The 45,311-nt window shown below is 59.3% G+C and carries 30 protein-coding genes and 1 pseudogene; 20 read left to right on the forward strand and 11 right to left on the reverse strand.

The features are described 5' to 3' along the window. Window positions 1-117 (forward strand): annotated as a pseudogene (purU, locus tag ACIQJ2_RS34630) (formyltetrahydrofolate deformylase); the annotation flags it as partial. 5 nt (window positions 118-122) lie between these two features. On the opposite strand, the gene ACIQJ2_RS34635 reads toward purU, so the two are convergent. The 3 genes from ACIQJ2_RS34635 to ACIQJ2_RS34645 form a co-directional block, all read right to left on the reverse strand. Beyond that, window positions 123-1,631, reverse strand: a complete 1,509-nt coding sequence (locus ACIQJ2_RS34635; protein WP_400675980.1) for an oligosaccharide flippase family protein — start codon at window positions 1,629-1,631, stop codon at window positions 123-125. Window positions 1,632-1,711: 80 nt separating this feature from the next. Further along, the gene (locus tag ACIQJ2_RS34640) at window positions 1,712-2,626 is read right to left on the reverse strand and encodes a CheR family methyltransferase (RefSeq protein ID WP_400675978.1); all 915 of its coding nucleotides are present in this window, start codon (window positions 2,624-2,626) and stop codon (window positions 1,712-1,714) included. 264 nt (window positions 2,627-2,890) lie between these two features. Next, window positions 2,891-3,223 (reverse strand): hypothetical protein, encoded by a 333-nt coding sequence (locus tag ACIQJ2_RS34645; protein ID WP_400675977.1) that lies wholly within the window; start codon window positions 3,221-3,223, stop codon window positions 2,891-2,893. Window positions 3,224-3,858: 635 nt separating this feature from the next. On the opposite strand from ACIQJ2_RS34645, the gene rnk reads away from it, so the two are divergent. Continuing rightward, a complete protein-coding gene (rnk, locus tag ACIQJ2_RS34650) occupies window positions 3,859-4,257 on the forward strand; it encodes a nucleoside diphosphate kinase regulator (RefSeq protein WP_400675976.1) in 399 nt (132 codons plus the stop codon). A 147-nt stretch (window positions 4,258-4,404) separates the two neighbouring features. Here the strand turns inward: rnk and ACIQJ2_RS34655 are convergent, their stop codons facing one another. Further along, window positions 4,405-5,829 (reverse strand): diguanylate cyclase domain-containing protein, encoded by a 1,425-nt coding sequence (locus ACIQJ2_RS34655; protein WP_400675974.1) that lies wholly within the window; start codon window positions 5,827-5,829, stop codon window positions 4,405-4,407. A gap of 58 nt (window positions 5,830-5,887) precedes the next feature. On the opposite strand from ACIQJ2_RS34655, the gene ACIQJ2_RS34660 reads away from it, so the two are divergent. Beyond that, window positions 5,888-6,355: a hypothetical protein gene (locus ACIQJ2_RS34660; RefSeq protein WP_400675972.1), complete on the forward strand. Its 468-nt coding sequence runs from the start codon at window positions 5,888-5,890 to the stop codon at window positions 6,353-6,355. 283 nt (window positions 6,356-6,638) lie between these two features. Here the strand turns inward: ACIQJ2_RS34660 and ACIQJ2_RS34665 are convergent, their stop codons facing one another. Next, window positions 6,639-9,236 carry an autotransporter outer membrane beta-barrel domain-containing protein gene (locus ACIQJ2_RS34665; RefSeq protein WP_400675970.1) on the reverse strand — a complete coding sequence of 866 codons (2,598 nt, stop codon included), beginning with the start codon at window positions 9,234-9,236 and terminating at the stop codon, window positions 6,639-6,641. Window positions 9,237-9,993: 757 nt separating this feature from the next. Between ACIQJ2_RS34665 and ACIQJ2_RS34670 the strand changes: the two genes are divergently transcribed. Together ACIQJ2_RS34670 and ACIQJ2_RS34675 are read left to right on the forward strand one after the other, a co-directional pair. Beyond that, complete coding sequence (locus ACIQJ2_RS34670; protein ID WP_400675968.1) at window positions 9,994-11,154, forward strand: efflux RND transporter periplasmic adaptor subunit; 1,161 nt, start codon at window positions 9,994-9,996, stop codon at window positions 11,152-11,154. Beyond that, window positions 11,151-14,297: an efflux RND transporter permease subunit gene (locus tag ACIQJ2_RS34675; RefSeq protein WP_400675966.1), complete on the forward strand. Its 3,147-nt coding sequence runs from the start codon at window positions 11,151-11,153 to the stop codon at window positions 14,295-14,297. The genes ACIQJ2_RS34670 and ACIQJ2_RS34675 overlap by 4 nt, the downstream gene beginning before the upstream one ends. A 205-nt stretch (window positions 14,298-14,502) precedes the next feature. Here ACIQJ2_RS34675 and ACIQJ2_RS34680 read toward each other — a convergent pair whose 3' ends face one another. From ACIQJ2_RS34680 to ACIQJ2_RS34690, 3 genes are all read right to left on the reverse strand, one after another. After that, complete coding sequence (locus tag ACIQJ2_RS34680; RefSeq protein WP_400675964.1) at window positions 14,503-15,843, reverse strand: c-type cytochrome; 1,341 nt, start codon at window positions 15,841-15,843, stop codon at window positions 14,503-14,505. A 125-nt stretch (window positions 15,844-15,968) separates the two neighbouring features. Continuing rightward, window positions 15,969-18,236 (reverse strand): molybdopterin cofactor-binding domain-containing protein, encoded by a 2,268-nt coding sequence (locus ACIQJ2_RS34685; RefSeq protein WP_400675962.1) that lies wholly within the window; start codon window positions 18,234-18,236, stop codon window positions 15,969-15,971. Beyond that, a complete protein-coding gene (locus ACIQJ2_RS34690) occupies window positions 18,233-18,694 on the reverse strand; it encodes a (2Fe-2S)-binding protein (RefSeq protein WP_400675961.1) in 462 nt (153 codons plus the stop codon). The genes ACIQJ2_RS34685 and ACIQJ2_RS34690 overlap by 4 nt, the downstream gene beginning before the upstream one ends. Window positions 18,695-19,420: 726 nt before the next feature. Between ACIQJ2_RS34690 and ACIQJ2_RS34695 the strand changes: the two genes are divergently transcribed. From ACIQJ2_RS34695 to ACIQJ2_RS34740, 10 genes are all read left to right on the forward strand, one after another. Beyond that, window positions 19,421-20,308: an amino acid ABC transporter permease gene (locus tag ACIQJ2_RS34695; RefSeq protein WP_246762466.1), complete on the forward strand. Its 888-nt coding sequence runs from the start codon at window positions 19,421-19,423 to the stop codon at window positions 20,306-20,308. Continuing rightward, window positions 20,308-21,069: an amino acid ABC transporter ATP-binding protein gene (locus ACIQJ2_RS34700; RefSeq protein WP_199151230.1), complete on the forward strand. Its 762-nt coding sequence runs from the start codon at window positions 20,308-20,310 to the stop codon at window positions 21,067-21,069. The genes ACIQJ2_RS34695 and ACIQJ2_RS34700 overlap by 1 nt, the downstream gene beginning before the upstream one ends. A 37-nt stretch (window positions 21,070-21,106) precedes the next feature. Beyond that, window positions 21,107-21,937, forward strand: coding sequence for an ABC transporter substrate-binding protein (locus ACIQJ2_RS34705; protein ID WP_400675960.1), 831 nt, complete (start codon window positions 21,107-21,109; stop codon window positions 21,935-21,937). 130 nt (window positions 21,938-22,067) lie between these two features. After that, a complete protein-coding gene (locus tag ACIQJ2_RS34710; protein WP_246762467.1) occupies window positions 22,068-22,940 on the forward strand; it encodes a polysaccharide deacetylase in 873 nt (290 codons plus the stop codon). After that, a complete protein-coding gene (locus tag ACIQJ2_RS34715; RefSeq protein WP_400675959.1) occupies window positions 22,937-23,836 on the forward strand; it encodes a polysaccharide deacetylase family protein in 900 nt (299 codons plus the stop codon). Before ACIQJ2_RS34710 ends, ACIQJ2_RS34715 begins: the two co-directional genes overlap by 4 nt. Continuing rightward, window positions 23,826-25,187 carry an MmgE/PrpD family protein gene (locus ACIQJ2_RS34720; protein ID WP_400675957.1) on the forward strand — a complete coding sequence of 454 codons (1,362 nt, stop codon included), beginning with the start codon at window positions 23,826-23,828 and terminating at the stop codon, window positions 25,185-25,187. Before ACIQJ2_RS34715 ends, ACIQJ2_RS34720 begins: the two co-directional genes overlap by 11 nt. A gap of 48 nt (window positions 25,188-25,235) precedes the next feature. Next, a complete protein-coding gene (argH, locus tag ACIQJ2_RS34725; RefSeq protein ID WP_400675955.1) occupies window positions 25,236-26,624 on the forward strand; it encodes an argininosuccinate lyase in 1,389 nt (462 codons plus the stop codon). Between the two features lie 74 nt (window positions 26,625-26,698). Beyond that, window positions 26,699-27,640 (forward strand): LysR substrate-binding domain-containing protein, encoded by a 942-nt coding sequence (locus tag ACIQJ2_RS34730; RefSeq protein ID WP_400675953.1) that lies wholly within the window; start codon window positions 26,699-26,701, stop codon window positions 27,638-27,640. 215 nt (window positions 27,641-27,855) lie between these two features. Beyond that, complete coding sequence (locus ACIQJ2_RS34735) at window positions 27,856-29,061, forward strand: diguanylate cyclase (protein WP_400675951.1); 1,206 nt, start codon at window positions 27,856-27,858, stop codon at window positions 29,059-29,061. Between the two features lie 246 nt (window positions 29,062-29,307). Then, on the forward strand, window positions 29,308-29,733 hold the full coding sequence (locus ACIQJ2_RS34740) for a hypothetical protein (protein ID WP_400675949.1): 426 nt from the start codon (window positions 29,308-29,310) through the stop codon (window positions 29,731-29,733). A 195-nt stretch (window positions 29,734-29,928) separates the two neighbouring features. Here the strand turns inward: ACIQJ2_RS34740 and ACIQJ2_RS34745 are convergent, their stop codons facing one another. After that, window positions 29,929-30,846, reverse strand: coding sequence for a LysR family transcriptional regulator (locus tag ACIQJ2_RS34745; RefSeq protein WP_400675947.1), 918 nt, complete (start codon window positions 30,844-30,846; stop codon window positions 29,929-29,931). A 116-nt stretch (window positions 30,847-30,962) separates the two neighbouring features. Between ACIQJ2_RS34745 and ACIQJ2_RS34750 the strand changes: the two genes are divergently transcribed. Both ACIQJ2_RS34750 and ACIQJ2_RS34755 read left to right on the forward strand, forming a co-directional pair. Beyond that, window positions 30,963-31,574, forward strand: a complete 612-nt coding sequence (locus ACIQJ2_RS34750; RefSeq protein WP_400675945.1) for a glutathione S-transferase family protein — start codon at window positions 30,963-30,965, stop codon at window positions 31,572-31,574. Continuing rightward, on the forward strand, window positions 31,571-32,554 hold the full coding sequence (locus ACIQJ2_RS34755) for a pyridoxamine 5'-phosphate oxidase family protein (RefSeq protein WP_400675943.1): 984 nt from the start codon (window positions 31,571-31,573) through the stop codon (window positions 32,552-32,554). Before ACIQJ2_RS34750 ends, ACIQJ2_RS34755 begins: the two co-directional genes overlap by 4 nt. A 335-nt stretch (window positions 32,555-32,889) precedes the next feature. Here ACIQJ2_RS34755 and ACIQJ2_RS34760 read toward each other — a convergent pair whose 3' ends face one another. Next, complete coding sequence (locus ACIQJ2_RS34760) at window positions 32,890-33,585, reverse strand: helix-turn-helix domain-containing protein (RefSeq protein WP_400675941.1); 696 nt, start codon at window positions 33,583-33,585, stop codon at window positions 32,890-32,892. Between the two features lie 99 nt (window positions 33,586-33,684). Continuing rightward, window positions 33,685-35,082 (reverse strand): MFS transporter, encoded by a 1,398-nt coding sequence (locus tag ACIQJ2_RS34765; RefSeq protein ID WP_400675939.1) that lies wholly within the window; start codon window positions 35,080-35,082, stop codon window positions 33,685-33,687. 220 nt (window positions 35,083-35,302) lie between these two features. Here ACIQJ2_RS34765 and ACIQJ2_RS34770 point away from each other — a divergent pair, with 220 nt between their 5' ends. From ACIQJ2_RS34770 to ACIQJ2_RS34780, 3 genes are all read left to right on the forward strand, one after another. Further along, complete coding sequence (locus ACIQJ2_RS34770) at window positions 35,303-36,262, forward strand: hypothetical protein (RefSeq protein ID WP_199151136.1); 960 nt, start codon at window positions 35,303-35,305, stop codon at window positions 36,260-36,262. Window positions 36,263-36,579: 317 nt separating this feature from the next. Next, window positions 36,580-38,334 carry a ShlB/FhaC/HecB family hemolysin secretion/activation protein gene (locus ACIQJ2_RS34775; protein ID WP_400675937.1) on the forward strand — a complete coding sequence of 585 codons (1,755 nt, stop codon included), beginning with the start codon at window positions 36,580-36,582 and terminating at the stop codon, window positions 38,332-38,334. Between the two features lie 10 nt (window positions 38,335-38,344). Then, window positions 38,345-45,311 (forward strand): MBG domain-containing protein (locus tag ACIQJ2_RS34780; RefSeq protein ID WP_400675935.1); only part of this gene is annotated, 6,967 nt, incomplete at its 3' end.

Genomic DNA, 45,311 nt, shown 5'->3' on the forward strand with positions numbered 1-45,311 from the left:
CAGGTGCTGGCGCGCGCCATTCATGCGCATATCCATTTCCGCACCTTCCTCAACGGCAACCGCACCGTCGTCTTCCCGGCAAGCCCAGGCTCATACGCATCCGAGCGGATGGGTTAATTCCATTAGAAATTTAGCCAATGCAAGCGTCTGCTTAGCCCTAACAATGCCGTTAACACTAAAACGTAGGTTAGAGCGCCGGTGGCGATCTGGAGGAAGAGCACCACACGCCAGGACATATCGCTGGACATGCCTGGAACCGCCATGACAGTTACGATCATCAATAGGCTAGCAGGCAGGATCAGCAATATAATTCCTCTTGAGATCTGTGCCCAATCCACCATCGCAACCTTGGACTGAAGGCCGATACAGCTCGCCAGCGCAAATGCGGCTGTGAAGCATTGAACGATCGCCAATTCCCTTAACCCATATCGAGCAAATACAATGACAGCTGCAAGGGATACGACGACGTTCAACAGCGTGATGGGAAGCCGATAGCGGATCTGTTCAATCACGGATAGCGACGCCTCGTTGATATAGCCCGGCGAAAGCAGCAATTGCCGCAGGCAAAGGAAAGGGATGATGGTCGCTGCGGGCATCCAGTCGCCGCCAAGCAGAAGACGTACGACAGGCTCGGATATCTGCGCCAGGCCGAGGTACATGGGGGCTGCAATGGCAAGCAGAACGAGAACGAATCTGACGCCGGCTTGGCCGATTGAACGCGTCGATGCGCCGGGCTGCCCGTGTGCGCGCCGGAACACCACCCAGCTCAATGACCGCGCCGGCTCGCCCATTAGTTCCGAGAGCACTGAGACGACGCGCTCGGCCGCCCGGTAGAATCCCGCATCCGCTACCCCGAGAAAACTCCCCACTACCAGCGTGCCCGAATATGTACCCAGAAAGACGACCAGACGATTTCCGACGATCTGGCGCGAGAATGCTATGATTTCGACAAACATGGATGCGGTAAGGCGCAGACGCGGCAGCCGCATCGTGGCAGCCGCGGACCCGATCAGCAGAACAAGCTGGCAAGCTATTTTCGCCGCAGCCAGCGCTGAAGCACGCGCACCAAGGGAGAGCAATGCCACTGCGGTGAGCAGGCCTATAAGCTCTCCAGCGACCCTGACGAGTGCACGTTGATGCAGGCGCCCCGAAACGATCAACATTCCGTCGAAGGTGGCAGTCAGTGCCGCGGGCAACATCCAGCAGCTTAGAAGGGCAAGGAGCCAACTTTGCTCCACGCTGACTGTAAGGGCGCAGAAGAGGCCTGTGCCGATGAGGCCGACGATCGCAAGGATCCCCCCGCTGCACAGAGAGATTGTAGCGACCTGATCGAAGCAATCTGCGCCGTCTCGCGATTTCATCAGGAATTCCGCCCAGCCGCCTTCCGCCACCACGACCAGCAGCATCGCAATGGCCGAAACGAACGCGAAAAGCCCGAAATCGGCGGGGCTCAGCATGCGTGCAGCCAGGAGGAACATCGCGATCTGCGAGAGCTGTGAAACGATCTTCGCGATCACGATCCAAGCGCCACCGGACACGATCGCCCGTGTAAACTGGCGCCTTGCCGCTCCGTCCCAATGCCTTAGGTCTTGGTCTTCTTGGCGTTCGGCATCCTTGATTGATAAAACCATTGTGAGTGTTCCGGGTTGACGGTTAACCGGCCGCCACGGCGCGATCGAAGATATGCCGGCGGCCGGTGCATAGTCACGAATTAGCGGTGGTCACGATGGAAAATGACCGAATACCGCAACGCCCAATCGCCTGCGCTGCGATCGATGGGTTCCCGAGCCCAGCGAAGCCAGGGCCAACCGGTTTTCAGGCCCTCGGCTTCCCATATCTCGCGCTGATTGGTCAGAACGGGACGGAACCCGAATTCCGTCAAAATCCTCGTTTTAACGTCGAGGTCGATCCCATCCACCACCAGATAGCCATCGCGGGCAACCAGCCTCACCATGTTTCGGAGGCATCGCTCGGCCAGCTGATCATCCATCGGCCCCATGAAGTTATTCGCCAGGAGGAAATCCTGTGGCTCGAACAACTCGGGGAGTCTGTCGTCAGTCGCATCAGCGGTCCGCCAGGTCACGCCTTCGCGCAGCCAATCCCTCACCCGCAGAGAGCCATCGGGGAGAGGTTCCAGGAGTTCGACAAGCGAAGGTACATCGACGCTTGCAACTTCCGCCCGGCCTGCGGCGTAGAGGCCTCCCTCGGCTGCCGGAACATCGGGAATATAGACACCGCGCCTTGCTGCCTCTGCAACCGCATTCGATATGTCTGCGCCCTGTGCGGTGACCTGCAAGTCACCTCGAAGATTTTTGATTGCGTAGAGAACAGAATAGAGCTCGGCTCCCGTGCTGCACCCGATCGACGCAATCTTTATACCGGCGCCGCGGGGATATTTGGACGCGAGCGTTGCGATGGTCGCCAATAGCGGCGGGTTGCGCATGAATTGGGTGTAGTGCGACTGAAACTTCCCGGTGTGGCGGGTGTAGCGATGATAGATGTACCGTCCGGCACGGAACATGGCCGGCGTTCGACGGACCGAATTGGGTATTGTCTCCCATAGTGCCCGACAAAGGCGAAAGGGAGCCTGACGAAGGGAACTCAATCCCGTGATGGCGATCGACATGATTTACTCCTTCCAACGTGCTGCTGCCCCCAACAGAGATCGGGCATGCAACAAGGATCCAAACGGGTTTCACACAAAGCGCGAGCCAGGACGCTCCGGCGCGATCATCGACAGATGCGTGCTCGCAAATTGCCGAACGCATGCCGGGGGGCTCTCACGGCAAGCCGTGATCGTCCTTGTGGCGGATGGCCTCAAGCTTCGCGCATTGTGGAAACGACGATTATCTGCCGGGCGCTGAGCTGCGCGGCAGCGTTGAGACGGGGCCTATGAGGGACAGAGAAAATTCTGTTGTTCTTGCGGAAATAGGAGAGGCCGATCAGGCAGGAAATACGCCTGGACGATCCCGGGTACTGCAAAATCGAACGATGGGCAAATCACATCGAAGATGGAATAGGCAGCGCTATAGCGTTTGCAAACATGCATGGATCGCTGGGCCCGCTTGGCGCCATCGGCGTGGCCGGTCCATATGCAGTCATGCGCATCACGCGATGATGCGGCAGATAGCTCGATCCTGCCCGGTTCGCGCCGACCTTTTGCCGGGTGGACATGCGGGATGTACAGGACAAGCGAGAACGCCGCCAAAATGCCGACGATCACGAGAAGTCTCTGAGCGAAAGCGATGTGAAGATTCTGCATGAACGAGTTTTAGGCTGGTCCCTCGCTTGCCTCAATTCGACAAACGGGGTGGGTCATCGACCAAAGGTAGTAGCAGCTCAAACATCAATTCGAGTGTGGGGCGGTTTCAATGATCTCCTTGGCACGCTTCTCACCTCACGAGGGTGCCGCAAGCAACATAACATGCGGCCAACGATGACGATCAAGCTACGTTATCGGCACCAACTTCACTTGGAGCGAGCGTGCGTCAACGAAACTGAGGACGGCTCATCGCGAGTTATTGTTCAAATCCGATGATTGTGAGCGATTGCAGTCTCGCCTGCCTCGCCAACCTTGAGACAAGATTGACGTGGGTCCGCGCCGCGGTTCGACCCCGACATGACACAAAACAGCTAGCGCTTGACATGGATGCAGGCGAAAGCGATGTTGCCCGCATGAGCAAAAATGTACTCGACGTGCTGTATCGTATGTGTCCTCTGGCAGGACATTAGCCCGTTCCCGGTCGCCGTCGCGCCCCGGGAAGCGGGAGCGGCAGCTTTTTGTTCTTTTGCGCGACTCAACAACCCATAGATTTCATCCCGCCAAGAATTGAAACACTTGGCCACAGGAGAGTTCGCGTGAACGATACGACACATGCGGTTGGCAAACCGCCTATCATTGTGAGAAACACCGACTATGCAAGATTAATCGCTTTGGCGCAGGCTTCGATGGAGAGAGAGTCTGTCGTCGGAGATGAATTGATGGCTGAGTTGGAACGCGCTTCAGTCATAGGCGACGAGTCCGCAATGCGTCAAACCATTCAGATGGGGTCGACCGCAACTTATACGACTGAAAACGGCGAAGCCCGAACGGTCATCCTTGTCTATCCCGGCGAGGCGAACATAGAAGAAAACAGGGTCTCAATCCTCACCCCCATTGGGGTGGCATTGTTGGGCCTATCGAAGGGCCAGACGATCAACTGGGTCACGCGCGACGGCCATATCCGCGTCCTGTCGGTCACTGACGTTGCAGGCTGATTGCGCTCGATAGAATTGCGAACATTCAGCACAGCGTGAGGTGTCAACCCTTCGCGCTGTGCTTCGCCAAGCCACAGGGTGCTCCAGGACTTGCGGGTTGGTCTTTCGACTGCAGGGTGATCCTGCTGCACGCCTTGCCTGGCTGGACTACGCGATCATGGCACGGTCAGTCGGAAGGGTGTCCACAGCCGGCGTTCCCTTGATCGCGCTCCGGGTTCGATTGCGCCCGGCACTCTTGGCTTCGTATAGAAGCTTGTCGGCCCGATCATAAAGCGTGGCAAAAGCCTCATTGCCGAGAAGGTCCGTCACACCCATGCTGGCGGTCACGGGTCGTTCGAGACCCGATACCGTGCGAGCGACGATGGCGGGTATTGCCTGACGCCGTAGCTCAGCCTGAATATCGGCGTCGCTACCACGCAAGAGAAGCACGAATTCTTCACCGCCCAGACGGTACGCCCGAACGCTCGGACTTGCTTGGAGCGCATTGGCCACAGCCTTCAGCACTTCGTCTCCGACGGTATGCCCGTTAACATCATTGATCGACTTGAAATGATCGAGGTCGATGACAGCCAGCGCAGCGAAGCCTTCGGTTCGAAGCTCTTCGAACTGTCGCTCGATCGCCCTTCGGTTTAGCAGTCCTGTCAATGGATCTGTTTCGGACAGCCGTTCGAGCAGTTCGGCTTCATTGCGTGCGCGGTCTCGCTCGCGCTTCATGGTAACGAAGCGGTCTGCCACGCCAAGCGTCGTAAAGATGACTTCGCATACGCACCCGACATAGAACAGGAGCATAGCATCGGTGCTGTGCAATCCGGGAAATATACCGGTCACCAGCCGGAGCAATCCGACAATGACTATTGGCGTGTAACCTACTGCCTGGAATCTCGCGGCGCGGCTCCCGCGACGCAGTGCATCGACCATCGACAGCATGAAGACAGCAAGGATCGGCGCAAATGCCGCGGTGTATGCGCTCGACTGTATGGGCCGGGCAACAAAGGGGAACGCCGCATGAAATGTACTCAGGAGCACAGCCCATGCCGCGCAATAGGGTAGCAGGCGCCGCAAAAGCGGATGCATCAATCCGGGTTCGATGAAGCTGTAGGTGAACATCGCTCCCGACCCGACGGTCATCCCGAAAACGAGGGTCGTCATCCAGCTCAACGTCATCGCAGGAGCATCGAAAAGCACGACCGACAGGCCGGATGATACCAGAATAGTCGTCAGCAGTGAGAATGTGAGAGCTGAGTGCCAGAGAACGAAGGGTTCACGTAAGGCTCGGTAGAACGCTGCATTGAAGATCAGAGGCATGATGAGCATCCCTGCAAGTCCTGCCAAAATCAGCAGGAATCGCATATTGCCGATGCCGTCCACTTCGTCCGTCGCTGTAAGATAGGCTCTCTCCAGGGTCATCCGGTGGCTCGGCATGTCAATCGCGGCGACGACCTGCTGGTCCTCGCGGGTCACCTCAGGCAGAGAAACCCTGAAGTAACCGCCAGCCATTGAACTGGGCAAGGCGGCGGCAGGGATCGCGGTTTGCCGAACCGAACCGTTCCGATTGATCACAAGCAGGTGCACCGCCTCAAGTGCACTCCGCCTTGAAAGCAGATATCGGGGGAGGATATAGCCGGGGGCAATGTCGAAGCGAAGCAGTACCCGCTCTGCGTCGATGGAGAATTCCCGGTTGTCGCAAGACCACCGCTTTTCGTTTCGAATTATCCCGACCAGGTCTTCCGACCGACTGCCGGACGCCCTGCAGGAATTGCGGATATCAGAGGCGTCCGCCGCGTTAGCCAATGCGGCGGTGAATTGCACCAGCATCACCAGAAGCAGAAAAGCCGCTGGAAGTCCTTTTCGAAATCCACTCGAAGTCATTGCGCAACGTAATGTCAAAAAGCTTTTGATGTCGTTAATCACCGCACGACATGCGTGTACGACGGCCAAACCTTGCCGGCCCGACAAAGGCCGGATTGCCTGTTGGATTGGCTTGCTGCCGGCATCCGCGGCATATGGTGGAGACGGGCATCAGCTGGAAGCGGTTGTCAATCGTCAGCAGCCAGGCTCCGATGTGACCGGGCTTGGCATTTGCAAACCGGCCTCCTGACGAGACGGCAAGCCTGCACGACGACCTTCTAAAGAATGCGCGGCTCGCAACAATACTCGAGTGCTCGCGACGAAAAGAGCATCACAATCTGGATGAGGTATCAAGACGAGATCCGGCTATTCGATGACTGGCGACCGAGCCAGTCCTGCGGCACTGCGACCAGCCGCTCCACCCAACGCGGTCGCCCCGCCGGAGATGATGGCAATTTGATCCCTGAACCTATCCGTTACTCATTCCCCCGAGGGGACGCCAGATGGTTTCCAGCGGCTTTAAATTGGCGCTCCTACCACCTCAACCGCAGCCCGACATTGCCTTCGACGACGCGTTGATGCTCGCCGTCGACGGAGAATTTGTAGTCCGCCGTTGCAAACGCGCTCCACGACGTGTTGAAGGCATAGACCAGGCCGCCGCCAAGCTCGACCGCCGTGCCCTTTGTCGAGGTACTCATCGGGTCGGCACCAAAGCGTACCGTGTCGGTGGTGTCGAAATTGTGCCAGAGATTGGCCTTCAGATAGGGTTGAAGCAAACCGTTGGGGGTCTGGAAATTGCCTTGAAGGCGCGCACCGAGCCGGCCGATCCAGCTTTGATCCGAGCCGAATGAGACAGTTGAGTAGGCGTCACGCGTGTCGTCAAGAGAAATGTCCTGCCAGATCAGCTGTGCCTGTGGCTCGAGAGACCAGTTGTCGGCGACGGCGATCGGATACCCTCCCTCAAGCGAAGCGGTGAACCCGCTTCCTCCGATATCGATCCCTGTGCCGCCGATCGAGTTGGCGTCGCCGCCGAACCATGTGCCCATCAGCACGCCGTCGAGATACCAGCCGGAAGGGCCGATATGTGTCCAATAGGCGCCCAGGCTGTTTGCTTCAAGATTGAACTTGCCGGTCTTCACATTGTTCCAGCCAACCGCCTGGCCGGTGACATCGGCGCTGAGATTGGCATAGCCGTAGAACAAGCCGGCGATATCGCGATTACCATCGTCGCTCTCGTGGCTTAGTATATCCAAGCCTGTTTGCAGGCCCCAGAGCGATCCGTCGATCGATGGGGAGACGGAACCTGCCCAGCCCTGATCGACATGTTCGCCGAAAGCACGTCCCCAGGCTGCTGAAACGTTGTCGCCCGGCGTCAATACGCTTTGCTCACCGCGGCGCTCGTGAAATGTTCCCAATGTGGCAAGCGTTGCCACCTGCGCTGCTGGTGGAAGTGCCGTGTAGGTTGCCACTTCCGGACGCACGAACGGGACAACCGCAACCTCGATGCCGCCGATATTGACGATGATTGGGGAGATTGGCGTCGCGCCCGGGTTCGGTGGCTTTGGCGTTGGATTATCGGGCGTCACCAGCGGCGGCTCGATCACCGATGTCCCGCCTCCAGGGGGGAGGACTGGGGTAGGCGTCTCCGGATCCGGATCATCCGGTGTCGGGACCGGAGCGACATAGGCGGAGCGCAGATACCAGTTGTTGCTGGTGCCGGCGCTAATTCCGCCCTTGAAAAGGTAATATTCATAGGCGCCTGCGGCAGCCCGGCCGTTCAGGTAAAAGGCGTTACCGGTGGCTGTCGCGCCGTTTATAGCCTGGACGACATTGATCCCGTCAAGCATCGTGGCCGCGCCGCCGCCGCCGAAATTGTTGACTGTGATCGCCGTCGTGCCCGATGCCGCCCCACCATTGATCACCAGCTTGTCGGAAGCCGACGCATCGTCGCCCAGCACGGTATTCAGAAGCAGGTTGCCGCCTGAGCCGACATAGTTACCGACCACGGTGAGGCTATTCGTCGCCTGAGAGCTGCCATTGGTCAGATCGATAACGCCAGAATTGGTGAGCGTGACGGCAGGACCACCCGGATAGGGGATGATCGACGGATTGAAGCCGCCGCCGGCAAGCAGGCTGGCGCCTGGTGATACCGTCACATTTCCTGTCAGGTCACGCTGTAGCTGAAACCTGCCGTTCTGCATGAAGCTGTTACGGAAGTCGCCGGTTCCGGCCCAGGTCCAATCCGTGCCGGTCATGTAAAGTGTCTGGAAATTGGTGAATGCGTTGTCAATCACACCCTGTCCTTGAAGTGTGACCATGTTGCTGCCAGCACCGCCATTGGCGGTGCCAATCATCCTGGAGCCGGTTTGAAGGGTCAGGGCAATATTGCCGTTGCCGCCGCTGATGGCAAAGCCGTTGCCGCCGCTGAGCAGTCCCGCATTGGTAATGGCGGTTTGCCCGTTGAGCGTGCGAATGGCAGGTCCCTGGTCACTGATGATTTGACCGCCGGCAAGATTGATAATTGTTGCAGGGAACGTCGAGCCGACCGTGTTGGAGAAGACCCCATCCGACGGCGAACCGGTTGGCGTTGCGCCACCACTCGCATGGATCGTGCCGCTATTCACCAGGGTGCCGTTGGTGCCCTGAATATAGACTGCGGGTGCGCTGTTTCCGCTCGTGGTCACCGTACCGGTGTTGGTGACCATGCCGTTCGAGCCTAGAATCGACAGACCGCGTGCGCTCGCACCACTGGTGGCGACCGAGCCGTTGTTGATGATGGTGTTGTTCGGAGAGCCGCTGCCGACCTGGCCCCAACTGGCCGTCATGCCATAGGCATTCGGTCCTGTCGTCGTAATCGAGCCGTTGTTGGTGAGCGTGTTGCCGCTGCCGTCGGCAGCCATGCCGTCATTGTATTGGCCAGTGTTGCTGATCGAGCCATTGTTGGTGATGGAATTGTTGCTGCCGGTGCCGACCATTCCCGCACCACGATTGGTGCCGGTGCTGCCGGAACCGGTGAGGGAAATGCTGCCGTCATTGACAATGGTGCTGGAGTCGACGACGCGGGCGCCGGCATTGGCGGTGGGTGCGCGAACGACAGTCACAATCGCGCCGCCAAGAATGTCGATCGCCACGTTGGAGCTGCCAGTGGCTCCATAGACTCCCGTGGTCACCGGGTTGGGCGAGCTCGAGTCGCAGGTGGCTGTTTGGCCGTTCGTGGGGGTGAAGTTGTTGCATGCCGCCAGCGCGACGTCAGGGGAGACGATACTTGCCCCCAGCAATAGCGTGGCTTTAGGGCAAATATAGCGGAATCTCCGAATTGATTTCATCATGCGGCGCATCGCCCCCCGACTGCACTAGGCATTTCCAACCGATGTTTCAGTTTCTCCTTTTCAATCTAAGAGCATAGGCGAAGATTCGCTTCAACTAAAAAAGGAATAACTAATGATTGGATTCCCGTTTTCGATCGGTCCCAGCGGATGAGAAGCTCTTCAGATAAAGCGAGATGGCCGCCTGCAAAAGGGCTTTTGTAAAGTATGGGTTATGAGCCGAAGTCCATACATTTGCTCTCGGTTGAACGACTGTATCCGAGCCCCCCTCTGTCAGTTTTGGGACCAGAACTACGCGCAACCAATAGAGAATACGCATGATGGCCTGAGATCATTCGTGATGAAGGTTTGATCGCCCCGGATTATTGATGCATTTCACCAATCGCCGCCGCCCGACATAGCTGCTTATTGCAGCATTGTTCACCGTTTATATGTGAACGTTATGCGTGATTGACTGTACCTAATGTAATTCTGGGTTCAGCTTTACTGAAATATTTTGGCGAAAGCATTGAACTAACGTCACGCCAACGCGTTCCTGCGCCGCATCACTTGGAGTCATCTCATGACGTTCGGATCAACGCGGCGCCAATTTAAGCAACGGTTACCTGTTCTGGTGACATTCTCGGTCCTCTCGATTGTCGGGCATGGTGTTCCGGGCCATGCAGATGAGGAAACACCCGCCATACCCGTCACAGCGGTCATAGCAAAGAGCGCGACGATCCATCGGGTCATCAACGGAATTGGCACCGTGGCACCCCTGCAGTCGGTCACCGCCCGCCCGCGTATCGACGGTCAAGTCACCGAAATACCCTTCACCGAAGGCCAGATCGTCGAGAAAGGCAGTATCCTGTTGAGACTCGACGATCGCGAGCTCCTGTCAAATCTGGCGTCTGCCAGGGCGAAGAAGGCACAGGATGAAGCCCAATTGCAAAGCGCCAAGGCGGATGCCGAACGATACGCCACGCTTGCGGAGAAAGGTGTCGCGTCAACGTCGGTGCTGGAGCAGAAGAATGCGTCCAGCCAGCAATATGCTGCAGCCGTCCAGTATGACGAGGCGATGATCCAGAATGCGGAAACGCAACTGGGCTTTGCGACCGTTCTGGCCCCCTTCACCGGCCAGACCGGCTTCAAGCAAGTCGACGTCGGCAGCGTCGTCAGTGCGAACTCGACCAACGGTATTGTAACCATCACCCAGATGGACCCGATAGGTGTTTCCTTCGTCGCTCCGGGTGACAGGTTTGGCGAAATCCGCGACGCCTTACAAAGTGGGATCGCCACAGTGGAGCTATCGACGACCGACGGAACCCGCAATCTGACCGCAGGCAAGCTGACCATCATGGACAATGCCGTCGATGCCTCCAATGGCTCCATCCATCTGCGGGCGACCTTCGACAACAAGAACGGCATCCTCTGGCCTGGCCTGCCGGTCGCAACGCGGCTGACCGTTGAGATCCGCAAAGGTGTCGTGGTGCCGGACAAGGCGCTCGCCCGTGGGCGTGACGGTCTTTATGCCTATGTCGTCGGGACCGATGGGAAGGTGGTCAGGCGGAGTGTCAAAACAGCCTTCGTGACAGACGCGATGGCTCTGGTGAATGAGGGCATTAACGATGGCGATGAGGTCGTCATGGACGGACAATCGCGGATCGGCGACGGGATGAAAGTCTCGGTCACACCCTGGAGCGGTGCCCCGACAGGCGAGCTTTCCGGAGGGGTGTCGCAATGAAGTCCGCTCCCGAATATGATCGTGAGCACTCGGACAATTCGCGCTTCTTTGACTTTTTTATCGATCATCCTGTCGCAACAGGTCTGATCATGCTCGGCATCTTCCTCGTCGGTGCGATCTGCTATCCCTTCATGCCGGTATCGGCGCTGCCGCAAATCGACTTTCCGACAGTCCAAATTGCCGCGAGCTTGCCCGGCGCGTCCCCGGATACCATGGCATCAAGCGTCGCTCAGCCGATCGAGGAGGCCTTGTCACGGGTGAGCGGCATCACCGAGATGACCTCCACCAGCTCTTTGGGAACGGCATCAATAACAGTCCAGTTCGATTTGGGCGAGGATATCCAGACGGCGGCAAGCGATGTGCAAACCGCGATCAGCGAAGCATCCGGCCAGTTGCCGAAGGACATGCCGTCTTTGCCAACCGTGAGGAAAGTCAATCCGGCCGATACTCCCGTGATGCAGCTATCGGCCACCTCGGATAGCCTCACTCTGCCGCAGCTCGACGAATATATCGAGCGCAATGTGGCGACCAAGATCGGTCAGGTATCCGGCGTGGCCTACGTCAATATCGGTGGAAAGCAAAAGCCCGCAATCCGGGTCGCGGTCGATCCTGGGCGGTTGGCCCAGGCGGACGTCACGCTCGAAGACGTCCGGTCGGCAATCGGAAACCTCAGCTTGAGCGCGCCCAAAGGCAACATAGACGATCCGACGCGAACGTTTCCGATCTATACCAACGACCAGATCACAACCAGTGCCGAGTGGAACGACGCCGTCATCGCTTACCGCAACGGTGGGCCGGTTCGTATTCGCGACATCGGTCAAGCGGTCGACGGCGCGGAAGATGCGAAGATGGCGCACTGGACAAACGGAGAGCGTGGTATCGCGCTCGATGTCTTCCGTCAGCCCGGCGCCAATGTGATTGGGGTCGTCGATGCCGTCAAGTCCCAGTTGCCAGCATTGCAGGCATCCCTGCCAAGGTCGATCAAGCTCGATCTGGTAACGGATCGCACAACGACAATCAGAGCTTCGGTCGATGATGTGCAGTTTACCCTGGTGTTGACCATCGGCCTTGTGGTGCTGGTGATCTTCCTGTTCTTGCGCAGCGTTCGCGCGACCATCATCCCCGTGCTCACGCTGCCGATTGCCTTGGTCGGCTCACTCGCTCCCATGTGGGTACTCGGATTCAGCCTGGACAATCTGTCGCTCATGGCTCTTGTCGTGGCTGTCGGCTTCGTCGTCGACGATGCGATTGTCATGCTGGAAAACATCACTCGCCATATCGAAGAGGGAATGCAGCCCAAGGAGGCCGCGAGAAAAGGCGCCGGCGAGATCGGCTTTACCATCATCTCCATCAGCCTTTCCCTGATTGCCGTTCTCATCCCAATCCTCCTGATGGGCGGTATTGTCGGGCGGCTCTTTCGAGAGTTCGCCGTCACCTTGACGATCGCGATTGCGATCTCGGCGTTCGTGTCGCTGACGCTGACCCCGATGTTGGCCTCGCGGTTCATTCGCGCCATGCCGGCACAGAACCGCGGTCGCTTCTATCGAGCCGGAGAAGCGTTTTTCGACCGGCTTCTATCTCTCTATGCTCGCAGCCTTATCCCTGTCATTCGCCATCGCTATCTAACGCTTCTGGTTTTCCTGGGGACGGTCGGACTGACCGGTTATCTGTTTGCGATCACACCGAAAGGGTTCTTTCCGGAACAGGACACCGGCTTTATCGCGGGATTGTCCCAGGCGTCGCCGGATATCTCCTTCACCGAAATGGCAAAGCTGCAGGAGCGCGTCAGCGCCATCATTCTTCGAGATCCCGCGGTCTATAGCGTCTTCATGGATATTGGCGGCGGCAATGGTGGCAACGCCCTCAATCAGGGGCACGTCAATATCACGCTGAAGCCCCTCTCTCAGCGCAACGCCAGCGCTCAGCAGGTCATCCAACGGCTCGGCGAGGCCCTGAACAAACAACAGGGTATCAAGCTCTTCATGCAGTCGGCGCAGGATATCAACATCGGAGCCCGCCCGGCCAAGACGCAATATCAGTATACGCTCCAGGATGGTGATATCACCGAGCTTGCCAACTGGTCCTCGAAAATCACAAACCGGCTACAGGCTCTACCCGAACTGCGCGATGTCGGTAGCGATCAGCAAGCCGAGGCGCCCAGCCTCTCCATCCGCATCGACCGCGCCGCTGCCACCCTATACGGAGTCTTGCCGGCTGCGATCGATGAAACGCTCTATGACGCTTTCGGCCAGCGCCAGGTGGCTTCCTATTCCACGCAGGCCGATACGTTTCATGTTGTCCTGGAAGTGCTGCCAAACCTGCAGCGTGATATTGCGACCCTGGACCGCCTTTCAGTGAGGGCGAGCAATGGAACGCTGGTCCCGCTTTCCGTCGTCGCCAAATGGTCAACCAATAGCGTCTCGCCTGTTTCGATCTCGCATCAGGGTCAATCGCCGGCGGTTACCATCTCCTTCAACCTTGCGACGTCGGTTGCGCTTGGCCAGGCAACGAGCGCGATCGAGAATGCCGTGGCCGCCTTGCATCCTCCCGCGTCGCTCCAAACCAGCTTCTCGGGCAGCGCCAAGGCCTTCCAGGATTCGCTGGCGACGGTGCCGCTGTTGATCCTCGCATCGCTTGTCGTGGTCTATATTATCCTCGGCATCCTCTACGAAAGCCTCATTCACCCGTTAACGATCCTGTCAACACTACCGTCCGCAGCGCTTGGAGCACTTCTGGCGCTACAGATTGCAGGCCTTGATTTTGGACTTGTCGCCATGATCGGCGTCATCCTGCTCATCGGCATCGTCAAGAAGAACGGGATCATGCTCGTCGACTTCGCGGTTCAAGTGGAGAAGGAGGAGGGTTTGAGCAGTGAGGAGTCGATCGTCAAAGCTGCACATATGCGTTTTCGTCCAATCTTGATGACGACGATGGCCGCCCTTTTGGGAGGGTTGCCGCTGGCGATCGGTCACGGCTCCGGCTCAGAGCTACGCCAGCCCCTGGGTTACGCCATCGTTGGCGGTCTTCTGGTAAGCCAGTTGCTAACCCTATATACCACGCCGGTCATTTATCTTCTTCTCGACACGTTGCGGCGGCCAAAAGCAGGTTCGCTGAAGCAGCGTGCAGTTGCTGGCACTTCATGATATTTGCCGAAGCAATATCGCCTGCTTTTGCTTGTGCGGAATGCCGAAGGATATCGGCATTCGTGTCCAAAGCGCGATGTGGGACGGTGGACCGGATAGCCGACATCGTCAGCACGTTTCGTCTTCTTTCGGCCGTCCATTCCAGCATCACTCTGGTCTGCGAGAGGCGGCCGCGCGTTGTATCAATGCAAAGCCCTTCAAAGCATCAGCGCATTTGAAGAATAATCGGAGTGGCGCTCGCCGGATCGGTATGTTCCCGCAACGTCTTGACATCCTCCGGCTTGACCGGTCCCCCGTGATTGCCCCAGGAGGAGCGGACATAGGTAAGCACATCAGCAATCTGCTTGTCCGAGAGTTGCTGGCGAAGCGGGGGCATACGGTAGGCATCGGGAATGCCATTGCTGACGACCCGGCTTGAGCCGTTCAGCACCACATTGATCTGTGAATCCGTGTGCTCGATCAACGACGATGCCGCACCCGCCAGTGGGGGCACCCACTGGTTCTGGCCGCGACCATCGGGACCATGACAGAAGCCGCAGCGGGCCGCATATGTGCTTGCGCCGGGGGCAGGATTGGCTGAGGAGGCGGACACCTGCATTTCCTGGTAGGTCCAAGGGCTGCCGTCCCGTGCGGGATCGCCGGGGAGCGATTTCAGGTAATGGGCAATCGCCTTGAGATCGTCGTCGCTCATGAATTGCGTCGAATTGTTGTAGGCTTCCGTCATCGATCCGAAGACCACGGCATGCTGGTTGCGGCCGTTCTTCAGGAACTGGTAGATGTCATCCTCGCTCCAGCGGCCAAGGCCGGTATTCACATCCTGGCGCAGGCTGGGCGCATACCAACCGTCGAGGAGCGCGCCTGAGAGATAGACAGCGCTCGATTCATCGAGGGCCTTCTCGTTCATGGTCACGCTACGCGGCGTATGGCAGGCACCGCAATGGCCCGCACTCTGAACGAGATAGGCACCTCGGTTCCAGGCTGCATCATTGGACGGTTTGTTCTGATAGCTGCCCGATGGCACGAAGACAGCGTTCCAAAGCGCCAGAGGCCAACGCATGTTGAGCGGCCATTTGATGCCGGTCGGCTTGTTCGGGTGATCGGCAGGATCGACGCCATGTTGGAAGAAGGCGTAGAGCGCGCGCACGTCGTCGTCCGTCAGCTTGACATAGGAAGGGTAAGGCATGGCCGGGTAGAGCCGCCTGCCATCAGGCGTCACGCCATGTCGAACGGCACGGTCGAAATCGGCAAGGGTATAATTGCCGATGCCCGTCTGCTTGTCCGGGGTGATGTTGGTGGCGAAGATCGAGCCGAGCGGGGTTCCCATTTCGAGGCCACCCGTGAAGGGCTTTCCGTCAGGTGTGCTGTGGCAAGCAACACAATCCGTCTGGCGGGCGACGAGTTCGCCGTGCTGCACGAGTTCGCTGCTGGGCGCTGCCGTGGAAACCTCGCCACCAAAGGGCGAGGTTGGCAAGCGGTTGACGAACCATGTGACGCCGCCGGCGATCACCATCACGATCAGAATGAGGATAAGAAGGGCTCTCTTCACGGATCAGCTGTCCTGTTGTCGGTTTGAAGCTTGCCGCGTATTTCCCTCATGACGGAAATCCCGCGGCGCTCTGAATCCGATCGGAACTTTCCCGGTCGGAAATGGCGTCAGCAATCCTCGGACTGCTAGCTTTCAAACGTATATTGGGAGAGGGGCATACTGCGGATGCGCTGGCCCGTAAGGGTCGATACCGCATTGGCAACGGCCGGTGGGATGGCGGGTAATCCCGGTTCACCGATACCACCCATCTTTTCACCGCTCTCGACGATCCGGCTATGGACCCTCGGCATGCGGCCCGGCGGCAGGATGGGATAGAGGTCGTAGTTCCGGGCGACTGGCCGACCCTTTTCGTACACCGCCTCCTCAAGCAGCACCTGGGACAGCCCAAGCGCCGTCGCGGAGTTGATCTGCGCGTCGATGATTGCCGGATTGACGATGCTGCCGGGATCGATCGCTTCCCAGACGTCATGAACGACGACCTGACCGGATTGGATCGACACTTCTGCAATGGCGGCCGTGTAGCTGCCGAACGGCGAGGCCATGGCAACGCCGCGAGCGCGACGGGTTCCATCCTGCGCCGTGAATGGACCCCGCTTCCAGCCTCCAGAGAGATCGCCGGCCTCTTTCAGCAAGGTTGTCAGCCGCTTGTCGTCCTTCAGCAGCTGCAGGCGCAGCTCGTATGGGTCCTTGCCACCCTTGTCGGCCAGCTCATCCAGAAATGTCTCATAGAGAAAGTCGTTCATCGAATTGCCGACCGAACGCCAGTAGGCAAGCATGGTCGGGTTCTCGACGTAGATCTGGGCTATGCGCCGGTTGGGGATGGCATAGGCCTTTCCGGTCAGACCCTCCACCGCAGCCGGATCCATCTTGTCCGGCTTGTGCCCCGAATTTCCCTCGGTTGGTCCTTCGCAAATGCTGACGGCCTCAAGCGCCACCGGCATGCCTTTGTCATCAAGTGCACCGCGGAACCTGACGGCCGCCATCGGTCGCATCGGATCGCGGAGGAACTCCTCCTCACGGCTCCAGATGAGCTTCACCGGTTTTCCGACCTCCTTGGCAAGCTGGATTGCCTGCGGATAGGGGTTGGCGGCCTTGTAGAGGAAATGCCGACCGAAGAAGCCGCCGAGCAGGGGGCTATGGATATTGATCTTCGAAGCGTCCAACCCGGTCAGCTTGGCAATATCGGCCTGGAATTGTTCAGGAGCCTGGTTCGGCATCCAGACATCGAGGCTCCCATCGTCATTGAACCTTGCCAGTGTCGAGGGCGGCTCAAGCTGGGCGTGGTGCAGATATTGGCTGTGATAGGTGGCGGATACGACAGTCTTTGCGCTGGCAAAGGCTTTTGTGACGTCGCCTTCCTTCTCCGCATCCTTGCCGTCTCCGGGTTCGTTTGCCAGGCGCTGGCTGAAGGCGGCAGTGGAGAAATCGACGGGCATCACGCGGATACCCGCAATGACCGGCTCGGCCCCGGCCTCGTTCCATTCGACCTGCAGGGCCTCGGCAGCACGCTTGGCAGTCCACCATCGCTCAGAAACGACGGCGACTGCACCGGGCAGGCGATGCACGGAAAGCACGCCCTTCATCGCCTTGACGGCGTCTTCGTTGCGGATGGAGCCGACCGACATTCCAAGGCGCGGCGCGTGCTGGACAGCGGCATGCACCATGCCTTCAACCTTGCAATCGATCGCGTAGATCGCGCGGCCCGTCGATTTGTCGAGAATATCGAGGCGCTCGACCGGTTTGCCGATCCAGCGAAACTGCGAGGGATCGCGCAGCCTGACTGTTTCAGGGTCAGGGACGGGCAGTGCCAATGCATCCTTGGCAAGATCGCCATAAGCAAGCTTTTGACCCGAAGTCGTGCTAACGACATAGCCGGGCTCCGTCGTCAGTTGGTCGACCGGAACATTCAGTCTGGTCGCAGCGACCTGCAGAAGCATGGCGCGCGCCGAGGCGCCAAGCTTGCGCATCGTGTCGTAGCTGGTGCGAACCGACATGCTGCCGCCGGTGATGCGCATCTTGCCGAAGACGACGAGATAGTCCGGCCCTGCCGGTGCATTCTCGACGACAAAGGACTTCGGATCCAGGTCGAGTTCTTCGCCGACGATCTGCGCCATGGCGGTGAACACGCCCTGGCCCCCTTCCACGAAGGGGCTCAGGAAGCGCGCCGTGTTATCAGGTCGGATTTCCAGAAAAGCCGGAACTCTCGTGCCGGGAGCCACTTTGCCATCAGCGGCCTGGGCTCGAGCATCGCCCACCGGCAGGCCGAAGCCGAGAACGAGCGCACCGGCAGTCATGCCGGCCGCGCCAAGGAGGAAGTGCCGCCGCGAGAGATTCACCGGCGCGCCCATTGGCAGTTCGGTCTTAGACAGGAAGTTTCGGTTGATCTCGTTCATAGCGAAGCCTCCTTCACTCCGGCGACCTCGCGGACGGCTGCCCTGATGAAGTTGTAGGTTCCGCATCGACAGAGATTGACCATCGCGGCTTCGATATCGTCCTCGGTCGGATGGGCAGTCTGCTTCAGAAGCGCTATGGCGGCCATTACCTGGCCGGACTGACAGTATCCGCATTGCGGAACCTGGTGCTTGACCCATGCGGCGACCACCTGTTTGCCGATGGGGTCATTCTCTATCGCTTCGATCGTCGTGACCGACCGGTTGGCCACGCTATCGAGTGGGGTGACGCAGGAACGGACGATCTGACCATCGATCAGCACCGAACACGCGCCGCATTGGGCAAGGCCGCAGCCATATTTTGTGCCCGTCATGCCAAGCTCGTCGCGGATGACCCACAGCAATGGCGTGTCGCCTTCGGATTGAACATCATGTGACTGATCGTTGATTTTAACTCTCATGATTGCTCCTCGATTGCCTGTGGACGGTGGTCCGCATCCCTTGATATCCAACCTTGAGGTAGTGCGGGTGCATCGGCTTTCAATCGCGCGAGTATGCGCCCACTCTGACGGAAAGTTTAGTGGGCGGCCGAACATTAAGCCTATCGATCTCTCACATGAATGTGAGGCAGGGATTGTTCAGATTCGCCATAACGGCACTGCCGAACAGATCGCAGAAGTGGGTTCTGAAGGGGCGGCCAAGACCTTCTTGCGCGTTATGTGCGGACGATCCATGAGGATACAGCGATATGGCCGGTAAACGATGGTGACGATCGGCATACGAAGACAGAGAGCACAGGAAAACACATGTTGCGAGGCCTTTGGGCGTTTGAAACACCCGATGGCTGGCGGCGACCACCAACATTGTCGGGCGCATCGAGCCGCCGATTGATCGATTTCAATTAAATCTGGGAGATGACGATTGCCCGCGGCATTTGCGGCTCTCGTGACAGGCGGTCGGTCGGGATCGCCGTCCCGCCGGATCGATGAAAAAATGCGATCCGTTCAAGCGTCCTTCACATCTCAATTTCAGGCGATGGATGGCGCAATATCATCCCGGACAGTCATGATTTATGCGCAAAGCGCATAAATTGCATGTTCAAATCTCGTTTGTGACTGAATTCAAAAGCAACGTAAGTTTCCCCATTAGAAAATGAAAGCTCACCAACGAGCTCAGGGGATCGAGACTTGACCAACTCAGCGCCACTCGACGTGAATGCGCTTGTGATCGTGCCGCAACGAAAGATCGGTACGAAGATCATGGCGGCAATCTGCATCATTCTGCTCCTTCTTTTGGCGAGAGCCTTCTGGAAGGGGGATATCGCCTGGGAATATGTCGGACAGAACCTGTTCACTAGGGCCGTCATGGCCGGCGTCGGCAACACGATCGTCATGACCTTTTGCGCCATGATCGTGGGCATCGTTCTCGGAGTTATAGCAGCGATCATGCGCATGGCGGACAATCCGGTCCTGCGCAGCATTTCGGTCGGTTATGTCTGGCTGTTCCGCGGCACGCCGGCGCTGCTGCAGCTGCTCCTGTGGTTCAACCTTGCCCTGATTTTTCCGACGATCGGCATTCCGGGATTGTGGTCGCTCCGCACCGTCGATGTCATGACGCCCTTCGTGGCCGCTCTTCTCGGCCTTGGCATTCAGCAGGGCGCCTACACGGCCGAAGTCGTGCGCGCCGGCCTCCTGTCGATCGACAAGGGCCAGATGGAAGCCGCTCAGTCGATCGGCATGACGAAACTTAGGGCAACGCTGAAGATCGTGCTGCCGCAGGCCATGCGCGTCATCGTTCCACCGATCGGCAATGAAACCATCGGCATGGTGAAGCTGACGTCGCTTGCGAGCGTCATCCAATATTCCGAGGTGCTGAAGAACGTCGAGGACATCTACTATGTCAACTCGCGTGTCATCGAGCTGCTGATTGTCGCCGCCATCTGGTACATGGTCGTGGTTACGATCCTCAGCGTAGCGCAGATCTATATCGAACGGCATTTTTCCAAGGGTTGGGGTAGGCGTGATGCCGGCACCCAACCGGCAGCCAACCAGGCTCTCACCGGGGAGGCTTCCTGATGGACGCGATCATCAAGGCGCACGGCCTGCAGAAATATTTCGGCACGTTTCATGTCCTGAAGGATATCAATTTCGAAATCAGGAAAGGCGAAGTGGTCTGCATCATCGGACCTTCCGGCTCTGGCAAGAGCACCTTTCTGCGCTGCATCAACCAGCTCGAGCAGATCGATGCCGGCTATGTCACGGTCGAGGATGAAATCGCCGGCTATCGCCGTGAGGGCAATCGTCTCTTTCCGCTGCCGGATCGTGAAATCGCCCGCCAGCGTCAGGCCGTCGGCATGGTCTTTCAGAAATTTCATCTGTTCCCGCATCGCACCGTCCTGCAGAACATCATCGAAGGGCCGGTCGGCGTTCAGAAGCGGCGGAAACAGGAGTGCATCGCCGAGGCGCGCGTTCTGCTGCAGCGTGTCGGCCTCGCCGACAAGGCCGGCGCCTATCCGGGCGAATTGTCCGGCGGCCAGCAACAGCGCATCGCGATCGCCCGCGCGCTTGCCATGAAACCGAAGGCGATGCTGTTCGATGAGCCGACCTCGGCGCTCGACCCCGAACTCGTCGGTGAAGTGCTTGGCGTCATGAAGGAACTTGCCGCCTCAGGCACGACGATGATCGTCGTCACGCATGAAATCGGCTTCTGCCGCGAGGTCGCCGACCGCGTTGTCTTCATGGATGCCGGCATGATCGTCGAGACCGGCACGCCCAGTGACATATTGGAAAACCCCAGGAATCCCAGAGTGAAAAACTTCATCTCTGCGGTGCTTTAACAACAAAACCCTGAAAAGATCATCAGAGGAGAACTCCATGAAACTCATTCGTCTCGCCGCCTCAGTAGCCCTGCTGTCGCTCGCGGCCACCGCCGCTTCCGCGGATTCGAGCCTGAACCTCATTAAGGATGGCGAACTCCGCATCATGACCAATCCGATCTATCCGCCGATGGAGTTCGTCAATCCGGATACCGGCACGATCGATGGTTTCGACGTCGACCTGGCAAATGCGATTGCCAAGAAGCTCAACCTGACGACCGTGTTCGTGACCTCCGCCTTCCAGGAGCTGCAGAGCGGCCTGCAGACCGGCCGCGCCGACATGATCATCTCCGGCATGAGCGACAACGTGAAGCGCCAGGCCAGCATGGACTTCGTCGACTATATCACCAGCGGCCCGATCCTCTTTACCGTCAACGCAAATGCCGGGACTTATAAGCAGGCGACCGACCTTTGCGGCAAGACGGTTGCGGGGAGCCGCAGCACCTCCTTCGGTGACAACGTCAAGGCGTGGAGCGCCGAAAATTGCGAAGGCAAGGGCAAGCCCGCCATCAAGTTCGAAGGGACGGCGGATTCCAATGCTGCCCGTCTCGGCATGAAGCAGGGCCGGTATGACGCGGTCGTACAGGGCATCGAAACGATCGCCTACCAGATGCGCATCGAGCCCAACACCTACACGCTCGTCGGCGAGCCGCTGCTCAGCAACGACACGTTCGGCATCAGCTTCAAGAAGGATCACACCGCGCTTCGCGATGCGGTTGCCGGCGCTCTCGACGGACTGATCAAGGACGGCAGCTACGATGAGATCCTGAAGAAGTGGGGCCTTGTCCACAATGCCGTTCCGAAGGCGGTGATCAACGGCGTCAAGTAAAGCTTGAAGAAGCGCCGCGGTTATAGCGGCGCTTCCCTATCCCATCGCATGCAGTCATCAGCCGGGGCGTTCCTGCGTCCGCGGATGGATGATTGCGTCCCAAAACACCTTAAAACGCATGCAGAGTTCCATGATTGCGAAGAGTGCAACCAAACCGGCGAAGCAAAGCCTGTGGCCGGAAGGCCGGCAATCGGCTGTGGCGCTCGCCTTCGATGTCGATGGCCCGACGGGCGATGCGATGCTCGACGGCTCGCTGCTCACCAATCCGCGCTACTTCACACAAGGCGCCTATGGACCATGGCGGGCACTGCCGCGGCTTCTTGATCTTCTTGCTGCCTACGGCCTCAAGGCGACATTCTTCGTGCCGACCTGGGTGGTCGAGCATTGGCCGTCGCAATGCGAACGCATCCTGCGCGATGCGCATGAGGTCGCCTATCACGGCCATTATCATGAAGTCTTCATCGACTGCAGCCAGCAGCAGCAGCTCGATATCATGGAGCGCTCCCGTCATATCTTCCAAAGCCGCATGGGCGTGACACCGGTTGGCTTCCGCACGCCGTCCGGCGACTGGAGCGACGAGACCGCGCAATTGCTGCACGAGTTCGGCGTGATCTATTCAAGCTCGATGCGTGGCGACGATCGGCCTTATTTTCATAGGACGCCGCGTGGTCGGGGCTTGGTCGAAATTCCGGGACGCTGGGATATCGATGATTATACCGCGCTCGCCTATACAGAAGAGCCTGATTTTCCCATCGGCCTCGACCGCATCTCGGGCTACGCCGATGTTCAAAAGAACTGGTGCGCCGAATTCGAAGGCTATCACCGCGAAGGGCTTTGCTGGACGACGATCCTGCATCCGAAAGTCTGCGCCCGACCCGGTCGGCTCGCGATCCTCGAAGGTCTGTTCAAGGCAATCACTGCCCACGGCGAGAGTGTCTGGGCAACGCATTGCTCGGAAATCGCAAAATGGTGGATCGCACAACATCCGGAGAATGCCGCATGACCAGCAAGGCTTTTGAAGGTTTCTGGCCACAGGGCAAGACATGCGCGGCCATCGTCTCCGTGATCTTCGACGACGGGCTCGACGCTGTTGCGCAGGCGCCGGATCTGAAAGGGCGCAGCAAGAGTTTTTCCGTCTGGCAATATGGCGCCGCGCGCGGTGTCGAGCGCCTTTGCAATGCCTTTGCCGATGCTGAGATATCCACGAGCTGGTTCGTGCCTGGGGTCGTTGCGGAGAAGCATGAACGATTGCTGCGCGAAATCGTGGCGCCACACCATGAAATCGAGAGCCATGGCTGGGATTTCGAGCGCTATGACGCCATGGATGCATCGGTCGCCATGGAGCTCCTCAAGCGCAGCCGTGACAGGTTGAGCGCGATTGCATCGAACGAGGTTTCTGGCTTTCGGCTTGCGGCCGGCAACTGGCCGCGCCATTTCGATCGGCTTCTCGTCGAGGCTGGTTATACCTGGTCGGCATCGTTGAACGGTGACGATGTGCCCTATAGCCATTCCTCGTCGCTTGTGGAGATCCCGGTTCACATCGAGCTGGAAGACCGGCCGTATTTCCAGTTCAATTTTACCCCTGCCTTCCCGAAGGGGCAAAGCCGCATCCCGTCCTACGAGGCAGTGCTGGGCAACTGGATCGCCGAGTTCGATGCCTACCGCAAATACGGTCTCTGTTACGTCATCCAGCTTCGCCCGGAATGGACCGGCACGCCCGGCCGGATCGCTCTTGTTGAAGCCCTGCTCGCTCATATCACGAGCTTCGATGACGTGTGGCTGACGACAGCTGCGGATGTTGCGCGCTGGCACGCCAGCAAGGTCATCGCCTCCCCCGCCGATCACCCGATCAACGTCTATGAAGCCTATGTCGACGAGGAACAGGCCCGTGAGCGATAATCTGACTCAGGCACTGGCGGGGCTTGTCTGCTCGACGAACTTCGAAGCTTTTCCGCCCGAGACCATCCACAAGGCGAAGCTTCATATTCTTGATACGCTGGGTGCAGCGATCGCCGGTTCGGCATCGCACGAAACCAATGTCGTCGTCGCGGCGCTGGGCATCCAGGCTCAAACCGGACATTCTCCGATCTGGGGAAGGCCAATCGGCTCCGACGCGAGGACGGCGGCATTTGTCAATGGCGTTTCGGCCCATGCCTATGAGCTCGATGATAGCGGCGGCTGCGATCATTCAGGGGCGGTTGTCCTTCCGGCCGTGCTTGCCGCGCTTGGCGATCACAAAGGACTGGTCGGCGGCCGAGACCTGTTGCGCAGCGTCCTGCTCGGCTACGAAGTCGGTCGGCGCGTGTTGGAAGCCGTCGGCGGGTACGAGGAGCACAATGGCCTCGGCTGGCACTCGACAGGGACGTGCGGCGCGTTCGGTGCTGCAGCCGCCGTCGGCAGCCTGGTGAAGCTCGATGTGAATGCGATGGCCTCAGCTCTTGGCTCGGCCTGCTCCTACGCCGGCGGCACCTGGGCCTTCATTCATAATGGCAGCTCGACCAAGAAGCTTCATGCCGGTCGTGCAGCCGAAGGCGGGCTGATAGCTGCCTATCTCGCAAGGCAGGGCTTCGAAGGTCCCGACAGCGTCTTCGAGGCGGAGCGCTGGGGCAGCTTCTTTGCCACCTTCGGTGCCGGCAAGGGGGATCCGCAGGCGCTCGTCCGCGACTTCGGGCAATATTGGCGGCTCAATCGCTGTTCCATCAAGCCGCATGCTACCTGCCGCGGCACGCATGCCGGGATCGATGCTCTTGACCTGATGATGCAGCGTCACGGTCTTGAGCCCGGCGATATCGCCGTAATCGAGATTGACATCAGCGGTTTCCAGTATGGCATGTGCGGCGGCAAGGTGATCTCATCCCGCGCGCAGGCCCAGATGAGCCTGCCCTATGCGCTGGCTGCGCGGCTGCGCTACGGCGAGGTCTTTCTGGCCGAGCTTGAGGAGGCTGCCTGGTCGGCGGCCGAGATCGGCCCGTTGATGGACCGCATCGCGGTGCGCATCGATCCCGCCATGAAGGACGAGGACGAGCCGGCAATCACCATCGTGACTTCTGCGGGTGAACGGCATCGGCTCGTCGTCGAGTTCCCGCTCGGCGGGCCGCAGAACCCGCTCACCGATGAACGTCTGATCGGCAAATATTCCGCGCTTGCCGGCATGGTGCTACCGGCCGCGAGGGTCGATGCCATCAGCGACTTTGTCCTTGACCTCGAAAACCAGACCGACACCCGCAGCCTGCTGATGCTGCTGCAATAGAGGATGAGCCCACAGGAGGGCGGCATTCGTTCAGAAGGGAAGACCGCGATGAGAAACCAGAAAGAAACCACATGGTCCCCGTTGTTCAAGGAGGCCGTCTCCAGGGACTTTGAGAGCTTTCACGAATGCCTCGATCAGGACAAGCGCATCGCGCTGCATGACGTTGCCGGCTCAAAGGTGCATGCGGAAATGCTTGCCCGCGCGGGCATCTTGACCGCCGAGGACAACGCGCAGATCCAGACCGGCCTCGACCAGGTGATGGAAGAGATGCGCTCCGGCGCCTTCGAGTGGAAGACAGAGCTCGAAGACGTTCATACCAATGTCGAGAACCGACTGATCGCGCTGATCGGGGATGCCGGCAAGAAGCTGCATACCGCCAGGTCACGCAACGATCAGGTCGCGACGGACATCCGACTGTATGCCCGTGAGCAGCTGGATCTTCTGACCGAGGATCTGAAGACCCTGGTTGGCGCCTTTGTCGATCTGGCTGAAAAGCATGCCGAAGCAATCATGCCGGGCTTCACCCATATGCAAGTGGCGCAGCCCGTTACCTTCGGCCACCATCTCATGGCCTATGTCGAAATGTTCCTGCGCGATCTCGATCGTGTTGGTGCGGCGCGGGAGCGGCTTAACGTTTCCCCGCTCGGCGCTGCTGCCCTTGCCGGTACGGGCTATCCGATCGATCCTGAGTACTGCGCGTCCCGGCTTGGCTTTGCCGCATCCTTTGCCAACTCGCTCGATGCCGTCTCAGATCGTGACTATGTCGTCGACATCTGCAGCGCCGGCTCGATTATCATGGGGCACCTGTCGCGCTTTAGCGAGGAAGTCATCCTTTGGTGCACGCCGATGTTCGATTTCATCGAGGTCGGTGACCAGTTCTGCACCGGCTCCTCGATCATGCCGCAAAAGCGCAATCCGGATCTGGCCGAGCTCGTGCGCGGCAAGGCCGCCCGCGTCATGGGCAACCTCGCCTTTTCGGCGGCCCTGATGAAGAGCCAGCCGCTCGCCTTCAACAAGGATCAGCAGGAATCGAAGCCGCCGCTGACCGATACGCTCGAGACTGTTCGCGCGGCGGTCAGCGTCACGGCGCAGATGATCCCGACAATCACGGTCAAGCACGCAAGGATGCTTGCGGCGGCCAATCAGGGCTACTCGACGGCGACCGATCTTGCCGACTACCTCGTGCGTGCAGGCCTGCCATTTCGCGATGCGCACCACGCCGTTGCCGCGATCGTTGGTGCCGCCCGCGACAAGGCATTGCCGACTCTTTCCGAGCTTTCGCTCGCCGAGATGCAGCTCTTTGCGCCTGGCATTCGCGAGGATGTCTTCGAGGTACTGACCGTCGAGGGCTCGGTTGCCAGCCGCGATCATAAGGGCGGTACGGCACCACGCAGGGTCAGGCAGGCGGTGGAGACGGCACGCCGGGCGATCGCCTGAGGCAACCGTTGCCATTCCACGCACATGGTTTAATGCTTGTTGTTCGAGGTGGCAGCGGAGAAGCCGGGTAGGGAATGGAGCCGAGGTTCGATCATAACAGATTGCCGCCGCTGCAGACGCTGCAGACCTTTTCCGTCGTCGCGGAAACGGGCAGCTTCACAGCTGCGGCAGTCGAACTCAACCTCAGTCAGAGCGCGATCAGCCGGCAGGTGCAGCAGCTCGAGCACTATTTCGGCTGCAGCCTGTTCGAGCGCCACACGCGCAAGGTGGCGCTGACGGAGCGCGGCATGGCGCTTATCCCGATCGTCGACGGATTGCTGGCGTCGCTCAAGACCTCGTTCGAGGCGACGCGTACGAGGGTGCGGTCGCTGACCATCCGCATGCCGCCGACCTTCGCGCGCAAATGGTTCCTGCCGCGTCTGTCTGACCTTCATAGCCATCATGAAGACCTGAATATCAATATTGATACCGCCTGGTTCCTGAGGCCGACCTTTTCCGTCGGCGATATCGACATGCTGATCACCTACGGCAATGGCCATTGGCCCGGTATGGATGTGCTGCCGCTTCTGCGGGAGCAGTTGACGCCGATGTGCTCGCCGCAATTTCTATCGAAACTCGGCGATCCGCCTGAGGTCCACAACCTGCAGAACTGCGTTCTACTGCATTCCAATCCGCGTCATAGCGACTGGACACTCTGGCTGCAGGCAGAAGGGGCCTATTCCTTTCAGGCCTCGCGCCATCAGGTCTTCGACACGCAGGATTTCGCAATGACCGCTGCTGCAAGTGGCTATGGCGTGACGATGGGCGATCTCGCCTTTTCGCGGCAGGATCTGGAAAGCGGCGAACTGGTTGCTCCATTCGAACGGATCATCGACAGTGGTTATGGCTATTACGCGCTCTGGCCGGCGCGCGCCGAAGCCCGCCAGAAAGTGCGCGCCTTTTCCGACTGGCTCGATCACGCCTGCCGCGCAAGCCCGGACGGCTTTGGCGCAGATCGAAGCGAGGCTTCTGCATAGCACACCGCCATCGCCTCTATCTCGATCGCACACCCGCGTCGAAGCCGCCAACCGGGACAATTCCCGGTTAACCAACCGGCGAGCCCCAATCGCGATCCGACACAAGGGGCAAAATCTAGCATGCGCGCGCGGAAATCGAGGCATTTTCAAGTCTTTTTTAACGGCGCACGCATAGCGTCGAAAAGAGTGACTGGCGGCCCACATGAGAAGGAATTATGGGATCGATCGATAGTTTCGCTTTCATTACGCCAGCGATGATGGCTACGTTCGGCATCGTCTTCCTTATCCTGTCGCGCTATCAGTTGCCGTCGGCCTTTGCTTGGGGGCTTGGGTTCCTGTTCGGTGCGCTTGGGCTCCTTGTTTCGATCGCTCCGTTGCCGGAAACAGCGTCCGCCCTGATTGGCGACGTGTTCTATTTCATTTCCTTCTACTATTATGGCGAGGCGCTTCTTATCGCGTTCCGCATGCCCCTTTACATGCGCGAGCGGCTTACCTTTGCAGTGCTGTGTCTGCTTGGCGATCTTTATATCGTGATAGGACTGGGGAGCCTTCACGCGGAATTGCTGCTGGTCGATATTTCCATCTCTCTGCTACTCGGGGTGCCGCTGATCATGGTGGCACCACGCGCGCGCCGCTGGATGGAATGGGCAATGATCATCATTACCGGCCTCGTTGTCATTGATACGGTGGCTGTCGTGCTGATCTTCAACCTGGTTGAGCAATCGAGCGATCAGCTGTCGAGTTTCCAGGAGTCCGACTATTCCCGTTTCAGCCAGCTCAGCACCGGCCTGTTGAGCCTGACATTTGCTCTGGCGGCTTTCGGCTCGATGATGGTGGAAATCCTGGCGCGCTATCGCGACGTGGCTGCGCGTGATCCGCTGACCGGTCTGCTCAACAGGCGGGGATTCGATGAGGTCGCGGCAGCAAGCCTTGCCGGTGAGGGACGAAAAGGCGCCGTCATCGTCACGGACATCGATCTCTTCAAACAGGTCAATGACCAGGTCGGCCATGAGGCAGGCGACCAGGTCATCTGTGCCTTGGCTGATCAGTTGCGGGTCGACATGCCGCGCGGGGCGGTCGCCGCGCGTTTCGGTGGTGAGGAGTTCGTGGTTTTTGTCCCCCGAATAACGCTGGCTGAAGGCGGGGTTCTCGCGCAGGCGATTAGGATGCGCTTTGCCGCGCACGATTGGCGTTCTATCGGAATAGAGCGGCAGATTACAGCAAGTTTCGGCGTCGCTATGGTCGAGTTCGGAGAACAGGAATTGCGAGCCCCGATCGCGCGCGCCGACAAGGCGCTCTATGCTGCCAAGGCTGCCGGTCGCAACAAGGTCATGACCGAGGGCGCGTCGCCGGGCAGGGAAGACACCACGGCGACCGTGATCGAGCTTGCTGAGGTTGGCCGTAAGCGCAGAACCCTCTAAGCGGGCGGCCTCAGAGGGGGGTGCTTGACCCGCTTAAGGGACCGTGGGCATCGGGTCGAGATCTTCTAACGATGGCGGGGTCTGTTAAGCCCGGTGGCATGGCTCAGCTGTCTGACCTCGACGCCGTCACGATCGGCACTGAGGCTGGACCATCCGCCAATCGATTGATAACCCTAACGCGCTTGAAGAATTGAAAGGCGCACAACTATTGGCTTTAAGGTTCCGATCGATAGAGGGACCTTTTGAATGCTCAGTAAATTGTTGGAATGGGTAGCGCAGACATTTGATTTCGCCGGCATTGTGCCTGGCATTCCACCGATTATAGCCTTTGTTCTGGCAGTCATTTCGGCGGCGATTGGGCTCTATCTAGGGACCGATAGCTGGGCGGAAATCGCATTTGGTATCGCGATAGTCTTGGCCATCATATCACTGATTTGGGGTTTGGCGGATGGCCTCCCGCGGGCGATTTTGGCGGTGCCATTTGTCTTTGCCTCAGGCGGCGGAGCGTATGAATTCTATCTTATCAAGTTCGCCAGCCTGAATATGGCGCTGGTGGACAAAAGCCCGGCCGGCTGCGTGATGATTGAAGGTCGTACCGCCGAAGAATGCGTAGAACGATATCAAAATCGGGCCATTGAGATGCAGCAAGGTGTTGGCGCGAAGGTTCGATGACAGGGCGTTATGCTACCTGAAGTGATCCTTGGGTGTCGGAGGTGTGTATCCGTTCAAGGGCATTGTTTCGGACTGCTGGCCGGCGATCCTCTGCATGAATTTCGGAGAGCCTTGTCGAGCAAGGCGTCAACAATGTTGGAGCCATCGAGCTTGTCAACGACGGAGCCTGCGCGGCGATGATAGAGCAAGCTTACCTTAAAAGTTTGCTTGCTGAGGATTGGTGGCACCCGCTTGTCTCTGCAAATGATCGGCTGCGAAATCCATAAAGGCCCGGACGCGCGCGGAAACCATATGGCCCTCACCATGCACGAGATGGATCGGCACCGGATCACGTTCGTACTGCGCCAAAACGATCTTCAATCGACCCGCCCTAACGTCATCGGCCACCTGATAGGATTGGAATCGAGACAGTCCGAACCCGGCAATCGCGGCGGCGATCGCCGTATCATTCGTGTTGCAGACGAGCGGCGCCCTGATTGGAACCCGGATATTGCCGTCCCTGCCAAATTGCCACTCTCCGCGACCGAACAGGCCGTCGCGGCCGATGAATCTATGATGCCTCAGATCTTCGGGAGTTTGCGGCTCGCCAAAAGCGGCAAAATAGTCCGGAGATGCGCAAAGGACCTGCCTGATCGAACCCACCCGCCGAGCGATCAGACTGGAATCGGGCAGGGACGCAATTCGCACGGCGACATCCAGGCCTTCCTCAACGAGATTGGTCACACGATCGACAAAAACGGTCCTGACCTGCATGCCGGGATAGAGGCGAAGGAAGTCAAGAATAGTTGGAAGGACATGAATTCGCCCAAAGAGCACGGGTGCGGTGACCGTCAACTGACCAGCCGGCTGGGTGTAGCTCCCGGCTGCATTGGCCTCCGCCTCGCTGATATCAGCCAGGATCCGTCGGCAGTCAGCCGCATATCCCTCACCGGCCGAGGTCAGCTTCATCGAGCGGGTTGTTCGCACCAGCAGCCGGGTTCCAATATTCTCTTCCAGCTGAGCGACTGCGCGGGTCACCGATGGCGCGCTCATGTGCAGCAGCTTGGCGGCGGGAGCAAAGCCGCCGCTCTCCACGACTTGCGCAAAAATACGCATTGCCTGTAACCGGTCCAAGCGAACACCTCGTTCTCATTATTTCAGATTATGAAATGGTTACATGCCAATTTCAATGCTTATCGTCAAATCCATTAATAGTCATCATGCTGCCGATCATTCGTTAGGAGGCAAGCATGAGACTTTATTACCACCCACTTTCCGGCCATTCGCATCGCGCCCGATTGTTCCTGTCACTGCTTGGCGTCCGGCATGAACTCGTGATGGTCGATCTGTTTGTCAGGGCACATAAGGAGCGGGATTTCCTGGCGCTCAATCCCTTTGGGCAGTTGCCTGTTCTCGACGACGATGGAACGATCGTCTCCGACTCCAATGCCATTCTTGTCTATCTGGCCAAAAAAATGCGACGGACGGACTGGTTGCCTGAGGATCCCGTTGGCGGTGCGGCCGTTCAGCGCTGGTTGTCGGTGGCTGCGGGTCAAATTGCCTATGGTCCCGCGATGGCACGCCTGATCAACGTCTTCAATGCGCCGCTTCGCGCAGAGGAGGTCGTTCCGCGCGCCCATGCGATCCTGATGCTGATCGAGGATGCCTTGAATGGCTGCGACTGGGTGGCGACCCATCGACCGACAATCGCCGACGTCGCGCTTTACAGCTATGTGGCCCGCGCACCGGAGGGGGATGTCGATCTCGCGCCATATCCGCATATACGCGCCTGGCTGGCACGAGTAGAGGCGCTGCCCGGGTTTGTTGAATTCCAGAAGACACCGGTGGGGTTGGCAGCATGACAGAGCTGGCGGCAGGTGAGAGGCCTTCGTTGCCATCGCCATGGCATGACGGTGAGGTCCGTTTGCAGCGATCGGTTGGCGTCGAGGGTCGCATGAAAGAGATAGGGCCAAAGGTCATCCGCGATCATCTGATCGATCAGCATCGCGAGTTCTATCCGCTCTTGCCGATGGTCGTGCTCGGCGCAGTCGACGCAAAGGGTGACGCATGGGCGACGCTGCGTGCCGGGCAGCCGGGCTTTCTCTCCGCGGTGGATCCGTATCGGCTCCGTGCCAATCTTGTGAGAGATTCAGCCGATCCTGCCGAAGCGGGAATGGAGGATGGCAAGGAAGTCGCGCTCCTTGGCATCGATCTTGGCACGCGGCGGCGCAATAGGCTGAATGGTACGCTCTACCGCCGCGCCGATGGGTTTGATCTGACGGTCGATGAGAGCTTTGGCAATTGTCCGAAGTATATCCAGGTTAGAGACGCCCATTTCGTTCGTGAGCCGGCGCAGCCAACAAGCGTTCCATCGCATATCGGTTTCACTCTCGACGACACGGCACGCGCACTTGTAGAGCAGGCTGACACGTTCTTTGTGGCATCGTATTTCGAAGAGCATGGCAAGCGTCGGGTGGACGTCTCCCACCGGGGCGGCCAGGCGGGCTTTGTCCATGTAAGCGCGGATGGTTGGTTGATGATACCGGACTTTCTTGGCAACCGCTTCTTCAGCACCCTTGGAAACATCGCTCGTAACCAAATCGCCGGTCTGACATTTGTGGACTTTGCTTCCGGTGGGCTCCTGCAGATGACGGGCGACGCAGAGATCCTTTTCGATCACACATCAAATCTGTCTTTCAAAGGCGCCGAACGCTATTGGCGATTTCGACCACGGCGTGTGGTCTGGCGGCCAGATGCATTGCCGCTCCGATATGAAATTGTTGAATGGTCGCCATTCACTCTAGCGACAGGCGTGTGGGAGCATACTGTGCCAACGCCTTAGGTTGGCACAGGAGAGGCGGAATAGGCCTGCGCTAGCCTATGAGAATTTCTTTGGCGGTTTGCGAAGACGAAGGGATCAGCATCTCGTCCGCACATCGCCAGAGTGGGATAGATGTCGTTGTTTCGCGCGCACCGTGGTCTCTGCGGCCGGGTTGGCCGTTCAATGCCTTTTCAGAATGCCCCGTCAAGCCTGCCGTTTTACCACCACGCTTGACCGACGGCTGCATCCATCCCTTCGGCATGAAAATCAACTGGTTAGCTGAGCGTAGAATAGAGGCTGTGGTTCTGGCCGGTTCAAGACCAAGGCCCGAAATTAGTCGGTCTTGTATGAGCCGTTTACAGCTTGACCGGCTCTGCGCAGCCATAAAGGATTGCTTGGCTCATCGCCCGATAGCGGGCAGCAATTTCCGCTGGTTCTGGCGCAAAAAAGCTTTGATTGGTTCCGCGAGCGCCGTCGCAGAGCAGCTGCACCAGAGTTTCGATTGAGATCGAGGGCCGGAGCATCAGGAGGCCGTTCGCCATGGTCTGTTCGAGTAGCGCTGCGAAATCGGCCTGGAAAAGGGCGGCAGCTTCAATCATCGCGGGGCGGCAAAGACGAAATGCATAGTCGTTGACTTCCAGTGCGTATGGCGACAGCACCAGTTTTCTTCTCGTATCACCATATCGAACATCAAGCACAGCTGTCACGATATCGAGCACATTCGAGCCGGCCGAGAAGAGCTGCCCGCCCTCCCGGATGCTGTTTTGCCGTGTGTGCGCATTGTTCTGGTCGACCATCGCCCGGAAGGCCTCTTCCTTGCTGCTGAAATGATGGTAGAGCCCCCGTCGGGTGATATTGCAGTATTTTGCGAGTTTGCTCATCGTCATGGCTTCATAGCCATGATCGAGAAAACTTTGGGTAATGTTGGAAACCAGGACTTCAAAGGCCGACATGCAACATGCTTTCAACAATTCTCTTGGGGGCGATCTATAAGAGCGGCGTAGACGTGTCACAAGAATAGTGGCCATTCGATGGGCGGCCAGCCTTGCCACTCAGAATTGTTGGTGGTTTCACAACAGTTCTCGGTTGGAAGGGTAAGGGCACGACAATCTCAATCTTCGAAAATGGCCAAGTTGCGGATGTGCTCGCCTTTACGCAGCGCGTGCTGCAGCGCTGTCCGGCTTGAGCTTATAGTGGAGGCTGGCCAGGAATGCCAAAGACGACGAGACGACCAGCGCAACGGTCGAAACGATACTGAGTGCGATACTGATCTCGTTTGGATCGGCGATGATCTTCTGACCAACAAACCCCACCAATGTCGGGCCAAGGCCCATGCCGATGAGCGTGACGATCATGACGCCGACTGCCGAAGCTACGCCGCGCATTCTCGACGGAGTGATGTCCTGAAGTGCGGGCGGGCCGTTCGCAACAACAATTGTGGAAAAAAAGGCCGCGGCAGAAATCACGGCGAACGCAGTGCTCAGGGTCGGTGCAAAGGGCAGTGCCGCCGTGAACAGCGACGCGGCGAGCGCGCCTGCGGACATGAGGATGGGGCGAGCGGCGGTGACGCCACGTCTGACCAGGGCGTCGCCCAGCACTGCCCCAAAGATCAGTCCTGAAACACTACAGGCGATAAAAATTGGGCCTAAACTGAAGCCGACGGCGATAGGCGGCATGTGAAAGGTGCGGATCAACACGCTGGGAACCCATGCGCTATAGCTGTAAGACTGGATTGCCGCGAGCGCCAAGCCGAAATACAGACCTGCAAATTCTATCCGATTGCCGCCGAAAAAAGCGCGGATCTCGGCCGCGGCAGGTGCAGGGTTAGAAGTCGCTTCGGAATGTCTGGCGGGCTCTCTAAGGCTTGCCGTCCAAACGGCGACGGCGATGCCGGGCAGTCCGATTACGACAAATACCAGCTGCCACGCATACTGCATCCCGGGCAAAAGGAAAGCGCTGTCGGTTCCCAGCGACTGGTGAAGAACCGTGGCACCCAGAACAAGCGATAGACCCGCTCCTATGAACGCGCCCGAGCTGAAAATACCCATGGCGAATCCACGTCGCCGAATTGGAAACAGATCACTGATCAGGGAATAGGCGGCAGGGGTGAGTGCCGCTTCTCCCAATGCGACACCAGCCCGGCATAGCAGAAGAGCCTCGAAATTGCCTGCAAAGCCGCAAGCGGCCGTCATAATGCTCCAGAATGCAATTCCCGCGGCGGCAATCCGCACGCGGTTTCCGGTGTCGACCAGGCGGCCTAGCGGCAATCCAGCCGCCGCCAGAACAATCGCGAAGCTGAAGCCTTGCAGGAGGCCGATCTGAACGTCCGTCAGATCGAGATCCTGCTTCATGGGCTCCACCAGAAGACCAAGAATCTGCCGGTCGAGATAGGACAAGATGTACGCAATGGTCAGGACGCCCAGCGTATAGGACGGAATAATGGGTCTCACTAACGGCATCCGCTCGGTTCCTTCCGGGAGAACCAGTGGGTGTGGCGAGGATTGTTGAGCTCCGGTTTGGAACCACCACTTTCCCAGCGAGAGCGCCATTCCGCCCGATCTAGTTCTCAGATTTCAATAATATGAGAAACATTCTCGTTGACAAGATGCCGGCGATCAGGCATTTACTTCTCATATTCTTTAAAAGTGAGAAGTTTCTGTGGGCTTCGCGGATAATGAAAGCGTGCCGCAGCGTGGTTATGGGCAAAGCGCGGATCGGAACCGTTCAGGCGAGGGTTTGAGATTATTGCGCTAGCCGGAGGTCGCATTCTTGGGGCAGATCATAGAATTTCCCGCGTCGAACCCGGCCCTTCCAAGGGGAGCTAGAAGCGACCTGCCGTATCGCAACGCCAGCGATTTAATTGCGCGAGAATCGTTCCCATCCGCAGTTTTCTTCCTGGCTTCCGGAATGTTCGAGGCCCACAAGTTGGCGCCACGATCTGCTGCGCTGTTTGCGACGCAGCAACGTTGGCTGCTGAGCCACGCCGCAATAGCGCATTTCTTCCGGCCAATTGGAGCCGTCAAGCCAGGTCTCAGCCGTCGAAGCTTGGGCGTTCTCGGGCCAGCCCTCGGTCTCTCCAGCCGTAATACGGCCCATACATTTTTCGATGAGGCCATGAAGTATGGCGTGATCCAACCCGTAGACGATCGAGTGATTGGCCATGGTAGTCTGGCCAAGCCATCGCTCGAATCCCTGTCACTCCTGGTGCTGTGGTACAACCTGCACTTCCAGGCGCTTGACCTGCTCGATGATGGGCAAAGATACGTTCAATTCTCGACGCAATGGGAAGATTTGCTTCGATTGATCCAGCCGATTGTGGCGGATTCTCTATTCTTCAGTCCCGCAGTGCGCGAGCCAGGTCCTCTTTACAGGATCTTCAGCTGGATCGACTCAGGTGGCTGGGTGATGGACAGACTGATTGCGGGTGTCGATCGCGAATCATTTCTAGCGCAGGGTCGCTGTTTCACGGACGTCCGCTCGATTGCTTACCTCGCCCGATCCACCGGTCTCTCAAGCGCGCATACGAGTCGAAAGATTTCGGAGGCCCAGTCGATCGGAGGGCTGGGCTGGGTCGGGCGGCCGGGACATTCGACGATGTGGATCTCGCGCGATTTCTACGAAGAGTATGCGCAGTTCCAGGCGCAAAAGCTGGCAATTCTTGATGGTGCGCTCGCGAAAGCCCTAGCCGGCGGCGTGTCGGCTGGTCAAGGAGCCCATCATTGCGAATGAGGTGGTTCGTCTCCTTTGCCCACATTTGCAGACGTTTGGCCGGGGAACCTCCTCGCAATTCCCGATGTCAAAAATGGATGCTGACGCCTGTCGCCATTTTGGTTAGGTCTTCTGTGAGGACGCGGTGTGGCGGCCGTTTTGGGCGGCATTTTTCGAGAACTACCAGATGTGTTGAGTGACGGAGAACCGCCTGAGGCGGCTCTAATGGATAGTCTATGGCTGCTGACCGCGGCTCGAGGAACATGAGTGGATAGGGGTTCATTTTGATTTTCGGATACCGTTTTGCGCGATCTTTCGGGCTGGCCGCGAGCGTTGCGATGATAGCCCCGGCATGTCCAGCGTTCGCCCAGACGGCCTCGCAGGTGACGCCGCAGACGTTTGAGCCGCAGCTGCAGAAGCAGGGGAGCGGCATCGTCATTCCGGAAGCATCGGGTCCTGTTGCACCGAAGGGCGCCGAGAAGCTCACCGTGCGGCTGAAGAGCGTCAAGATCGAAGGCGGCCTTCCAGGTTTTGCCGATGATGAGACTCGGGTGGCGAACAGCCTTGCGGGCAAGCAGGTGACTGCCGCGGCCCTGTTCGAGGCGGCCGGCAAGCTGGAGCAGGCCTATGCCGCCAAGGGTTATGGCCTGGTGCGCGTAGTGCTGCCGGCGCAGCGCCTGGTGGACGGTGCCGTTCTGCGCATCGTCGTCATCAACGGCTTCGTCGAAAGCATCGACACCTCGCACCTGCCGGACAATATCCGTGCTCGCATCACCAAGATCCTGGCACCGCTGGTGGGGCAGAAGGGGATGTCCAACGACGAGATCGAGCGGCGGCTGCTATTGGCCGGTGATCTGCCCGGCACGGTGCTGCGCTCGACACTGTCGCGCGGCACGCAAGCCGGCGGCAGCGTGCTGACGATCGAGGCACGCTACAAACCGGTCACCGGCTTCATCTCCGGCGACAACAATTCCACCGACGCGCTCGGCAAATACAATACCGGCGTCGGGCTCGACTTCAATTCGGTGTTCGGCTTCGGGGAGCTTTTCTATCTGCGGGCCTCGGGTGCGCCACGCTTCGGCGGCGACGAGGGGTACTTCACCGGCTCGCCGCGCAATCGGTCGCTGGCCGGTGGCGTGACGCTGCCGATCGGCATCGACGGGTTGACGCTGAACCTCGAAGCCACCGCCTCGCGCACGACGCCGGAAGCCGGTCTGTTCGGGCTGCAGTTCATGTCGGACTTCACCCGCTATTCGGCACGGCTTGCCTATCCGCTGATCCGTTCGCGGGAATTCACCCTTAACGTCAATGGCGGTTTCGATGCGCAGGACGAAGAGCTGGAGCTGCTCAATGGCGGCGGCATAACCCTGTCGAAGGATCGGCTGCGCATCCTGCGCACCGGCGCGGACCTCTCCTGGTATGTATCGGGCGATGCGCTCGTCACCGCCGGGTTCACCGGCTCCTTCGGCGTTAACGGGCTTGGCGCGCGCAGTGCGGCCGACGCCAATGCCAGCGGCACGCCCTTGTCGCGCCAGGGGGCTGACGCCGATTTCCAGAAGCTGGAAGTCAATCTCGGCTACCGCCAGCCGGTCGCAGAACATCTGGTTCTCGATCTCAAGGCGCGGGCGCAGACGTCCTTCGGCCAGCCATTGCTCAATTCCGAGCAGATCGGCATCGTTTCCTCCGCCGGCCTGTCGAGCTTCCCGACCGGCTCGATGCAGGGAGACGCCGGCTTCGTGCTGCGCGCGGAGGCGCAATTCCCGTTCACCACCAGCTTCACCCTGCCATTCGGCTGGCCGGAATTTCCGGCCCAGCAGGGTACGAACCTGCCTGATGGCAATAGCACTTCGGGTGCGGTGCTGATCTCGCCCTATGTGTTCGGTGCCTATGGCGGCGTCAAGCTCTACGATCCGACGGCGCTGGAAAGCGGCTTCTCGCGCGGTGCTGCCTATGGCGTCGGCCTGCGACTGGCAGCGGCCGAACAGGCGAGCTTCAACAGTACCAACGTTAATCTCGAATATGGCCGCATCGAGCGCTTCGGCGACGGCAGCGACGACAACCGCTTCACCGTCTCGGCGGCATTTCAGTTTTAGGGCAATGGCAATGACCAGACAGACGACCCGCATGACTTTTCCCCACAGGACCCGTCTGGTGGCACTGCTTGCCTCGACGGCGCTGGTGCATTCGACGGCTGCATTGGCGCAGTCGCTGCCTTCGGGCGGTCAGGTGGCAGCGGGCAGTGCGACGATCGGGTCGCCATCGGCAGGAGCTCTGACGATCAACCAGACGAGCGGCAGCGCCGTCGTTAATTGGCAGAGTTTTGATGTCGGTAAGGGCAACCGCGTCACCTTCGTCCAGCCGGATGCCAATGCCGCCATCCTCAACCGGGTGACCGGCCAGACGAGTTCGACCATAGCAGGCCAGATCAATGCCAATGGCCAAGTCTACCTGATCAACCCGAACGGCATTGCCATTACCAATTCCGGCACGGTAAAGGCCGGCGCCTTCGTCGCCTCGACGCTCGGCATCTCCGATGACGACTTCATGACCGGCAAGCGGACGTTTACCGGCAATGGGGCGTCGAAGGATGTCACCAATGCCGGCACGATCACCATCAACCGCGGCGGCTACATGGCGCTGATCGGCGGCACGGTCGCCAATACCGGTGTCATCACCGTGCCGATGGGCAAGGCAGCCTTGGGATCGGGCGAACAGGCAACACTTGATCTGTCCGGCGATGGTTTCCTGCAGGTGGCGGTGCCGACCAAAGCTGGCGGCAAACAGGCACTGGTCGACAATAGCGGCAGGATCTCGGCCAGGGGCGGGACGGTGCAACTCACCGCGGCGGCGGCCAAGGACATGGCGCGCCAAGCGGTCAACATGTCGGGGACCATCGAGGCGAGGGGCGTGTCGGGCAGAAGCGGCGACATCGTGCTGTCGGGCGGCGATGGCGAGGTGGCGATCTCAGGCAAGGTGGATGCCAGCAGCAGGCGCGGAACCGGCGGCAAGGTTGAGGTGACCGGCCGCAAGATCACGCTTGCCAATGCGAAGATCAATGCCTCGGGCAAGACCGGCGGCGGCACGATCAATATCGGCGGCAACCGTCAGGGCAAGGGACCACTGCAGCATGCCGAGACGCTGACGGTTGATGCCAACACCGTCATCAATGCCGATGCGGTCACGACGGGTCATGGCGGCAATGTCGTTCTGTGGTCGGATGATCTGACGCGCTTTGCCGGCACAATCACGGCGAAGGGCGGAGCGGTCTCCGGCAAAGGCGGCGAGGTCGAGGTCTCGGGAAAGGCGAAGCTGTCCTACACCGGCCTCACCGACCTGACAGCGGCGCATGGCTCCTTCGGCAATCTGCTGCTCGATCCCTACAATGTGACGATCTCGACGGCGACGGACAGCAACTCGTCGGGCTTCACGGCGTCAGGCAATGACAGCGTCATCAACGTCAACACACTGACCAACGCACTTGCAACCGCCAATGTCACGGTATCGACCGGCGGAGCGGGCTCCGCCGGATCGCAGGCCGGCGACATTACTATTGCAGCACCGCTGAGCTGGAACGCCAATCTCCTTCGGCTCGACGCCGCTCACTCAATCAATGTCGACGCGACTGTTACGGTCGGCGGCACCGGCGCGCTGATGCTGAACACCAATGTTGGCGGCGGCTCGGGCGGCACGCTCGACTTCGGACTTACCAAAGCGGGCTTTGCCGGCCGCATCGACTTCACCGGCACGCCGGGCTCGCAAGCGCTCCTCCTCAATGGTGCGCAGCAGACGCTCGTTTACTCGGTCTCGGATCTGCTCAACATCAACACGGCAAACTCTGGCCGATTTGCTCTTGCCGGCAACCTTGATCTTACGGCAATGCCCTTTGCCAACGCGCCGATCTCTACCTTCACGGGGAGCTTCGAGGGGCTCGGACACACAATTTCCAACCTGACCATCAACAGCACGACCAATAATGCGGCCGTTGGTCTGTTCGGTACCGTTACTGGCGGCACGATCCGGGACATTGGCCTGGTCGGCGGCGGCGTCAGCGGGGTCGGTACATCGCCCAGTTATCCCAATCCCGTCGCGATGGACGGAGCGCTGGTCGGTCTATTGACAACGGCCAGCAATGGCACGCAGGCCGCGGTCATCAATGCATTTGCCTCGACGAACGTAAGCGGCGGAACAAGCGCCGCCGTCGGTGGGCTCGTCGGTCAGACATGGAGCCGTGGCGCGCCAGTATTGATCGCCAACTCCTATGCGACGGGAACCGTGACGGGGGGGCAATACTCTAGTGCAGGCGGCCTGGTCGGACAGAACCACGCCTATGCTGGCGCGGCCACAATTAGCAACTCCTATGCGACGGGCGCTGTCACGGTCGGCGACAGTGGAACCGGTGGCGGCCTCGTTGCCTATAATTATGGCGATCAAGATACCGCTGCGGTCACAAGCTCCTATGCGGCGGGAGCCGTCGCCGGCGGCGCGGCTTCCACTCTTGGCGGTTTGGTGGGCGAGAATTTTGCCTACATCGGCGCAACGGCTTCGGTTTCCAACTCCTATGCCATCGGAGCTGTCGGCTCAACGGCGGGAGCGAATGCGACCGGTGGGCTCGTTGGTGTAAATCATGCATCGAACGGTGGCTCGGCGTTTATGTCTGACGTGTTCGCGACCGGTGCGGTCTTCGGCGGCAGCATGTCGGGCGGCCTCGTCGGACAGAGTTATGTTGTCACATCCACCACAGCCGGGGCTGCCTCGATCACCAATGCCTACGCAACCGGCGCGGTTTCTGCCACGCAATATGGTCAAGCCGGCGGTCTCGTCGGAAACATGATGGCCTATGGTGGGAATTCAAGCGTCAGCAACGCCTATGCGACCGGCCGCGTCACGGCGCCGACCCAATATTTTCAGACCTATGCGGGCGGGCTAATTGGTCAGACCTCCCCGCAGAATGGAGGTTCAGTCTCCGTCACGAACTCCTATTGGGACACGTCGACGAGTGGCATCGCCGGTAACGGCATCGGCAATGATGGGGCGAGCCAGCAAGGGAATGTGATCGGGCTTGCGACATCGTCTCTCCAGACGACGGGCATCAACCTCGGCACCGCCTTCGCCGGCGGCACGAATGGTCTTTATCCTTATCTCAGCAGCTTCTTTCCGAACGGAATTCAGGCGATCTCCGGCACCGCCTATCGCGACAACCAGGTAACGCCAGCGGCTTCCGGCCTCAACGGCGCGGTCACCGTAACCGGGCTTGCCAACGGCAGTCTCTTCGGGTCTGCATCAACAGGTGCCAACGGCTACTATTACATCCTCGGCGCTGCCGGATCCTTCGCGCCTGGTGCTGCGCTCGTCACCTATACGAGCGCCAACTCCGGAACCGGCGTCACCAATTCGGCAGCATTCGCAACTGCGTCTAACCAACCTGTTCAAACCGGGTTCAATCTTCTCGGCAACACGATGTCGGGCTCGACGGTGTCGACGCTTTACTCAACTGCCGGTGTCACGAAAGCCGCCGCCATTGCTGCGAGTGGCAATGATGCAAGCGCCACCGCCGCCATCAACGGTACGTCCAACATTCTGATCAACGCGCACGGCGCGAGCTTCACGATCGATCAGGCAGTGACGGTAGGTGGACTGACCGTAACGACTGCAAACGGATCGCCGTTGACGGTCGCCAGCCCGCTAACACTGACGGGAGGCAGCAGCCTGCGTCTACTTTCTGGCGGTGCGCTGACGATCAACGCTCCGATCACCGTGAAGGGCGCGGGTTCTGTCGCGCTTGCCTATGACGGCTCGTCGACGAGCAATCTCTCATTTGGACTGGCCGGTTCCGGCTTCGTCGGGAGCCTCACCTATCTGAATGCAGATGGTACACTTGCTACGTCGAACCAGGGCGGCTTGCTCAGTGTCAATGGCGCCGCCTATTCGCTTCTCTACTCGATGACGGATGTGGCCAACATCACGTCGGTTGGTCTCGGGGGGCAATATGCACTCGCCAATAGTCTCGATGCTTCGGGTACAACATATAACTATGCGCTGATCGGTCCAAACAGCCTTAACTATTTCACCGGCGCGTTCGAGGGGCTTGGTCATACGATCAGTAGTCTGACGATCTCGAAGAGCGGCGACGGCGCGGGACTGTTCGGTTACAGCAGCGGCTTCATTCAGGACATCGGACTGGTCAACGTCTCGGTCGCCAACACGGATCCCTATGGCCGTTACGTCGGCGGCCTTGTCGGATACCAGTCCGGCAACACAATCAACAACGCCTATGTCACCGGCTCGGTGAGCGGTGGTAGCAACACCGGCGGCCTCGTCGGTTATCTGATCGGCGGTTCGATCAACAGCGCCTACTCCGCCGCCGCGGTCATCGGCGATGCGAAAGTGGGCGGCCTTGCCGGATATGTCAGCGGTGCCGTCAGCAATTCTTACGCGACGGGTGCCGTTATAGGCTCCGGCAACAGCATCGGCGGCCTCGTTGGCGTTACCGACTCGTCTTCTCATGGTGTCTCGATCAACAACGTCTATGCGACGGGCGCCGTGATTGGTGGCAACAATGTCGGCGGGCTCATCGGATTCTTATTTGGTACGATCAGCAACGCCTATTCAACGGGCGCGGTCAGCGGTGGCAATGCCGGCGGCCTTGTCGGATTTACATATGGCGGTTCGATCGCCAATAGCTATTGGGACACGCAAACAAGTGGGACGACCACGGGAATCGCAAACGATTCCGCCGGGCTGTCGGGCAATGTCACCGCCCTCACAACGGCGCAATTGCAAGATGGTTCTACGGCCAGCGGGCTCGGCTCTGCATTCACCGTCTCCGCCGGCCTCTATGCTTATCTTACTCCGTTCTATGCCAACGGCGTCCAGGCCATCTCTGGCATCGCCTATCAGAACAGCGGTACGACCGTGCTTGCCTCGGGGGCCAGTGGTGCGGGGCTCGTCAATGTGCGCGTCGGAAACGGCACCGTCCAGACAGTCACGACGGGAGCGAACGGCTACTACTACGCGATCGTCGCCAATGGCACGATCGATACGACCAACGGCACCAATGTGCTGGCCTATACGACCGCCAATGCGGCAACGGGTGCGGCCGATGGGGCGACATTCCGCACGGCACTCGGCACCGTCAATAACGTCGACGTTTCGGGTGGCTGGCGGCGTGACACGACCGCCCTTGGTACGCTGTCGGCACTTGACGCAGACTATGCCAATGCGACTGCCGGGACGACGGCATCCGGCCTCACATTCGCCAATCGCTCGATTTTTGCGGTGAACGGCTTCGCCATCGATACGGCACTTTCGGTCAGCGGTACGGTCAATCTGTCAAGCCCCGGGGATGTCACGCAAACCGCCGCCATCTCGGCCAATACGTTGATGCTGCAGGGGGCAGGTAACACATTCACGCTCACGAACCGTGGCAATCAGTTCAACCAACTCGCCGCATCCGGCGGAGCCATGGATATCTACGACACCAGCGCTTTGACGGTTGCGGCGAACGTCACTGATGCCTGCAACTGCGTCGTAACGGGCGTGACCGGCGATCAGATCAAGATCGCGACGGCGGGCGACCTGACGATTGCATCAGGTGCCGCGATCTCCGGTAGTTCCCCAGTGCTTACGGCTGGCGGCGCCTTCATCAACAACGCCGGATCGGGCGCGGTCTCAGCTACGTCAGGCCGCTGGCTGATCTATTCCGCCAACCCAACTGGCGACACGTTCGGTGGGCTCGACAGCGGTAACACGGCCGTTTGGAATACGGCGGCTGGCGGCACGGTGTCAGCGACAGGCAATCGCTACGTCTTTGCCTATCACCCGACCCTGACAGTGGCGGCTGTCGATACAACCAAAACGTATGGCGACGTCGCGACGTTGCCGAATGTCGCGATCACCGGCCTGGATGCTGGCGTCGCCGGAGCCTATCTTGGCGACACACTTTCAAATGTCGTCTCGGGATCGGCCAGCATTGCCTCGGCCGGCGCGGCAGCGTCAGCCGATGTAGGAATCTATGATATCGTTGCCACGCAGGGCTCGCTTGCGTCGAGCGGCTATGGCTTCAACTTCGTCAATGGCAGTCTCAGTGTTACCCAACGCGGGCTGACGGTGACGGCCGATGCATTGTCGAAAACCTATGGCGATGCCAATCCGGCGCTGAGCTATACGGTGGGCGGCTTGGGTCTCGTCAATGGCGACACGCTTTCAGGGTCGCTTTCGACAGCTGCCGGGCAATATTCCGACGTCGGCGCATACGCGATCGGTCAGGGCACGCTGGGCAATTCCAACTATTCGATCAGCTACACTGGCGCGAACCTGATGATTGCCCCGCGCGGGCTCACGGTGACGGCGGATGCGTTGTCGAAAACCTATGGTGACGGCAACCCAACGCTGATCTACACGACGAGCGGCCTCATTAACGGCGATACGCTTTCCGGGTCGCTTTCGACAGCTGCCGGCCAATATTCCGACGTTGGCGCATACGCGATCGGTCAGGGCACGCTGGGCAATTCCAACTATTCGATCAGCTACATTGGCGCGAACTTGGTGATTAACCCGCGCGGGCTCACGGTGACGGCGGATGCGTTGTCGAAAACCTATGGCGATGCCAATCCAGCGCTAAGCTATACGGTGGGCGGCTTGGGTCTCGTCAATGGCGACACGCTCTCCGGGTCGCTTTCGACGGCTGCCGGGCAATATTCCAACGTTGGCGCATACGCGATCGGTCAGGGCACGCTGGGCAATTCCAACTATTCGATCAGCTACACCGGCGCGAACTTGGTGATTAACCCGCGCGCGCTCACGGTGACGGCGGATGCATTGTCGAAGACCTATGGCGATGCCAATCCGGCGCTGAGCTATACGGTGGGCGGCTTGGGTCTCGTCAATGGCGATACGCTTTCCGGGGCGCTTTCGACGGCTGCCGGGCAATATTCCAACGTTGGCGCATACGCGATCGGTCAGGGCACGCTGGACAATTCCAACTATTCGATCAGCTACACCGGCGCGAACTTGGTGATTAACCCGCGCGCGCTCACGGTGACGGCGGATGCATTGTCGAAGACCTATGGCG

It is taken from the genome of Rhizobium sp. NPDC092011, assembly GCF_044756305.1.
In the GTDB taxonomy this organism is placed as follows: domain Bacteria; phylum Pseudomonadota; class Alphaproteobacteria; order Rhizobiales; family Rhizobiaceae; genus Rhizobium.

Excerpts from the sequence above, each read along its gene's own strand:
- ACIQJ2_RS34635 (WP_400675980.1), bottom strand. The coding sequence starts at position 1,631 with ATGGTTTTATCAATCAAGGATGCCGAACGCCAAGAAGACCAAGACCTA.
- ACIQJ2_RS34640 (WP_400675978.1), bottom strand. The coding sequence starts at position 2,626 with ATGTCGATCGCCATCACGGGATTGAGTTCCCTTCGTCAGGCTCCCTTT.
- ACIQJ2_RS34660 (WP_400675972.1), top strand. The coding sequence starts at position 5,888 with ATGTCGAAGCGAAGCAGTACCCGCTCTGCGTCGATGGAGAATTCCCGG.
- ACIQJ2_RS34670 (WP_400675968.1), top strand. The coding sequence starts at position 9,994 with ATGACGTTCGGATCAACGCGGCGCCAATTTAAGCAACGGTTACCTGTT.
- ACIQJ2_RS34675 (WP_400675966.1), top strand. The coding sequence starts at position 11,151 with ATGAAGTCCGCTCCCGAATATGATCGTGAGCACTCGGACAATTCGCGC.
- ACIQJ2_RS34685 (WP_400675962.1), bottom strand. The coding sequence starts at position 18,236 with ATGAACGAGATCAACCGAAACTTCCTGTCTAAGACCGAACTGCCAATG.
- ACIQJ2_RS34690 (WP_400675961.1), bottom strand. The coding sequence starts at position 18,694 with ATGAGAGTTAAAATCAACGATCAGTCACATGATGTTCAATCCGAAGGC.
- ACIQJ2_RS34700 (WP_199151230.1), top strand. The coding sequence starts at position 20,308 with ATGGACGCGATCATCAAGGCGCACGGCCTGCAGAAATATTTCGGCACG.
- ACIQJ2_RS34705 (WP_400675960.1), top strand. The coding sequence starts at position 21,107 with ATGAAACTCATTCGTCTCGCCGCCTCAGTAGCCCTGCTGTCGCTCGCG.
- ACIQJ2_RS34710 (WP_246762467.1), top strand. The coding sequence starts at position 22,068 with ATGATTGCGAAGAGTGCAACCAAACCGGCGAAGCAAAGCCTGTGGCCG.
- ACIQJ2_RS34715 (WP_400675959.1), top strand. The coding sequence starts at position 22,937 with ATGACCAGCAAGGCTTTTGAAGGTTTCTGGCCACAGGGCAAGACATGC.
- argH (WP_400675955.1), top strand. The coding sequence starts at position 25,236 with ATGAGAAACCAGAAAGAAACCACATGGTCCCCGTTGTTCAAGGAGGCC.
- ACIQJ2_RS34730 (WP_400675953.1), top strand. The coding sequence starts at position 26,699 with ATGGAGCCGAGGTTCGATCATAACAGATTGCCGCCGCTGCAGACGCTG.
- ACIQJ2_RS34735 (WP_400675951.1), top strand. The coding sequence starts at position 27,856 with ATGGGATCGATCGATAGTTTCGCTTTCATTACGCCAGCGATGATGGCT.
- ACIQJ2_RS34740 (WP_400675949.1), top strand. The coding sequence starts at position 29,308 with ATGCTCAGTAAATTGTTGGAATGGGTAGCGCAGACATTTGATTTCGCC.
- ACIQJ2_RS34750 (WP_400675945.1), top strand. The coding sequence starts at position 30,963 with ATGAGACTTTATTACCACCCACTTTCCGGCCATTCGCATCGCGCCCGA.
- ACIQJ2_RS34755 (WP_400675943.1), top strand. The coding sequence starts at position 31,571 with ATGACAGAGCTGGCGGCAGGTGAGAGGCCTTCGTTGCCATCGCCATGG.
- ACIQJ2_RS34765 (WP_400675939.1), bottom strand. The coding sequence starts at position 35,082 with ATGGCGCTCTCGCTGGGAAAGTGGTGGTTCCAAACCGGAGCTCAACAA.
- ACIQJ2_RS34775 (WP_400675937.1), top strand. The coding sequence starts at position 36,580 with ATGATAGCCCCGGCATGTCCAGCGTTCGCCCAGACGGCCTCGCAGGTG.